We start from the raw sequence: 45,923 nt of genomic DNA, 5'->3' as shown, positions 1-45,923 counted from the left end.
GCATCAGCATGAACCAGATGATGGTGGCGTTGGTGGAAGCCAACCCCGAGGTGTTTCCCTCGGGCAACATCAACGCCATGCGTGCCGGCTACACGCTGGTGGTGCCGGGGCGGAACGCCATCGCCGCGCGGTCGTCCGGTGAGGCCGAACGTCTCGTCCAGGCCATGAACCAGGCCTGGGCCAACCGCGGCAGCGGAGCGCCGACCCGCGTGCCGCTGGAGGGCAGCGAGGAGGTCGCGCCGCCAACCGCCGTCGCGGCGCTCGGTGCCGACGAGACATCCTCCCCGGAGGGCGAGTCCGTCGAGGGCGCTCGGGCGGCCGACGGGGGAGAGGCGCCGCGCCTGACGTTGCTCACCGATGCCGAGGCGGCCGCCGAGGGGACCCTGGCCGTCGGCACCGCGGAAGAGGGGGGGCTCGGCGAGGGCGCCGCGACGGCCGCCGACGAACGGGTCGTGATCGACCCGACGGTGCTCCAGGCCCTCCACGGCGAGGGCGACCTGACCAGCGACGATCGCCTGCTGCGCCTCGAGGCTCGCTGGCTCGAGAACCGTCAGGTCCTGGAGGCGGTGCGCAGCGAGCGGGATGAACTGCAGGACGAGCTCATCGGGATGCGTGAGGAGCTGGAGGCGCTGCGCGACCAGTTGGCCGCCCTGAGTGCCGGGGGCCAGGGCGTCGACGGCCCCGGGACAGGCGGGGTGGTCCCGCCCGGGGACGACGTGTCGCCGGGCGAGTCGCCATGGTGGGGCGCCTTCTACCAGGGAGGACAGGGCCGTCTCCCGATGCTGGGGGGCGTCGCGCTTGCCGCCCTGCTGGCGCTATGGGCCCTGGTGCGGCGCCGGCAGCGCCGGGACGAGACGGTATCCACCTTCGCTCAAGTGCAGGCGGTGGCGCCGGGGGGGAGTAGCGTGGCCGGCTCCGCCGTGGGGCCCGTGGTGGCCGGCACGGGCGAGGCCGCGCCGGTGCGCGTCTCCATGCCCCAGGCCGAGGCGATCAACGAGGCCGATATCTTCATCGCCTATGGCCGCTACGACCAGGCACGTGAACTGCTCGAGGCCGGCCTGGAGCGTGAGCCGGAACGCGACGACCTGAGGCTCAAGCTGTTGATGGTCCATCTGGAGCAGGGCAGCCATGGCAGTGCCGAGCGCGAGGCGGAGCGGCTGCGGGCCGGCGGCGATCCGCTGGTGCTGGCCGAGGTGGAGGAGCTGATGAACCGTCGCCCGGCACCGCCGGACGCTGCGGCTACGCCGGCGGGGGGCGAACGCGCCGTCTTTGCCGAGCCGGCGGAACTGCCGCCGCGGCGCTTCGACGAGCCCGACGAGGAGCCGTCCCCTTCGGCATCCGAGCCTGGTGGCGAGCCAGCGGAACGAGTCGCTGACGACGCCCCCGAGCCGGAAAGGGGCGGGGATCCTGCCGCCCGCTACCGTCGGCCCGAGTCCGAGTCCGAGTCCGAGTCAGAGTCCGTGTCGGAGCCCGAAAGCGATGTCCGGCCAACCCGGGCCACGCCGGACGCCGCGCGGCCCGAGGCGAGCGACGACGAGCCGCCCCCTGTCCCCCAGCCGCCGTCCGCACCGACGCCCTCTCGTCGGGCCGACGAGGCCGAGCGCAATATCATCGATTACCGGCCGCCCACCCTGGATCCGAGCCCGACGCCGCGGGAAGAGACGCCGATGCAGCCGAGCGTGGAGTTCGGCCCGGCCGAGGAGCCGCAAGCGCCCGACGACGATGGGCGCGGCCCCATCGGAGGGGCAGACGACTGGGAGGTCGAAGAGGTGGCATTCCCGCCGCTGGATCGGGATAATGAATGGCTTTCCGCTGGCGCCTCCTCCGCGTCAACCCTGGCCGAGGCCCGCCGTCTGCTGGCCGAGGGCGAGGTCGAACGGGCTCGGCCCCTGCTGCACAGGCTGGCCGAGGGTGCCGACGACCCGTCGGCACGGGAGGAGGCCCGGGCCTTGATCACCCGTCACGACCTCTGAAGGCCGCATGACCCTGTTTCGACTCCTCGACGATCGCCACCCCCTCACTGGCCGCTTGGTCATGGGGGTGGAATATGACGGCAGCGCCTACTGTGGCTGGCAGCGCCTCAAGCATGCCGCCTCGGTGCAGGGCGAGCTGGAGACGGCACTGGCCAGGGTGGCGAGCCACCCGGTGACGGTGCATGCCAGCGGGCGCACCGATTCCGGTGTGCACGCCACCCGCCAGATCGTCCACTTCGACCCCCCCGCACCGCGTTCCGAGAAGGCCTGGGTCTTCGGCGTCAATGCCAACCTGCCACGGGATATCGCGGTGCGCTGGGTGAAGGCGGTGCCCGACGACTTTCACGCCCGCTTCAAGGCGCTGGCGCGGCGCTACCGCTACGTGATCCTCAACCAGCCGAGCCGGCCGGTACTCGAGCGGGCCAACGCCACCTGGTGTCGCGATCCGCTGGATGCCGACGCCATGCACCTGGCCGCCCAGGCCCTGGTGGGGGAGCACGACTTCTCGAGCTTCCGCGCCGCCGGCTGCCAGTCGAAGACCGCCTGGCGGCACCTGCACTTCATCGAGGTGCACCGCCACGGTCCGCTGGTGGTAATCGACGTCCAGGGCAATGCCTTCCTGCACCACATGATCCGCAATATCGTCGGCGCCCTGGTCACCGTGGGGCGGGGCGAGCAGGGCATCGACTATCTGGCGCGCCTGATGGCGCTCAGGGATCGCACCCTGGCCGACGTCACCGCACCGGCCTGCGGCCTGCACTTCGTCGATTCGCTCTACGACGAGGCCTGGGGGTTGCCGCGGGAACCGCTGGGGCCCAATCTGCTGGCCTTCCTCGGCGAGTGGACCGGCGAGCGCGAGTTGCCCGACTGCCCCATGGTCGAATTCCGCCGCGGCCGGCCGGTGGCCGTGGCCGCGCCGGTGGAGAGTCCGCTCGAGGAGGGCGAGCCATGACCGAACCTCGTGTCGCCCCGTCCCGCACTCGCGTCAAGCTCTGCGGCCTGACCCGTCCCGAGGATGTCGATGCCGCCGTGGCGGCGGGCGCCGATGCGCTGGGCTTCGTGCTCTGGCCCGGCAGCAAGCGGGCCATCGACGAGGCGCGGCTCGCCGCACTCGCGGCGCGGGTACCGGCCTTCGTCACCCGGGTGGGACTGTTCGTCGACCAGGACCCCGAGCTGATCCGGCGCTGTGCCGAGCATCTCGACCTGCTGCAGTTGCATGGCGATGAGTCACCCGATTTCTGCGCCATGCTCGGGCGCCCCTGGATCAAGGCCCTGCGCATGCGCGACGGCCTCGACCTGCACGCCCTCGCCGGTGCCCATGACGGTGCCCGGGCGCTGCTGCTGGACGCCTACCGCCCCGGGGTGCCGGGCGGCACCGGCGAGACCTTCGACTGGTCGCGAATCCCCGCAAACCTGGCAAAACCTGTTATTCTCGCGGGAGGCCTGACGGCGGACAACGTGGCCGAGGCGATCGCCCGGGTGCGGCCCTTCGCCGTCGACGTCTCGGGCGGGGTCGAGGCCTCCCCGGGCGTCAAGGATGCCGGGCGCATCGCGGCCTTCATCGAGGCCGTGCGGCGCGGCGACGAGTCGCGCCCGGCGCGGTGATCCGCCCGCTTCCCGATTCGTTCCACCCTTCAACCACAAGCCCCCTTTCTGGCGACCTGTGAGGTGTCTTTCGTGAGCAAGTTCAGTGACCTGACCCGACTGCCGGATGCCCGCGGCCATTTTGGCCCCTACGGCGGCCGGTTCGTCTCGGAGACCCTGAGCTTCGCCCTGGACGATCTGGCCAAGACCTACCTGGGTCTGCGCGACGATCCGGCGTTCCAGGCGGAATTCGACTACGACCTGGCCCACTACGTGGGCCGTCCTTCGCCGCTCTATCACGCCGAGCGGTGGTCGAAGCGGCTCGGCGGGGCACAGATCTGGCTCAAGCGCGAGGACCTGAACCACACCGGCGCCCACAAGGTGAACAACACCATCGGCCAGGCGCTGCTGGCCAAGAAGAGCGGCAAGCCGCGGGTGATCGCCGAGACCGGTGCCGGCCAGCACGGCGTGGCCACCGCCACCGTGGCGGCACGCCTGGGGCTCAAGTGCGACGTCTACATGGGGGCCGAGGACGTGGAGCGCCAGAAGCTCAACGTCTATCGCATGCGCCTGCTCGGGGCCAACGTCATTCCGGTGACGTCCGGCACGCGCACCCTCAAGGACGCCATGAACGAGGCGCTGCGCGACTGGGTCACCAACGTCGACGACACCTTCTACATCATCGGCACCGTGGCGGGGCCGCATCCCTATCCGATGCTGGTGCGCGACTTCAACGCCGTGGTCGGCCGCGAGGCGCGCCGCCAGTCGCTGGAGGAATTCGGCAAGCTGCCCGATGCGCTGATCGCCTGTGTCGGCGGTGGCTCCAACGCCATGGGGCTCTTCTACCCCTTCGTCGAAGACGACGAGGTGGCGATGTACGGCGTCGAGGCCGGCGGCGACGGCGTCGAGACCGGCCGCCATGCCGCGCCCCTGGCGTCCAATGCGCCCCGCGGCGTGCTGCACGGCAACCGGACCTACCTGATGTCCGACGAGGGTGGCCAGGTCTCCGACACCCACTCGATCTCGGCCGGTCTCGACTATCCCGGTGTCGGCCCCGAGCACGCGCTGTGGAAGGACGTGGGGCGCGTCAACTACGTGGCCGCCAACGATGCCGAGGTGCTCGAGGCGTTTCGCGAGCTGACCCGGATCGAGGGCATCATGCCGGCGCTGGAGTCGGCCCACGCCCTGGCCCATGCCAAGGTGCTGGCACCCACCATGCGACCCGACCAGCAGATCGTGGTCAACCTCTCCGGCCGCGGCGACAAGGATATCCTGACCGTGGCCAAGATCGACGGCATCGAACTCTGAATGGCGGCCCATACCATGAACCGTATCGACCAACGCTTCGCCGAGCTCAAGGAACAGGGGCGCCGCGCGCTGATTCCCTTCATCACCGCCGGCGACCCGGCGCCCGAATACACCGTGGGTTTCATGCACGCCCTGGTGGAGGCGGGGGCCGACGTCATCGAGCTGGGCGTGCCGTTCTCCGACCCCATGGCCGACGGCCCGGTGATCCAGAAGGCCTGCGAGCGGGCCCTCAGGCACGGCGTGCGCCTCGCCCACCTGTTCGACATGGTGCGCGAGTTCCGCCAGACCGACGCCGCCACCCCGGTGGTGCTGATGGGCTACCTCAATCCGGTGGAGCGCATTGGCCTCGAGGCCTTCGCCGATCAGGCCGCGGCGGCGGGCGTCGACGGCGTGCTGACCGTCGACATGCCGCCGGAGGAGGCCGAGGAGTTCGGGCCCGTGCTCAAGGCCCGCGGGCTGGCTTCGATCTTCCTCGTCGCCCCTACCACTTCCCACGCCCGGGCCGCTACAATATGCGCCCATGGCGAAGGCTATCTCTACTATGTGTCGCTGAAGGGCGTGACCGGTTCGGCGATTCTCGATGCCGAGGACGTGGCCAGTCACCTGGCGCCGCTGCGCGAGATGACCGGGTTGCCGCTCTGCGTCGGCTTCGGCATCCGTGACGGTGCCTCGGCGGCGGAGGTGGGCAAGGTCGCCGACGGGGTGATCGTCGGCTCGGCCCTGGTCAGCCGCATCGCCGCCAACGCCGAGACGCCGGAGGCGATTCCCGCCGAACTCAAGGCGGTGCTGGGCGAGATGCGCCAGGCCCTGGACGCCATGAGCGGCGCCTGACGACGGCCCTTCGTCGATGCTTCGATTCACGCGCCCGGGGTGCCGGGCGCCGACCACATGACGGAACCCTTTCTGACATGAGCTGGCTAGACAAGATCGTGCCCTCCATGGGGCGTATCCAGCGCAAGGATCGCCGGGCGAGCGTGCCCGATGGCCTGTGGCGCAAGTGCCCCAAGTGCGAGGCAGTGCTCTATCTCCCCGAACTCGAGAAGCACCACAACGTCTGCCCCAAGTGCGACCATCACCTGCGCCTGACCGCGCGCAAGCGACTCGACTGGTTCCTCGACAAGGAGGGGCGCGAGGAGCTGGCCGCCGAGGTGGAGCCGGTGGATCGCCTCAAGTTCCGCGATTCCAAGAAGTACCGGGACCGGCTGGCCGCGGCCCAGAAGGAGACCGGCGAGAAGGATGCGTTGATCGTCATGCGGGGCACCCTCGATGGCCTGCCGGTGGTGGTGGTCTCCTTCGAGTTCACCTTCATGGGTGGCTCCATGGGGGGCGTGGTGGGCGAGAAGTTCGTGCGCGCCGCCACCCTGGCCCTGGACGAGGGCATCCCGCTGATCTGCTTCTCCGCCTCGGGCGGGGCGCGCATGCAGGAGGCGCTCTTCTCGCTGATGCAGATGGCCAAGACCTCCGCGGCGCTGGAAAAGCTCAAGCAGGCCGGTGTGCCCTATATCTCGGTGCTCACCGATCCGGTGTTCGGCGGTGTATCGGCGTCGCTGGCCATGCTCGGCGATCTCAACGTGGCCGAACCCAACGCCCTGATCGGCTTCGCCGGGCCCCGGGTCATCGAGCAGACCGTGCGCGAGAAACTCCCCGAGGGCTTCCAGCGCAGCGAGTTCCTGCTCGAGCACGGCACCGTGGACATGATCGTCCACCGTCGCGAAATGCGCGACCGCCTCGGCAGCGTGCTGCGCAAGCTGACCCACCAGCCGGCCATCGGCCTGGTCGACGAGGCGGACCGTGAGCTCGACCTGGTGGATGCCGCCGAGCGGGCCCAGGCCACCGCCGACTATACGCTTCTCGAGCCCGAGCCCGCCGCGGGCGTCGAAGGCGAGGAAGCGGGGCGTGACGAACGCGCCGACGGCCCGCGCTGACCGCTGCCGACATGTGTGACGCGGCCCTGCCCATTTCCCTCGACGCCTGGCTGGCCCGGCTGGAAGCGGCCCATCCGGTGGGCATCGAGCTCGGCCTCGAGCGCGTGGCCGAGGTCGCGCGCCGCATGGGGCTGCTCGAGGTGCCGATCGCCGGGCGGGTGATTACCGTGGCGGGCACCAACGGCAAGGGCTCCACGGTGGCCATGCTCGAGGCGCTGGCCCGGGCCCATGGTCTCTCCACGGCCGCCTATACCTCCCCCCACCTGCTGCGCTACAACGAGCGCCTGCGACTGGACGGGAAGGAGGCCGACGATGCCACCCTGATCGATGGCTTCGCCGCGGTGGAGAGGGCGCGCCTCGCCGGCGAGCCGGTGAGCCTGACCTATTTCGAGGTCGGGACCCTCGGCGCCCTGCATGCCATCGCCCGGCAGCCTCCCGATCTGGCGATCCTCGAGGTGGGGCTCGGTGGGCGGCTCGATGCCGTGAACGTGATCGACCCGGACGTGGCGGTGGTGACCACCGTGGCCCGGGATCATGCCGCCTTCCTCGGCGACGACCTGGAGGGCATCGGCCGCGAGAAGGCCGGGATCCTGCGCACCGGCCGTCCCGCGGTGCTGGGCAGCACGACGCTGCCGGGCAGCGTGCGCGCCGTGGCGGGCGAGCTCGGTGCCCGGGTGGTCGCCCTGGGCGAGGCATTCCGGCGCCAGGGTGATGGTGAGGGCTGGCGCTGGGCGGGGCAGGGCGGGGCGGGCGAGTCCCTGACGCTTGCCGGCTTGCCCGACCCCGGCCTGCCGCTGGACAACGCCGCCACGGCCCTGCAGGCCCTGGCACTCACCGGCCTGCCCCTCGACCCCGACGCCTGCCACCGGGCCCTGGCCCGGGTCGAACTGCCCGGCCGCATGCAGTGGCTGGGCCGGTGGTGCCTGGACGTGGGGCACAATCCCCACGCCGCGGCCTACCTGGCCGAGCGACTGCTGGCACGCCCCTGTACCGGCCGCACCATCGGCCTGCTCGGCATGCTCGGCGACAAGGATGCCGACGGCGTGATCGCGGCGCTGGCGCCGGCGGTGGATGCCTGGGTGCCGGTCGGCCTGGCCGGCGAGCGGGCCCGCACCGCCGATGATCTCGCCGAGCACCTCGTCGCCCGCGGCGAGGCGATATGGCATCGCGCAGCGTCACCCGCCGAGGGGGCCGCCTGGCTGGCTGCCCGTCTCGCCCCCGAGGACCGGGTGCTGGTGTGCGGTTCCTTCTTCACCGTGGGCGAGGTACTGGCGTGGTGGCAGTCGTCGGCTCAGACTGAAGCGGGAGAGACGGCCATCGAGGGAGCACCATGAAGTACGGAATGCGAGAACGCCTCAGCGGAGCAGTAATCCTGATCGCCCTGGCGGTGATCTTCGTCCCCATGCTGTTCGACGAGCCCGCCCCGCGCAGCGAGCGCCCCCAGCCGGTGCTGACCATCGAGCAGCCGGTCGACGTCGAACGCCGTGACGTACCGGACCCGCAGCCTCCGGCGAGCCTGGGACAGATCCAGTCGCCTTCGGGGGTGACGCCCCGCGAGTCGGGGGAGGACGAGGCAGCCGTCCCGGGCGACGAACGCGGTGGTGTCGAGGCGTCGCCCGAGGAGGTGGACGCCGAACCCTCCGAGCAGGTCATGGCGGAGGCGGTCGCACCGCCCGCCGCCGAGCCGGCGCGCGAGCCAGTCGTGGATGCCGATCCCATCGCCGAGCTGGCCCGGGCCGCCGATCAGCGTCTCGCCGAGAGCGCCGGTCGCTCCGAGAGTGCCGACGCCGCGCCGACGCCAGCGGCTGCCACCGGCGAGTGGGCGGTGCAGGTGGGCAGCTTCGGCGAACCGGCCAATGCCGAGCGTCTCGAGGCGCAGCTGGGGGAGCAGGGGTTCACTGCCTTCAGCCGCCCGCGGGACAACAACCTGACCACCGTCTATGTGGGGCCCTATGACTCCTCGGAAGCCGGGGAGCGGGCCATGGGCGAGCTCAAGGAGAGGGCCAACCTTCAGGGCCTGCTGGTCAGGGTGAGGGAGTGAGCATGGCGTTGACCTGGATCGACTGGATCTTCCTCGCCGTGCTGGCCGTGACCACCCTGACCGGCTTCCTGCGGGGGTTGATCCGCGAGGCGCTGGGGCTCGCCGCCTGGATCATCGCCCTGTTCGCGGCGCGGCTGCTGGCCGTGCCGGTGGCGGACCTGCTGGCCGGTCTGATCGACAACCCCGATGCCCGGCTGGTGCTGGCCTTCATCCTGGTGATCTTCGCCGTGGTGCTGGTGTGCGGCATCGTCATCCGCATGGTGCATGCCGCCATCGAGTGGGTCGGCATGGGGCTGTTCAACCGGGTGATGGGGGCCGCCTTCGGTACCGCCAAGGGCGCGGCGATCCTGGTGCTGGGTACCATCCTGATCACCCTCACGCCACTGGCCCAGCTCGAGGCGTGGCAGGATGCCGAACTGCGCCCGAGCTTCGAGCAGCTGCGCGACTGGGCGGTGAGCCAGCTCGAGGCGTGGGAGGGGAGCATTCCCGAGACGCCGGAGTCGCTGCGCGAGATTACCCTGCCCGGCAACGGTCGCCAGGCCGGCATCGCACCGGATACCGACCGGGCCGGCGAGACGACGACGACCCCTGACATGTGAATCCCGGGGCGGTGAGCGGCATGGCCGTCCTGAACCAAGGCAAGCGAGGTAAGGTGGAATGTGCGGTATCGTGGGCCTGATGGCCAAGCAGGCGGTGAACCAGGGCATCTATGACGCCCTGACGGTGCTCCAGCATCGCGGACAGGATGCCGCCGGCATGATGACCTGGCATGAGGGCCGCTTCCTGTTGCGCAAGAGCAACGGCCTGGTGCGGGACGTCTTCCATACCCGCCACATGGCGCGCCTCAAGGGCAACGTGGGCATCGGCCATGTGCGTTACCCCACCGCCGGTTCCGCCAGCGAGGCGGAGTCGCAGCCCTTCTATGTCAATTCGCCCTACGGCATCACGCTCGCCCACAACGGCAACCTGACCAACTCCGACCAGCTCAAGCAGGAGCTGTTCTCCTCCGACCTGCGTCATATCAACACCAGCTCCGACTCCGAGGTGCTGCTCAACGTCTTCGCCCACGAGCTGGGCAAGCAGGGGCTGCACCTGGAGCCCGGCGACATCTTCGACGCGGTACGTCGCGTCCACCGCCGCTGCAAGGGGGGCTATGCCGCGGTGGCGATCATCAACGGTGTCGGCATGGTCGCCTTCCGCGACCCCCATGGCATCCGCCCGGTGGTGTTCGGTACCCGCGACGAGGGCCAGGGGCAGGAGGTGATGATCGCCTCCGAATCGGTGGCGCTGGATGTCGGTGGCTTCGAACTGCATCGCGACCTGGACCCGGGCGAGGCGATCTTCGTCGACATGTCCGGCACCATCCATACCCAGCAGTGTGCGGACCGGCCGCGGCTCGCGCCCTGTATCTTCGAGCACGTCTACCTGGCGCGCCCCGACTCCATCCTCGACGGCGCCTATGTCTACGGCACCCGCATGCAGATGGGGCGCAAGCTCGGCGATCGCATCCAGAGCGAGTGGCCGGAGCACGACATCGACGTGGTGATCCCGATCCCGGATACCTCGCGCACCTCGGCCCTCGAGCTCGCCCAGCACCTGGGGGTGACCTACCGGGAAGGCTTCATGAAGAACCGCTACATCGGGCGGACCTTCATCATGCCCGGCCAGACCCAGCGCAAGAAGTCGGTGCGCCAGAAACTCAACGCCATCGACATCGAGTTCAAGGGCAAGAACGTGCTGCTGGTGGACGACTCCATCGTGCGCGGCACCACCTGCAAGCAGATCATCCAGATGGCCCGCGAAGCCGGCGCCAACAAGGTCTATTTCGCCTCGGCCGCGCCGCCGGTACGCTACCCCAACGTCTATGGCATCGACATGCCGGCGGCGAGCGAGCTGATCGCCCATGGCCGCAGCGAGGCCGAGGTGGGCGAGCTGATCGGCGCCGACCGCATCTTCTATCAGGATCTCGAGGACCTGAAGGTCGCCTGCCGCGAAGTCAACCCGAACCTCGAGGCGTTCGACTGTTCGGTGTTCGACGGCAACTACGTCACCGGTGACATCGACGAGGCCTATCTCTCGGACCTCGAGGCATCGCGCAACGACGCCGCCAAGCAGGAGCAGAGTGCCGGCGACCACGCCCTGGTGGGGATGCACAACCAGGATGACGACATCGATGATTGAGGGGCGGACCATGCACGACGACCAGACACCGGACTGGGACCTGGAGACCCTGGCGATTCGCGCCGGCCATGTCCGCACCAACGAGCAGGAGCACGGCGAGCCGATCTTCCCGACCTCGAGCTTCGTCTTCGGCAGCGCGGCCGAGGCGGCGCGCAAGTTCGGTGGCGAGGAGCCGGGCAACATCTACTCGCGCTTCACCAACCCCACGGTGCGGACCTTCGAGAAGCGCCTGGCGGCCATGGAAGGCGGCGAGCGCTGCGTGGCCACCAGTTCCGGCATGGCGGCGATACTGGCCACCGCCCTGGCGCTGCTGCAGGCCGGCGACGAGATCGTCGCCTCGCGCTCGCTGTTCGGCTCGACGGTCAGCCTGTTCGACAAGTACCTCGGCAAGCTCGGCATCACCACCCGCTACGTTGAGTTGTCGAACCTCGACGCCTGGGAAGCGGCGATGACCCCGGCGACCAAACTGCTGTTCGCCGAGACGCCCTCCAACCCGCTCTCCGAGGTGGTCGACATCGCGGCGCTGGCCGAGATCGCCCACCGGCACGATGCGCTGCTGGCCATCGACAACTGCTTTTTGACCCCGGCACTGCAGAAGCCGCTGGCGCTCGGTGCCGACCTGGTGATCCACTCCGCCACCAAGTACCTGGACGGGCAGGGCCGTGCCATCGGTGGAGCGGTGGTGGGGCGTGACAAGGAACTCGAGGAGCTGTTCGGGGTGGTGCGTACCTGCGGCCCGTGCCTGAGCCCGTTCAACGCCTGGCTCTTCACCAAGGGACTCGAGACCCTGAACCTGCGCATGCGCGCCCACTGCGACAACGCCCAGGCCCTGGCCGAGTGGCTGGAGGGGCATCCAGCGGTGATGCGGGTCCACTACAGCGGACTCCCGAGCCACCCCCAGCATGAACTCGCCACCCGCCAGCAGCTGGGGTTCGGTGCGGTGCTGGGCTTCGAGGTGAAGGGCGGCCGCGAGGCGGCCTGGTCGGTGATCGATGCCACCCGCCTGCTCTCGATCACCGGCAACCTGGGCGACGTCAAGTCCACCATCACCCACCCCGGCACCACCACCCACGGCCGGCTCTCCGACGACCAGAGGGCGTCCGCCGGTATCAATGAAGGACTGATCCGCGTGGCGGTGGGGCTGGAGTCCCTCGACGACATCCGCGCCGACCTGGCCCGTGGCCTCGACGCCTTGGGTTGAGCGCCGTGCCCCGCCGGACGGCGGGGCGTTACCCTTCGTTACCGCCTCCTGCCTTGAACTCGCAGCAGCTGCCGCCATCCTTAGTCGGGAGATCCATCCATTGCCGCCCAGGAGGGCCCTGATGAAGATCCTGATGGTATTGACGTCCCACGACCGCCTGGGTGATACCGGCCATGCCACCGGCTTCTGGCTCGAGGAATTCGCCGCGCCCTACTATGTGTTCAAGGACGCCGGTGCCGAGATCGTCCTGGCCTCGCCGGCCGGCGGCCAGCCGCCGGTGGACCCCAACTCCCTGGCGGAAGAGGCCCTCACCGAAGAGACACGACGCTTCGAGGCCGACAGCGACGCCAAGGCGCAACTCGCCGCTACGCGGAAACTCTCCGACATCGAGGTGGCCGACTTCGACGCGGTCTTCTACCCGGGCGGACACGGCCCGCTGTGGGACCTCACCGGTGACGCCGACTCACGCCGCCTGATCGAGGGCTTCCTGGCGGCGCAGCGTCCGGTGGCGGCGGTGTGCCATGCGCCCACGGTGTTGCTTGGGCCCCGCACGCCTGCCGGTGAGCCGCTGGTCAAGGGCAGGCGTGTCACCGGTTTCACCAATAGCGAAGAGGAGGCCGTGGGCCTGGTCGGGGTGGTCCCGCACCTGCTCGAGGACGCGCTGAAAGCCCAGGGGGCCCATTACGAGCGCAGCGACGACGACTTCGCTCCCTTCCAGGTGCGTGACGGGTTACTGGTCACCGGACAGAACCCCGCCTCCAGTGCCCCGACCGCCCGGTTGCTGCTGGAGGTGCTCGCCGAGCGCTGAGCGCTGAGCCCGTGCGTGCGTCACGTCCCCGTGACGGGCGGCATGCGGTTTTTCCGAATGGTGCATTCGGCTTTTTTCAGCGGATACGCATGATGCGCTGCGGTATGCTTGCCGCCATCGTCATCGAGGCACCCGAGGAACAAAAGCATGTGGCGCAACACGGAGAGTGGCTGGGGGCTTGTCAGCATCCTGCTGCACTGGGTCCTGGCGATCGCCATCGTCGGCCTGTTCGCCCTGGGCTGGTGGATGACCGGCCTGGGCTACTACGACCCCTGGTACAACCTGGCCCCCTGGTGGCACCGCTCCATCGGCATGCTGCTGCTGTTTGCCACCCTGCTGCGCCTGGCCTGGCGGTTCGCGCAGCCGACCCCGACCGCCCGCGGCCATCGCCTCGAACGCCTCGCCGCCCACCTCGGCCATATCGCCCTCTATGCGCTGATGCTGGTGGTGCTGATCAGTGGCTACCTGATCTCCACCGCCAACGGCCGCGGCATCAGCGTGTTCGACGCCTTCGTGGTGCCCGCCTTGGTCAGTGACCTGCCGAACCAGGCGAGCATCGCCGGCGAGATCCACTGGTACAGCGCCCTGGCGTTGCTGTTGCTCGCCGCGGGGCATGCCCTGGCCGCCTTCAAGCACCATCTCGTCGACCGCCACGACGTGCTCACGCGCATGATCAACCCGACGCATTCCCGGCGACCCTGAGCCGGGGCGCCCCGTGCCTGTTCCACCCCAGGGTGGATTCGATTCCCAAGGAGACATCACCGATGCTGAAGAAGACCGCGCTCGCCACCGCCCTGATCGCCACTGCCCTGATCGCCACTGCCCTGATCGCCACTGCCCTGGCAGGTGCCAGCCAGGCACAAGCCGACGACTACGTGATCGACACCGAAGGCCAGCATGCCTTCATCCAGTTCAAGATCAACCACCTCGGCTATTCCTATATCCTCGGCAACTTCGAGGAGTTCTCGGGCCAGTTCAGCTATGACCCGGAAGACCTCGAGGCAGCAAGCGTCGAGATGGAAGTGCAGGTGGACAGCCTGACCACCAACCATGCCGAGCGTGACAAGCACTTCATCAGCAGCGACTTCCTGGATGCCGGCGAGTATCCGACCGCCACCTTCGTCTCCACTGGCTTCACGCCCAACGGCGACGACGAGGGCGTGTTGACCGGTGACCTGACCCTGCACGGCGAGACCCGCGAGATCGAGATGCCGGTGACCCTGATGGGTGAGGGCGAGGATCCCTGGGGCGGCTATCGCGCCGGCTTCGAGGGCAGCACCCTGCTGACTCTGGCCGACTTCGGTATCGACATGAGTGACTTCCCCGAGGTCATGCACGAGCTCGAGCTCTACGTGACCTTCGAGGGCGTGCGCCAGTAACCCCGACCTTGCCCAGGCACTAATGCAACATCCCCGGGTACGAGACCCGGGGATGTTGCGTTGTGGTGATGATCCGCCATGGCAGCGTTTGATTTCTGCCCGCGGCCGCCGTGGGTCTGCGGGTCAACGGGTCTCGTTGAGTACCGCGTCGGGGAAGTGGCGCCGCAGGATGCGGTTCTGGAAGTCATCCACGAAGCGACTGTTGATGATGATGATGAAGCGCTCGAAGGGCACGGCGGGATCCTGCTGGGCGATGCTATCCACGCTGTGGTAGAGCCGATCATCGCGCAGGTGCAGGATGTCGCCGGGGGCCAGGATGGCATCGGCGAGCGGCCGGGTGCCGGCCTTGTCGGCGTAGAGGTGGTTGTCTGCGCCGCTCACGTTGTCCCGCTTGAGCACCAGGATGCTGAGGGCCTTGCTGCCGTCGGCGTGGATGCCCTGTCCCTGCAACGGGTCCACCAGCGCCTCTCCACGCACCCCGGTGATCTGCATCAGGATCGGCTCGTTGGCACCGAGGTTCCACAGTCTGGCCCAGGCGCGCACGAACGCCTTGACGTCGGGGCGGGCCAGGAAATCGGGCGTCAGGGGATCGTAGTAACGCAGGCGGTCGGCCATGCTCTCGGCGTCGTTGAAGGCACCGCCCTGTGCCATGGGGCAGGGTCCCATCTCCTTGACGTCGCCCAGCTCATCGAGTGCCAGCCAGGACATGCGCTTCCAGCGCCGGTTGACGTAGGGGTCCCGTGGGAGGTCGTCGGTGAAGGCTTGCCAGGCCTCCAGGTCCAGGCGTGAGCGCACCTCGGTCAGTGCCCAGTCCTGTTGTGCCAGCGAGGTGGCCACTGTCGAAGGCCAGTAGTTTGCCAGCGGATCGAGAGGCATGCCGGTGAGGTCGAAGCCATACTTTAGGGTCTCGAGTTTCATGAGGTTTCTCCTGTCGATAGGGCAGAATTGCCCGTGCGTTGTCGGACAAAAGTCCGACCCACAGAAGAAAAATGAAAATAAATGCAATGAAATGTCAAAGAAATGTACTTACAATTTACAAATGTGGGGTGGATCTCGTCCTGCGGTATGGGATAGTTGGGACCACGCCGACCAAGGATGTAGGAGGTAGGCGACAGGGAGGTATAGGATGTAAAAGGTAGGCGCCCGCATGATCAGGCCTCCCGGGCCATGAGGGTGGGCTGGCGTCGTTCCCCGACGATGAGGATGTGAATGTTCGCCCGCGACTCCCGTCTCAGGCAGTGGTTGGGGCAGTGGCTGCCGAAACGGCCGGTGACTCGACGCGATTCGCCTGCCACCGCAAGGGGTGGCCAGGGGGACGTGGATCGTGTGCGGCGCCAGTATCTGGAGAGCGAGCAACGCTTCAGGGCGTTGCTGGAGAGCCTGCCGAAGGTGGCGGTGCAGGGGTACGACCGCGACCGTCGCGTGATCTACTGGAACGAGGCCAGTACTCGCCTCTACGGTTACTCGTCGGATGAAGCGCAGGGAGAGTTGCTCGAGGACCTGATCATACCCGACGCCATGCGTGATGGCGTCATCGCGGCCCATCGCGCGTGGATACACGAGAGTGTCGAGATTCCCGCCGGTGAGCTGGAGCTCAGGCACCAGAGCGGTGAGCTGGTTCCCGTCTTCTCCCACCACGTCATGCTCAACGAGCACACCGACGAGCCACTCATGTTCTGCGTCGACGTGGACCTCTCCGACCAGAAGCGGGCCCATCGCGATCTGGAGTTCGCCACTCGCTTCGATCGCCTGACCCACCTGCCCAACCGCCAGACCTTCGAGGCGGATCTCGACGAGGTCCTCGACGGATGTCGCCGACGGGGCCTCGGCCTGGCGCTGCTCTACCTCGACATCGATCGCTTCGTCGAGATCAACGATGCCCTCGGCTACGAGGAGGGGGATCGCCTGCTGATCGAGCTGAGCCGACGACTGAGCGAGCAACTGCGCGCCACGGACCTGATGTCGCGGGTCTCGGGTGACGAGTTCGTGCTGGCGTTTCCCGGCGTGCACAGGGAAGACGATGTCATGCGTGTCCTGCACAAGGTGCAGGAGGTCTTCCGGCGCCCCTTCGGCCTGGAGGGACACAAACGCAGCATCACGGCAAGCCTGGGGATCTGCTTGTTTCCCGACAACGGCGCTGGTGCCCGCGAACTGATCCGCAATGCCGATGTGGCCAAGAATCAGGCCAAGCTGGAAGGGCGAGGGGGGTTGCGATTCTTCCATCAGCACCTGCACGACGATCTGGTGCGACAGCACCGCCTGGCCGAGAGCCTCGAGCGTGCCCTGGACAACAATGAACTCTTTCTGCACTACCAGCCCCAGGTGTCGGCAGCCAGTGGCCGGATCGAGAACCTGGAGGCCCTGCTGCGGTGGGAGCCGCTCCCCGGGCAACCGGTATCCCCCCAGGAATTCATCCCCGTCGCCGAGCGTTCCGGGCTGATCCACCGGTTGGGCGATTGGGTCATGGAGGAGACTTGCCGACAGCGGGCGCAATGGCGGGATGCCGGCGTGAAGCTGGAACGCATCGACATCAACTTCTCCGGGCGGCAGATGGGGCGGCACGACGTCTTCGAGCGACTCGAGGCCCATCTTCGTCGCTATCGACTCGGGCCGCGGGAGATCGGTATCGAGCTCACCGAGAACGTGCTTATCGAAGCCGACGCGCGCATCCTCGAGGGGTTGCATTCCCTGCACCATCGCGGCTTCCGCATCGCCATCGACGACTTCGGTACCGGGTACTCGTCGCTGAGCTACCTCAAGCAGTTTCCGGTGACGTCATTGAAGATCGACCGCTCCTTCGTTCGGGATGCGCCAGGGCAGCCCGAGGACCGCGCCATCATGGAGGCGGCGGTCTTCATCGGCCATCGCCTCGGGCTCGAAGTCGTCGCCGAGGGGGTCGAGAACGCCGAGCAGCTCGCCCTGGTCCGCGATATCCACTGCGATCTGGTGCAGGGCTTCTACTTCTACCGTCCGATGCCCGCCGACGCCATCGAGCGGCTGCTCGTCGGAGGAGTGCAGAGCCTCGGTAGCCTGTCGAACTGAGCACGGCCCGACTTTGGCGTAGAATCCGGCATTTGCTCTCGCACTGGAGCCGTCGTGACGAAAACCGCAGCTTCTTCCTCCCTCGGGCTCACCCTCTGGCGCCAGACCTGGCCCATGGCCATCGGCGTACTGGCGTTGCTCGGTTTCCAGCTCGTGGACAGCGCCTTCATCGCCCGCCTGGGGACGGCGCCGCTGGCCGCCCAGTCGTTCACCTACCCGCTGTCGTTCCTGATCATCGGCATCCAGGTGGGGCTGGGCATCGCCATCGCGGCACTGGTCTCCCGGGCCCTGGGGGCGGGGGAGGAGGCCCGTGCCCGGCGCTTGGGCAGCCTGGTGCTGCTGGCCGGTACGAGCGTCATCGCGTTGCTGGCCTTGCTGCTGTGGGCCGTCCAGGGGCCAGTGTTCGCGGGGCTGGGCGCCGATCCGGCGAGCCGTGAGCTGATTCGTGCCTACTGGGCGCCACAGCTGCTGGCGGCCTGGCTGGGTGCCGCGCTCTACTTCGGCTACAGCCTGTTCCGTGCCCATGGCGATACCCGGTTGCCGGGCAAGATGATGGTGGTCACCAGCCTGGTCAACCTGGTGCTCGATCCGCTGTTGATCTTCGGCATCGGCCCCTGGGGCGGGCTGGGACTTCCCGGGGCGGCCTGGGCCACGGCCATCGCCTTCTCCTGTGGTCTGCTGGTGCTGGGGCGGCGCCTGCGGCGGACCGGCTGGCTGGCCCGGGACGGCCTTTCCGCCGAGTGGCGCCTTTCGGCGCGGCCCTTCGTCGGTATCGCCGCTCCGGCCATGATCGGCCAACTGATGCCGCCGCTGGCCGCCATGCTGGCGATCTCGGTGGTGGCCGCCCTCGGCGAGGCCCCGGTGGCGGCCTGGGGGCTGGCCAGCCGCCTGGAGAGCGTGTCGCTGATGGTGGTACTGGCCATGACCATGTCGCTGCCGCCCTGGCTGGGGCGCTGCTACGGGGCGGGAGACTGGGAGCAGGTACGCCGCCTGATGCGCCTGGCCCTTCGCGTCGTGGTGCTCTGGCAACTGGGGCTGGGACTGGTATTGGCCTTGCTGTCGCCCTCGGTGGCCCTGGTGCTCTCGGGCAACCCCGAGGTGCGCGATGACCTGGCGATGCTGATCCGCTGCCTGCTGCCGAGCTACGCCGCTCTCGGTGTCTGCATGCTGGTGGTCTCGGCGGGCAATGCCCTCGGCTGGCCACTGCGTGCCATGCTGATGTCTGCGGCGCGGCTGTTTGTCTTCTACCTGCCCTGCCTCTGGATCGGAGCCTGGCTGGGTAGCCTCACGGGGCTCGCCCTGGGCGCGGCGCTGGGCAATCTGCTGGCGGGGCTGGCGGCCTGGCAGGTGCTCCGGCGCGTCCTTGCCAGTCCGCGGCGGCGCCGGCCGATTGTGGCATAGGTGAATCATCTGAAATAAATAAGAATAATACATATAAATGCTATAAAATATTTTAAATATAACTATATTTTTTATTTTGTTGTAGAAAATCAGAGTCATTCACTGGCTTAGTCTTCTTATACTCCCTCCGTCGCCAGGCACCCGCGCCGGGTGACCTGCGTTGCGGCATCGATCACAAGCACAAGGCCATCCAACAACGGAAGCCAAGGGGGGAGAGCCCATGAAGGTACTGATTCTCGGCAGCGGCGTCGTCGGCGTCACCAGCGCCTATTACCTGGCCCGTCAGGGCCATGAGGTCACGGTGGTGGATCGCCAGCCGTCACCGGCACTGGAGACCAGCTACGGCAACGCCGGCCAGGTCTCCTTCGGCTTCTCCTCGCCCTGGGCAGCGCCCGGGATCCCCCAGAAGGCCGTCAAGTGGATGTTCCAGGAGCACGCGCCGCTGAAGATCCAGCCGAAGATGGATCCGACCATGGCGCGCTTCATGATGCAGATGCTGGGCAACTGCAACCCCGAGCGCTATGCGGTGAACAAGGAGCGCATGGTACGCGTCGCCGAGCACAGTCGCGCCTGCATCAATGCCCTGCGCGAGGAGACCGGTATCCGTTACGAAGATCGCCAGCGCGGCCTGCTGCAGCTGTTCAGGAGTGACGCGCAGGTGGAGGCCGTGGGCAAGGACATGAAGGTGCTCGAGCAGTGCGGCGTACGCCACAGGCTGCTGGGTGCCGATGAGCTCGCCGCGGTGGAACCGGCGCTGGCCCGGGTGCCCGGCAAGTTCGTCGGCGGCCTGCACCTGCCCGACGACCAGACCGGCGACTGCTACCTCTTCACCAATCGCCTGGCCGACCACTGTCGGGAGCGACTCGGTGTCGAGTTCCGCTTCAATGTCGAGATCCAGCGCCTCAAGCGCTCGGCCGGCCGCATCGAGAGCGTGGTGACCAGCGAGGGTGAGCTCACCGCCGATGCCTATGTGGTCTGCCTCGGCAGCTTTTCGCCCTTCCTGGTCAAGGACCTGGGTATTCGCCTGCCGATCTATCCGGTCAAGGGCTACAGCCTGACCGTGCCGGTGACCGACGACGGCGGTGCCCCCCAGTCCACGGTGATGGACGAGACCTTCAAGGTGGCGATCTCGCGCTTCGACGACCGCATCCGGGTGGGCGGTACCGCCGAGCTGGCCTCCTACGACCTGAGCCTGCTGGAGAAGCGCCGGGCCACCATCAGCATGGTGGTGCGCGACGTCTTCCCCGAGGGCGGCGACGTGGCGAAGGCCGAGTTCTGGACCGGCCTGCGCCCCATGACCCCGGACTCCACGCCGATCATCGGTGCCACCCCGGTCGACAACCTCTGGCTGAACACCGGCCATGGCACCCTGGGCTGGACGATGAGCTGCGGCAGCGGCCAGCTGCTGGGCGACCTGATGAGCGGCAAGGCACCGGCCATCGATCCAAGCGGGCTGGACGTCTCGCGCTACGCGGCCTGAGACACCGCCTGCCCATGACGAGGCCCTGCCGGGTGACCGGCAGGGCCTCGTGGCGTCCGGTGGGGACCCTCCTGCGCTGGCGGTGTCTGTTCAGCAGGAGCGCACGATGCTGTCGCGTAATGCAGACACCAACGCCTGCTACTGTGGCGGCCCCTTCCGGCTCGTTTCCCATTTCATGTCTCCATGATGCGACAGATAATGGGGGTTTGCCATCGGTGGTGGCCGTATGAGAAAACGCTGTTTCTTAATATCTTGATGATTCTACAAGGCTACTTTTGCTTCTGGCACGTTGCTCGCAAGGTATAAACAGGAGCAAGACTCGTCACGACGAGGGGCTCAAGGAGGAGCCATCCCGGATGATGGATACCGGCCCCAGGGAACACGGGGCACGAGGAGGCGCTATGAAACTCAAGACACTTGCTGCCAGCATGGCACTGGTTTTCTCAGGTCTGGCCGGCGCGACTGCCCAGGTCCAGGCGGCCAGCCTTGAAGACGACGTTCAAGGCGGCAGTTTTTCCGCCATGCCCATGACGGGCGCGGCCAGCGACACGCTGCTGCTGGCTCAAGCCGACGGTGATGCGGGTGCCGGCGCTGGCGCCGATGGTGGCACCGACGGGGATGCCGACGGTACTGATACCGATGGCGATGGAATCGGCGCCGGCGTCGATGCCGAGGCGGGTGTCGATGCCGAGGCGGGTGTCGATGCCGAGGCGGGTGTCGATGCCGAGGCGGGGGTCGATGCCGACGCCGAATCGGATGTCGACACCGACACCGACATGGAGTCAGGGATGGATGCCGACACCGATACCGGCATGGAGTCAGAGATGGATGCCGAGGCCGAGACGGATGCCCAGGCCGAGGATGAGAAGACCCGCGCCCCCGGGTTGGATCGCGCCATCGAGCGTGCCGCCGAGCCCGCCCAGGATCGCCTCGAATCGAACCGCGATCGCATAAGAGGCGAGACCGAGGGGCAAGCCGAGGAGGACCTTGAAGGTGGTGCCGAGGCAGAGGTCGAGGCCGACGCTGACGCTGAGGCCGAGGTCCAATAGGCGAGACCCGCCTCGGAGCCGCAATCGCCGGTCTCGGTGCACCAATGGGAACGAGGCCCTGCCGGGTGACCGGCAGGGCCTCGTTGCGTGAGACGATCAGTCGGCCGGCGGCGGCGTGGTGGACACCGGTCGCGGGGCGGCCAGGCGCTCCTGCTGCCAGGCGAAATAGAGGAACAGCGCGGCCATCACCAGGTAGCCGAGGGTGAAGTCCTGGGCGGCATTGAGCGCGAGCTTCGGGGCGTGCATCAGGCCGACGAAGGAGAAGCCCGCGGCCACGCCGGCGAAGGCCGCGGCGCGGCGGAACTGGTGGTCGATCACCGAGACCGTCATGGCACCGATGAAGATGGCCATGAACATGGCGCCCTGGCCCATGGCGACGATGCCGCCGGAGATGTCGGCGACGATCTCGCCGGCGCCGCGATTGAAACGCGTCATCACGTAGTTGGCGAAGTAGGGCAGCATCGCCAGGGCCACCGCCGGGTAGTAGCGGGTGTCGTTGCTCTGGAAGGCGGTGGCGATCATCGACATGCCGACGAACACCAGGATCGGGGCCACCACCGCGACGGGAATGATCGCCGCCAGGGCCGCGATCAGGCCGAACATGGTGGCCAGGCCGTAGACGGCTCCGTTGAGGAGGCTGTAGCCGCGACCGGCGCCCATCCACTTGGCGCCCACGGTGGCGATGTAGACGGTGGTGGGGAAGACGCCGCCGAACAGGGCGCCGATCATGGTGCCGGCGCCATCCACCGCCTGGCACTCGCGCACGTCGTACTTGTCGCCGGCGGCCTCCATGGCCTCGACGTTGTTCATGGTCTCGATGGCGTTATACAGCGTGATCGGCAGCACCACGGTGAGCACCGCCAGCATGCCGGTGAACAGCAGCCCCAGCCCCTCGAGCCAGGCCAGGTTGGGCAGCAGCGGGTAGAAGCCGAGATGGGTGAAGGCGTCGCTGAAGCGCTCGCCGCCGGCATCGCCGATCAGGTAGGCCAGGGCGGTGCCGACGATGATGGCAAACAGCGAGGTGGGCAGGCGGAAGGGCATGGCCACCCGGGCCACCAGGCCGACGATGATGATCGCCAGCACCAGCAGGCCGATCACCGGCATCTCCAGGGTCTTGAACAGCATCTCGCCGGCGATGAAGGTCAACGCGACCCCGGCGACGGCCCCCAGCATGGCGGCTCTCGGCAGATGGTACTGCACCCAGCGCCCGATCAGGCTGATCGCCGCCTCGATGGCGCCGCTGATGAAGCAGGCGGCCACCGCCACCTTCCAGGCCAGTTCGGCGTCGCCGGTGAGCTGCTTGGCCGGCAGCAGCACGCCGAACAGGAAGACGAACATCACCGGGGTCGAGATGCCGTAGGAGAGCGCGGTGACGTCGGCGCGATTCTCCTTGCGTGCCAGGCGCGCGGCGCTCCAGGCGTAGTAGAAGTTGCCCGCCATCACCGCCACCGCGGCGCCCGGGAGCACCTGGCCGAAGACGATCGACGCGGGGAAGCCCATGCCGAGCATGGTGATGGCGATGATCACGAAGTTGGCGATGTTGTTCTGGAACAGGGCGAAGAAGGCATCGGTGTCCTCCTTCTTGTACCAGGGATAATGTACAGGAGAGTGCACAGGGGTAGCCGCCATGATAAGCCTCTTCGTTATAGGGGTTGTATACAAAGGCAATCCATAGTCTGGCTGGATTCTGACTGATCGGTCAAGTCCGGTGTTGCCGGGAGCGTCGCACGGCCCCCGGGCCCTGCGGCGGCGAGGGCGGCATGCTACCCGGGCAGGGCTGCAAAATCGCGAAGTCGGCATATACGCAAACGCCCGGGCGGAGGCCCGGGCGTGTCGGCGGGTCGGGGCGTGGCGATCAGTTGACCGCGGCGATCGCCTTGGCCAGATAGGGCAGGTTGTCGTGGGAGAAGCCCGCCACGTTGGCGCGACCGGAGCGCACCATGTAGATGCCGAACTCGTCGCGCAGCCGGTCGACCTGCTCAGGCTGGAGCCCGGTGTAGGAGAACATGCCGCGCTGCTCGGCCACGCAGGCGTACTTCTGGTCCAGCCCGTAGGGCGCCAGCGCCTCGACGAAGTCGCGGCGCAGGGTGTTGATGCGGTCGCGCATCTCGGTGAGCTCCTCGCGCCAGATGGCGGCGAGTTCGGCCGAGTGCAGGATCTCGCTGACGATGGCGCCGCCGTGGGCCGGCGGGTTGGAGTAGTTCTCGCGGGCGACGATGGCCACCTGGGAGCGTACGTTCCCCATCTGCTCGGCGTTCTTCGCCACCATGATCAGACAGCCGGTGCGTTCGCAGTAGATGCCGAAGTTCTTGGAGCAGGAGCTGGTGATGATCACCTCGTCGAGGTGCTCGGCCAGCAGGCGAACGCCGTAGGCGTCCTCGTCGAGGCCCTCGCCGAAGCCCTGGTAGGCGAAGTCGACCAGCGGCAGCAGGCCGCGCTCGCGGACCACTTCCAGCACCTGTTGCCACTGTTCCCGCGAGAGGTCGAAGCCGGTGGGGTTGTGGCAGCAGGCATGCAGCAGCACCACGTCGCCGTGGGGGATCTCCTGGAGTGCCGCCAGCATGCCGGCGAAGTCGAGGCGGTTCTCGGCGTCCACGTAGGGGTACTTGTGCAGCGTCAGGCCGGCGGCGGGGAAGATGCCCAGGTGGTTCGGCCAGGTCGGGTCGCTGACCCAGATGTCCTTGCCGGGCAGGTGATGGGCGATGAAGTCCGCCGCCAGGCGCAGGGCACCGGTGCCACCGGGCGACTGGGTGGCGCTGGCGCGGCCGGCTTCCAGCACCGGCGAGCCTTCGCCCAGCACCATGGGCAGGACCACCTCGCCGTAGCCCGGGTCACCGTGGGAGCCGATGTAGGTCTTGGTGGTTTCGTTCTTGAGCAGCAGGGCCTCGGCTTCCTTGACGGCGCGCATCACCGGGGTGTTGCCCTTGGCGTCACGATAGACGCCGACGCCGAGATCGACCTTCTGGGGGTTGGTGTCCTTCTTGAAGGCCTCGATCAGCCCGAGGATGGCATCCCCGGGTACCCGCTCAATGTGTTCGAACATTTAATTCGCTACCTCGTCGGTTCTGGCGGCAAGAATGAAGTCGTTCTTGTGCAGGCCCTTCATCTCGTGCGACCACCAAGTCACGGTGACCTTGCCCCATTCGGTCAACAGGGCGGGGTGGTGCCCGGCGCCCTCGGCGATCTCGCCGACGCGGTTGGTGAAGTCGAGGGCCTGCTTGAAGTTGCGGAACTTGAAGACCCGTTCCAACTGCATGATGCCATCGCGCTCGACGATCTGCCACTCGGGAATCTGTGTCTTGTACTGCTCGATCTCGGCCTCGGTCACCCGGGGGGCGTCCCAGCTGCAGGCCTCGCACTGCTGGTCGGAAAGCTGGCTCATGGTGTCTCCTTGTCTTGTCGAAAGGCTTGTCGAAAGGTCGTCGTCGGGGATAGGGGGCGGGGCCTCAGGCGCTTGCCTTGCCGTCGCGTGGCGCTGGCTCGAAGCGAGGCTCGTGCATCCCCAGCGCCATGGCCCGGTGCGCCATGCCCATGATGTCCTGCCTCGCAAGGTCGTGCAGGGTGGTGAGCTCGTCAAGCACGTAGTAGAGCGGCTGCAGGATGTCGATGCGGTAGGGGGTACGCATCGCCTCCACCGGGTCGAAGGGCAGGTGCTCGGGCGTGTCGGAGAGCGCGTGCAGGGTCTCCCTGGGCGAGGAGATGATGCCGCCACCGTAGATGCGCCGCCCGGCCGGGGTATCCACCAGCCCGAACTCCACGGTCAGCCAGTAGAGGCGAGCCAGGTAGCCCCGCTCCCTGGGCGACGCCGCCAGGCCGAGTCGCCCGTAGGTGGCGGTGAACTCGGCGAAGGACGGGTCGGTGAGCATCGGGCAGTGGCCGAAGATCTCATGGAAGATGTCCGGCTCCTTGAGGTAGTCCATCTCCTCCGGAGTGCGGATGAAGGTGGCCACCGGGAAGCGGCGGTTGGCGAGCAGGTCGAAGAAGGTGTCGAAGGGAATCAGTGCCGGGACCTGGGCCGTTTGCCAGCCGGTGGCGGCCAGCAGGACTCGATCCACTTCGGCCAACTGGGGGATGCGCTCCTCGGGCAGGGCCAGCCGTTCCAGACCATCCAGGTACTGCTGGCAGACGCGGCCCTCGATGATCGCCAACTGGCGCTGCATCAGGGCCCGCCAGGTGGCGTTCTCGGTGTCGCTGTAGCCGATATGACCCTGTTCGTCGGGCAGGCGAGCGCGGTAGCCGGTCTTGCTGGCGAAGTCACTCAGCCTTGATGTCGAAGCCGTCATGTTCTCTCCGTGGCGTCGCTTGTGGTTGTCGTGGCCGTTCGGAAGCTGTCTCGAGTCTAGCCGCGGCGCAGGGGTGGCCGGGCGGCGTGGGGCGGGCCGGCATGGCGGCAGGTGATGCCCAGATGTAAGGAAATCGTGACGGTGGCGGCCGATCAGGGAGACGGGCACGGGAACCGCGGTATCACGGCGTTTGAGCCGGCACGAGTGTCACGTTATCTTTACAGAAGAGTCACGCCGGCGTGACGACTTTCATGACGACGAGAGGCACTCCCCGATGCGCCTGAGGTTTCATTGCCAGAACCGGATCGGCATCCTGCGCGACATCGTCGCCCCCTTCGCCGACTACGGGCTCAACGTGGCCCGCGGCGAGGTGGGAGGCGAGCACGGCAACGCCATCTACCTGCACGTGCCCAACCTGCTCAACGCCCAGCTGGCTACCCTGAAGCCCGAGCTCGAGGCGGTTCCCGGCGTCTTCGGCGTTCGCCGGGTCAACCTGATGCCCAGCGAACGCCGCCACCTGGAGCTCGATGCGCTGCTCTCGTCGCTCTCCGAGCCGGTGATGTCCATCGACATGGAGGGGCACGTGGTGGCGGCCAACCGCGCCGCCGGCCAGCTGCTCGGCGTGCGCATCGACGAGGTCCCCGGGCTCTCGCTCGACCGCTACCTGCCCGAGGTCGACCTGCCGGGACTGATCCGGCGCAACAACGCCCGGGTCAACGGCCTGCGCATCAAGCTGCGCGATACCACCTTCCTCGCCGATATCGCCCCGTTGCATCGCGAGCATCAGGACGACGTGGCCTCGTTGGCCGGTGCCGTGGTGACCCTGCATCGGGCCGACCGCATCGGCGAGCGCATCTACCACGTGCAGCGCCAGGAGCTGCGCGGCTTCGAGGCGATCTTCCAGGCCAGCCCCCGGCTTGCCGCGTTGATCCGCGAGGCCCGTCGCATGGCGCCGCTGGACGCGCCGCTGCTGATCCAGGGCGAGACCGGTACCGGCAAGGAACTGCTGGCGCGGGCCTGCCACCTGGCCAGCGACCGCGGTCAGGCGCCGTTCATGGCGCTCAACTGCGCCGGCCTGCCCGAGTCCATGGCCGAGACCGAGCTGTTCGGCTATGCCCCCGGCGCCTTCGAGGGGGCCCGGCCCGAGGGCAAGCTGGGCCTGCTGGAGTTGACCGCCGGTGGCACCATCTTCCTCGACGAAGTGGGCGAGATGAGCCCACGGCTGCAGGTCAAGTTGCTGCGCTTCCTGCAGGACGGCGGCTTCCGCCGGGTGGGCAGCGACGAGGAGACCTGGCTCGACGTGCGGGTGATCTGCGCCACCCAGCAGGATCTGCCACGGCTCTGCGCCGAGGGCCTCTTTCGCCAGGACCTCTACCACCGCCTCAACGTCCTCTCGCTGACCGTGCCGCCACTGCGCGAATGCCGCGACGGCATCGAGGCGCTCGCCGCCCACTTCATCGACCGCGCCGCCCGGCAGATCGGCTGCCGGCTGCCGTCGCTCGCGCCGGCGGCCCTGGCCCGTCTCGTCGCCTACCACTGGCCGGGCAACGTGCGTCAGCTCGAGAACGTGCTCTTCCAGGCGGTCTCGCTGTGTGACGGCGAGACCATCGAGGCCTCCCACCTGCGCCTGCCGGACGTGGGCAATGTGCCGGGGTTGGTCGGCATCGACCTGCAGGGCTCGCTGGCCGATATCCTCGGCGAGGTGGAGCGCCGGGTACTGGCGGCGCTCTACCCGCAGCATCCCTCCAGCCGTCAGCTCGGCAGGCGGCTCGGGGTCTCCCATACCACCATCGCCAACAAGCTCAAGCGTCATGGGCTCGGCGGCGAAGAGTCGTAAGGGACAGAACTGCTAGAGTAAAGGCACTCGGCAAGGAGAGCTTCGATGGCACACGGTGCGCCCCGGCGTCTCCCCCAGCATCGCCTGCCCCTCTGGCTGAAGCTGGCGTTCACCGCCTGGATTCTCGGCTGGGCGCCGACCTTCGCCGTGCTGCTGGGCACCCAGAACTATTTCTGGCTCTGCAACCTGGCCAATTTCCTGATCCTGGTGGGGCTGTGGCGGGAGCATCGCCTGCTGCTCTCCATGCAGTGGCTGGCGGTGGCCCTGGTGGGCAGCCTCTGGGCGGTGGACGTGGGCACCGCCTGGCTGACCGGGGTGCACCCCATCGGCGGCACCGAGTACATGTTCGACCCCGGGCAGCCGCCGCTGACCCGCATGATGTCGCTCTACCACCTGATCCTGCCGCCGGTGGCCGGCTTCGCGATCTGGCGGCTCGGCTACGATCGCCGGGCGCTGCTGTGGCAGACGGCGCTGACCTGGGTCGTGGTGCCGCTGACCTATGTCGCCACCGACCCCGAGCGCAATATCAACTGGGTGCACGGCCCCTTCGGCCAGCCCCAGGACAGCCTGGATCCGCTGGTCTATCTGGCTGGCCTGACGCTGCTCTGGCCGGTGGCGGTCTATCTGCCGGTGCATCTGCTGATGATCGGCCTGCAGCATTGGCGCGTCCGCCATCGCCATTGAGCCTGCGACGTTCGCCCCCGGCACGCACGAGTCGGTCTCGGGCCTTCTGCTAGCGTCAGCTTAAAATGCTCATTTACACTCACCTAAACTCCGCTTTTTCGCTGATTTTTGCCTCGTCTGGCCATCGCTCGCCGACTTTTCGGACAAAGCCTAGTATGTGAAAGGTGCAAAGCCACCAGGCAAGGGTAACGACATCCATGCGATACCCGGCAGGCAGATCCAGCAAGGCACGCCTTGACCCTCATGCCGGCTACGCCAGTTGCGGCGTTGGCGCGGTGGTCAACATGCGTGGCGAGGCGACGCATGGGCTGATCGAGGACGGTCTGCGCATGCTGTGCAACCTCGATCACCGCGGGGCGCGCGGCGCCGAGGAAAGCACCGGTGACGGTGCCGGCATGCTGTTGCAGGTGCCGCACCGCTTTTTCGCTACCGCCATCCCCGGCCTCCCCCGTGCCGGCCGCTATGGCGTCGGCCAACTCTTCCTGCCCCGGGACAAGGCGCAACGCTCCACAATCAAGCGGCTGATGACATCGGTCATCGATACGCTGGGCTATCGGCTGCTCGCCTGGCGTCACGTGCCTACCGATAACCGCGGCCTGGGGCGAACCGCGCTGGATTCCGAGCCCGTGGTCGAACAGTGCTTCGTGGCCCCCAGGGGGGCCATGTCGCCTGAGGCGTTCGATGTCGGCCTCTACGTGCTGCGCTGCGAAATCCAGAATCGAGTGCGCGAGCAGGAACTCGGCGGCGAGGGAGCCAACCTGTTCTACATCTGTAGCCTGGATCGACGGCGCCTCGTCTACAAGGGCCTGCTGACCTGCGCTCAACTGGCCAGCTACTACCCGGACCTGAGCGATTCTCGGGTGGAAAGCGCGCTGGTGCTGGTGCACTCGCGTTTCTCTACCAACACCTTGGGCGCCTGGGAGTTGGCGCATCCCTATCGCTCCCTGATCCACAATGGCGAGTTCAATACGCTACTCGGCAACGTCAATTGGATGCGGGCCAGGGAACCCCTGCTGGCAAGCGAGCGTTTCGGTGCCGATATCGAGCGGATTCGTCCGGTCCTGGCCGAAGACGACCAGAGCGATTCCGCCGACTTCGACCACGTCCTGGAACTGCTGCTGGCCGGTGGCCGTTCGCTGCCCCATGCGTTGCGCATGCTGATTCCCGAGGCCTGGGAGAAGGACCCGGCGATGGCCCCGGAACGCCGCGCCTTCTATGACTACCATGCTTCCCTCATGGAGCCGTGGGATGGGCCAGCGCTGGTCGTGGCCACGGACGGCGACGCGGTGGGGGCGGTCATCGATCGTAACGGCCTGCGTCCCTGTCGCTACTGCCTGACCCGCGACGACAAGCTGATCATGTCCAGCGAGAGCGGCACCCTGGACACCGACTTCGCCGAGATCGTGATGCAGGGACGGCTGCGTCCGGGCCAGCTCTTTTTCGCCGATACCCGCGAGGGGCGCATCGTGCCCGAGGCGGAGGTCTTCCAGCGCCTGACCGGCGCCGCTCCCTATGCCGACTGGCTCGCCCAGCACCGGCTCAAGCTCGTCGATCTGGTCGATGAGACGGCCGAGCCTGCCATCGATGCACTCGATCCGGCCACACTCGCTGCCCATCAATGCGCCTTCGGCTACACGCTCGAGGGCCTGCGCGTGCTGCTGGTGCCGATGGCCGAGTCCGGCAAGGACCCGCTGGGGGCAATGGGCAACGACACCCCGCTGGCGGCCCTGTCGGCGCAGCGCAAGCCGCTGTTCGCCTACTTCCATCAGCTCTTCGCTCAGGTCACCAACCCGCCCCTGGACTACCTGCGCGAGGCGCTGGTCACCTCGCTGAGCGGCTACCTCGGCTATCAGCGCAATCTGTTGGGCGAGACACCCGAGCACTGTCGCCAGTTGCTGATCGAGAGTCCGATCCTTACTGACCGGGAATTTGCGACCGTGGCCGGGCTCGATGGCGACGGGCTGCACGCGCGGACGATCGATACCACCTATCCCCCGGGGAGGGGGATGGCCTCGGTCATCGAACGCCTGCGTCGCGACGCCGAAGCCGCCGTCGATGCCGGTGCCACCCTCCTGGTCCTCGACGACCATCGGGTCGGGCCGCAGCGTGTGGCCGTGCCCGCGTTGCTGGTGGTCGGTGCCATCCACCATGGCCTGATCCGGGCCGGCAAGCGCAGCCGAGTGTCGCTGGTGTTGCGCAGTGGCGAGCCCTATGCGGTGCACCACTTCTGCACTCTGGTGAGTCATGGCGCCGATGCCGTTTACCCGTGGCTGGCCTATCGCAGCCTCGAGCATCTGCACGCCGAGGGCGCACTCACCGGCGTCGAGAGCAGCGCCGCGGCGCGCCATACCTATCGTCTCGCCATCGAGGACGGCCTGCTCAAGGTCATGGCCAAGATGGGCATTTCCATCCTGGAGAGTTACAAGGGCGCACAGATCTTCGAGTGTATCGGCCTGGATCAGGCGCTGGTCGAGGAGTGTTTTGCCGGCACCCCGGCGCACATCCCGGGCGTTGGGTTGGACACCATCGAGGACGAGATCGAACAGGCTCATGCCGTCGCCTACAGCGACCGTATCGCCGGCAACCTGCAACTGTTGCAGGGCGGCGACTTCTACTGGCGGCGCGATGGCGAATGGCATCAGTGGAATCCGCAGTCCATCGGCCATCTGCAACAGGCGGCGCGGCACAACGACGCCGAGAGTTACCGGCGTTTCGCCGAGCTCATCAATGAGCAGAGCCGGCGTCTACAGACGCTGCGTGGGCTGCTCGACTTCGATATCGAGCCGCAGCGCTCGATTCCGCTCGAGCGGGTCGAGCCGGTCGAGGCGATTCTCAAGCGCTTCGGTACCGGCTCGATGTCGTTCGGCGCCCTGTCCCGGGAGGCCCACGAAGTCATGGCGATCGCCATGAATCGCATCGGCGGCAAGGCCGGCAGCGGCGAAGGCGGGGAACAGGTCGAGCGCTTCGGTACCGAGGCCGAGAACTCGATGAAGCAGTGTGCGTCGGGGCGCTTCGGGGTCACCGCGCACTACCTGGCGAGTGCCCGCCAGATCGAGATCAAGATGGCCCAGGGTGCCAAGCCGGGCGAGGGCGGCGAGTTGCCCGGCGGCAAGGTCGATGCGGCGATCGCCGAGGTACGCTTCACGGTGCCCGGGGTCGGACTGATCTCGCCGCCGCCGCACCACGATATCTATTCGATCGAGGATCTGGCCCAGTTGATCCACGATCTCAAGTGCGCCAATCCCCAGGCCGAGATCCACGTCAAGCTGGTCTCCAAGGCCAATGTCGGCACCATCGCCGCCGGCGTCGCCAAGGCGCGCGCCGATGCGGTGCTGATCTCCGGTGACGCGGGCGGCACCGGGGCGGCCAAGAAGACGTCGATCAAGCATACCGGCACGCCCTGGGAATTGGGGCTGGCCGAGACCCATCGGGTGCTGATGGCCAACAACCTGCGCTCGCGCATCACCGTGCGGGTCGACGGTGGCATGAAGACCGGGCGCGATGTGGCGATGGCCGCGCTGCTGGGGGCCGAGGAGTTCGGCTTCGGTACCGCGCCGATGGTCGTGGTCGGTTGCCTGCTGCTGCGCAAGTGCCACTGCAATACCTGTTCGGTCGGCGTGGCGACCCAGGATCCACGACTGCGCGAGCGCTTCGATGGCGAGGCCGAGCACATCATCCACTATCTGCGCTTCGTCGCCGAGGAGTTGCGCGAGATCATGGCCGCGCTGGGCTTCGCGTCGGTCCGCGAGATGGTGGGGCGCGTCGACCGGCTACGCTCGCGGAAGGTGACGCACCCCCGGGGCATCACGCTGGATCCCGGCGAGTTGCTGGCCCGAGTGGAATCGACCGACGCCCCCTACAAGACACGCGAGCAGAACCACCAGCTCGACGACAAGCTCGATCAACGCCTGATCGCCCAGGCTCGGCCGGCGCTCGAGCATGGCGAGCCGGTGCGTATCGAGGACGCGATATGCAACCGGGATCGCAGCGTCGGCACCTTGCTGTCGTCGACACTGGTCAAGCGCCATGCGCCGACCATGCCGGCCGACGATACCCTGCGCATCTACCTGCAGGGAACGGCCGGCCAGAGCTTCGGTGCCTTCGTCGCCCGGGGCATCAGCCTGCACCTGACCGGCGACGCCAACGACTATCTCGGCAAGGGGTTGTCGGGCGGCCGGATCAGCGTGCGCACCCCGCCGGAGGCCGGTTACGCCGCGGCCGACAATGTCATCATCGGCAATGTCGCGCTGTTCGGTGCCACCAGCGGCGAGGCCTACATCAACGGCTTGGCCGGCGAGCGCTTCTGCGTGCGCAATTCCGGCGCCCTGGCCGTGGTCGAGGGCGTCGGCGATCACGGCTGCGAGTACATGACCGGGGGGGTGGCACTGATTCTGGGGTCGTTCGGCAAGAACTTCGCCGCCGGCATGAGTGGTGGCGAGGCCTACCTGCTCGACGAGCAGGGCGACCTGGCCGAGCGGGTCAATGCCGAGCGGGTGGGGCTGGAAACCGTGGAAGACGCGCGTGACATTGCCCTGGTGCAACGCCTGCTGGAAAATCACCATGCCTACACCGGCAGCCATCGCGCCCGGACACTGCTCGATGATTGGCCCGCCACCCTGGCGCGGCTAGTCAAGGTCGTGCCCGAGGCCTATGCCGAGGTGGTGGGGCGTGAGCTGGCCAAGGGGCGGGACATCCGCGTCGCACCGCCGACCGCGGCCCGGGAGGTGGCCTGATGGACGAGAACCATCCCGACGGGTTTCTCAGGCACCCGCGCGAGCCGATCGGCAAGCGCGACCCGCGCGAGCGTATCGGCGACCATCGCGAGATCTATGCGCCGAGCTGGCGGGAGGATCATCTGCGCCAGCAGGGCGAGCGCTGCATGGATTGCGGCGTGCCGACCTGCATGGGCGGCTGCCCGATCGGCAACCTGATCCCCGAGTGGAACGACCTGGTCTACCGTGGCCACTGGCGCGAGGCCCTGGCGCGACTGCATGCCACCAACAATTTCCCCGAGTTCACCGGTTATACCTGCCCGGCACCCTGCGAGCCGGCCTGCACGCTGGCCTACAACGCCGATGCCGTGGCTATCAAGAGCCTCGAGCGGGCGATCGTCGACAGGGGCTGGGAGAGGGGCTGGATCCGTCCCGAGCCGCCGTCGCGGCGAAGCGGCAAGCGGGTGGCGGTGGTCGGCAGCGGCCCGGCGGGGCTGGCGTGCGCCCAGCAGCTCAACCGTGCCGGGCATGCGGTCACGGTGTTCGAACGCGACGAGGCGCTCGGCGGGCTGATGACCCTGGGCATCCCCGACTTCAAGTTCGCCAAGCACCAGGTCGAGCGGCGCCTCGACCAGCTGCGCGAGGAGGGCATCGAGTTCCGCACCGGCGTCGAGATCGGCCCTGCCATGTCATTGGCCCGGTTGCGCGAGCGCTTCGATGCGGTGTGTCTGGCGATCGGCGCCCAGCAGCATCGCGAGGTGACGGTACCGGGACGCGAGCTGAGGGGAATCCATTTCGGCATGCCCTACCTGACCGCCGAGAATCGCCGCCAGGCGGGCCGCGACAGCCTGGCGATCGATGCCCGGGACAAGCGAGTGGTGGTGCTGGGCGGGGGCGACACCGGCGCCGATTGCGTGGCCACCGCCCACCGCCAGGGTGCGCTGGACGTGGCCCAGATCAGCGTGCGCGAGCAGCCGCCAATGACGCGCCCCGCCGACAATCCCTGGCCGTGGCAGCCGCGCACCTATGAACAGACCTATGCATTGGAAGAGGGCGGCCGGGCGCTGTTCGCGCTCAATGTCACCGCCTTCGTCGATGACGACGAGGACGGTGCCGTGGATGCCCTGGTCGTCGAACGCGTCAAATGGACCCTCGATAGCCAGGGACGGCGCGTGGACAAGACGGTGCTCGAGGAGGATATCCGCATCGCCGCCGACCTGGTGCTGATCGCGATCGGCTTCCAGGGGGCCCAGGCCCAGGCGTTCGTCGACCAGGGGCTGACGCTTGCCGACAACGGCGGACTTGCCACCGACGAGACCATGATGACCGATCTGGATGGGGTCTTCGCCAGCGGCGATGCTCGGCGAGGGGCGTCGCTGGTAGTCTGGGCGATCGGCGAGGGGCGCGACGTCGCACGCCATATCGACACCTACCTGATGGGGGCATCGCGGTTGCCGCCGAGCCTTCAGACCCTGACTCCGCCGACCGACGACTGACCTGCCAGCCAACCCTGCACCTCGGCGTAGGGGTAGCCCTCCAGGGCGGCGAAGCCGGGCAGCTGCCGTGCCTTGAGGCGGGTGAACAGCGGCGTGGTGATGCCGCACAGGAAGCGCGCCTGCAGGTCGGGGGTGGCGGGATGACCATCGCCCGCCGCCTCGAGGCGCTCGAGCAGACCCCCCAGCAGGGCTTCCGTGTTCTGGCTCTCCAGCGGCGGCAGCGGGGCGGCGGCGGGCAGCCGGGCCGGGTGCCCGCGACAGGCCGAGCAGTGGCCGCAGCGCTGGGGGGCGCGATCGTCGCCGAACCACTCGGCGAGCCGCCGGCTCAGGCAGGCGTCGCTCTCGAACAGCGCGAGCATGGCGTGCAGCCGGGCGATCTCGGCCTGCTCCTTCTCGCGGAAGTAGCCGTGCAGCTCGTCGCTGAGCGCCGCCGGGTCGAGGTCGGGGCGCAGCACCTCGTAGACCTCGGTGAGCTGGCGGCTCTGCAGCTCGAGCCAGCCCTTGTCGACGAAGTAGTCCAGGGCGGTGATCACGCGGCTCCGGCCGGTATCCAGGCCACGTTCCCGGCCGAACGCCTCCAGTGTCGCGAAGTCGAGTTCGTGCCAGGTACGGGCGCGCCTCGCGGCATCCAGGATCGCCTGGACGAAGTCACGCCGCTCGCCCTGGAAGCGCTCGACCAGCGCCTCGGGCTCGCACAGCAACTTGAAGCGGTAGTCGGCGAAATAGGCGTGACGGGGGACGATGATGCCGCGCAGCTCGAGCTGCACCAGCAGCGTCTTGAGCGGCAGCGGCCGGATATTGGCGTGCTGCGAGAGGCCGTTGAGCAGCAGCTCCCAGCGCGGACCGGCCGCCAGGAGTTCGTCGATCACCCGGCGGATGCCGTGGGGCTCGGGGGTATCGCCGTAGACGAAGGTCTCCAGCACGCCCAGGGTGTCGCGGCCGGCCAGCATCAGGCACTCCGAGGGCAGGCCGTCGCGGCCGGCGCGGCCGATCTCCTGGCTGTAGTTCTCGATCGACTTGGGCAGGTCGAAGTGCACCACCTGGCGGATGTCGGCCTTGTCGATGCCCATGCCGAAGGCGATGGTGGCGACGATGCAGTTCACCTGGCCGGCCATGAAGGCCTGCTGGATGCCCTCGCGGCGCTCGCCGTCGAGCCCGGCGTGGTAGGCGGTGGCGGCGATGCCGGCCTTGCCCAGGTAGGCGGCCAGCCGCTCGGCGGTCTGCTGCAGGGTCACGTAGACGATGGTGGGGGCGGGGCGGTCGGCCAGCCGGGGGCGCAGCCAGTCGACCAGCGCGCTGGCGCGGCGGGAAGCCTCGATCGGTGCTACCTGGAGGTCGAGGTTGCCGCGGTAGAAGCCGGTGGCGGTCACGTCGCTCTCGGTGATGTCGAAGCGCGCACGCATGTCGTCGATCACCCGCGGGGTGGCCGTGGCGGTGAGCAGCAACACCTGGGGAATGCCGAACTCGCGCTGGTGGTCGGGAAGCTTGAGGTAGTCGGGGCGGAAGTTGTGGCCCCATTCGGAGATGCAGTGGGCCTCGTCGACCACCATCAGCGAGATCGGCACCCGGCGGATGAAGGCGCGGAAGCGCTCGTTCTTGAGCCGCTCCACCGAGATCATCAGGATGCGGATCTCGCCGTGGGCGACGCCCTCCATTACCGCCGCCGCCTCCTCGCGGCTCTGGCCGGAGTCGATGCTGGCGGCGCGGATGCCGTGACGCTCGAGGAAGGCGAGCTGGTCCTGCATCAGCGCCAGCAGCGGCGAGATCACCAGCGTCAGGTGGGGCAGGTGCAGGGCGGGCAGCTGGTAGCAGAGCGACTTGCCCGAGCCGGTGGGGAAGATCGCCGCCGCCGAACGGCCGGCCACCACCGCCTCGATCACCGGCCGCTGGCCGGGGCGGAAATCATCGTAGCCGAAGACCTGCTGTAATGTCCGGTCGATCCCGTTCATGCTGACGCTCCCTGTCGTGTCGTCCCGTCCGTCACAGGGTACACCCTCGCGGGCCCCATGACCCGATGCGCCAGCCTTGGCATAATGCCCCTTTTGTCCTCAGGGAAGACCCATGACCGCCTGGAGCAAACTGCTGGTCGCCACCACGCGGCTGATCGACCTGCACGACAGCGGCCACGAGCCGGGCTCGCCCTTCGTGCAGGTCAACCAGGAGCAGCGCCGCGGTCTGCGCGACGGTTACTGGCTCGATCTCGGCTGCCTGTTGCTCGACTACCTGCTCGACCTGGACTTCGCCACCAACAGCGCCTTCGTCTCCCAGGCGCGCTGCCTGAACCAGCTGCGCGAGACCTATCCGGGGCTGCCCCATGACGATCTGGTCTTCGTCATCAACCTGCTCTCGACGCCCAGCGAGCTTCACTTTCGTCAAGCGTCCCCGCCCCCGGACGCCCGCCAAGCGTCCCCGCCCCCGGACGCCCGCGAGGCGCTTGCACCGAGCGGGAGCGGGGAGGAGGAGCCGCGCTCCCGTCGCAGCACCAAGCGTACCGCGCTGATCGAGAAGCAGGGCCAGACCGGCCAGGTGCGGCTGACCCCCAGCGGCCGCCAGGCGGTGACCCTGGCGAGCCAGGTCGAGGACCTGCTCTATTCCGAGTACGACGCCGCCAAGGTGCTGGCGGCCCTGGCCCGCGGCGACTTCGCCCGCATTCCCGACATCACCAACCAGATCCTGCTGGCGATCCGCGCCCTGACCCAGGAACTGCGCCGGGTGCGCGAGAACCCCACCCGCGAGGGCAAGCTCACCGCGCTGCTCGACAACGAGCGCCACTACCACAACGCGCTCTCCAGCATCCAGCAGACGCTGCTCGACGCCCGGGCCCAGTTGGCGACCCCGCGGCTGATGGAGCGCTTCGACACCTGGCGGGAGGCGCAGCCTGACGACTGGGATCTGCGCGTGCTCTCGGGAGCCATCGGCCGCGTGCTCACCGCCATCGAGAACCTGTCGCGGCGGCTCTCGGAGCTGCTCGCCGACATCGCCGAGGGGCGCATCCAGGCCATGGGGGTAGTCGACTTCCAGGACCTGGCCCGGCGCCTGCTGGCCTCGCCTCCGGCGCCACGCCTGCAGGCCGTGCTGGTGGCTCGGATGATGCCGCTGCGCGCCCAGGCCTGCTTCCCGCGGGTCGCTCCGCTCGTGCCCCTGCTGGAGAGTCGTCGCGCCGAGACCAGCCACGCCGCGCTGGTGTTCGACGAGCAGCACGACGCCAAGCCGGAAGACCCGCTGCTCGCGCGCTTCCTCGAGGCCCGCGGCCCGGCGTTGCGCACGCGCATTCGCGAGGCGCCGCTGTCACTGCCCGAGGCCCTGGAAGAGGGCTGGCACCGCTTCGAGGAGGGCGACTGCCTGGCCCAATTGCTCAACACCTTCGTCGACACCGAGCTGCTCGCCCCGGGGCTGACGGTGGGCATCGACGCCACACCGTTCGAGCTTGAGCTCGACGACGGCCGCCGCATCGAAGGGGCCGTGACTCCGGCCATCGGCTTCTTTTTACAGGCGCAGCTCTCTATGGCGCCCGAAGCCGCGCCTGGCGTGCCGCTCTCCAAGGCGCCCGAGGCCGCGGCCGATGACCAACGCAACGCAACCCGTCGAATCGATCAGGACGAGCCCGTATGAACATGACCGAGATGGGCGAGGTGGTCGCCTACCTGCTGCGCTACCGCAGCGCCGAGCGTGCCCCCGGCGGCGGGCGCAAGCGCCGCGCCGCCCGCGAAGGCCAGCTCTCCGAGCGCGACGTCTGCGCGCTGATCGACGACGCCAGCGACCTCGAGCGCGAGGCGCTGCGCGACTTCCTCGCCGGTCAGGGGCTGCGCCTCAAGGCCTTCGAATCCGGCGACTATCCCGGCATCGCCCCGGGGTCGCGCTACTATGCCCTGCTGCCAGACCCGGAACTGGAACAGCCGCCGCTCTACACCCGCGAGCCGGTGTTCGAGGCGCTCAAGCTGCGCCAGGAGAGCCGCGCCGAGCTGGCCCAGTGGTACCTGCAGCTGTGGCTACTGATGCACACGCTGCTCTACACCCGCTACAACCGTGCGCTCTCCGATGTCAGCCGCTACCAGGAGGCCACCTTCGCCGGGGCGGAACTGGTCGAGCTGATGCGCGACCAGCTCGAGTCGCTGCGCACCCTGGGCGAGGAGGCGCCCGAGACCAGCCGGGGACTGCTCGAGGAGCGCGGCGAGGACATCAGCCGCCGGGTGCGCGCCTTCATCGAGCTGCAGGTGCGCGCCGGGCTGCTGGAGAGCCTGCGTGACGCCGAGGTCGGCGCGAACGCCGAGGAGAGCGGCGGCGAGGTGTGGCAGCAGACCCTGCTCGGGGCGCTGGAGAGCGAGCAGATCGGCATCCACCAGCTCGGCCACCTGCAGGCCCTGGCCCAGGGCCGCGTGTCGAGCAGCCACGAGGACGAGGCGCTCGACGCGCCCATCGACGAGCACGAGGAGACCCGGGCATGAGCGTGATCCACCGCATCGAGATCGCCAACCTGCTCAACAAGCACGGCGACGTGGCCTCGCCCTGGGACGCCAAGATGCGCCACCTGCTGCTCGACCTGCGCGGCCAGTCGAGCGCCATCAGCATGGAGAACGGTTTCGGCAAGACCACGCTCGCCGAGGCGCTGATCGGCCTGCTGTCGCGGGACCGCACCCTGCTCTCGCGCACCCGGCGCAAGTGTTCGCCCTCGGCGGTGGGCGGGGCGGCGCGCAGCTGGAGTCACCTGCGGGTGGAGTTCCGCTCGCGCAGCGGGCTCGAGCGCCAGGACGACATGCTCGCCGTCGCCGGCGAGGAGGTCGCCGGCGAGACCTTCGTGTTCGGCTTCTACGGCTACAGCGACGGCAGCGGGCTGTCGTTCTATCACTACGCCGGGCGTCTCGAGGACGTGCCGGTGCACCACCTCACCCTCGACGGCAAGCTGGCGCTCTACGCCAACCGCGACGTCAAGACCGTCATGGCCGAGCGCGGCGTGCGCCTGACCCACAACCGTGAGGAGTGGCTGGAGGCGGTGGGCGCCCACGTGTCGCGCCGCGAGCTGGCCCAGCTCGCCGCCTTCCAGAAGGAGGGCGGCGCCGACAAGAGCCAGATCTTCAACGCCATCAAGCCCCGTGCCGGCGAGAAGGCCGACCAGGCGTTCTTCTTCGAGGTGCTGGCCCCCGAGATCCTTTCCGGCGCCACCCGCGGCGAGACCGACGAGAGCGAGGAGCTGATCGAGGAGGTGATCCTCAATTCCGGCACCAACATCACCGAGCTGCGTCATCGCCTGGAGGAGGCCGAGAGCGACCAGCGCCGCGCCAGCGACAAGGTGGGGCGGCTGGCCGAGCTGCGCGAGCAGGGCGAGACGCTCCGCGACGCCCGCACCCGCCTGGAGGAGCTCGACCAGGGCCTGGCGGCCAGCGAGGCCCTGTTGGGCGGCCAGGCGCTGCTGGGGCTGCCGGGGCTGCCTCGCGCAGCGCAAGATCAAGCGGCCGAGGAGCGCACTGCCGCCCCCATCGAGGGCTTCGCCTGGATCGCCGGCGATACCGCGCGGCCGCGGGTCTCCACCTGGTTGCTGGCGCGTCTCAGCGGCATGTCCGAACGGGCCGTGCGCCAGGCACTTTCCGAGCGCGGCGCCCGGGTCGACGTGCATCGGCGCCTGATCCACCTGGCCGAGGCGGAGTGGCCTTCGAGCCGCGACGTGGGGCACCTGAGCTTCCAGGCGGCCCGCGACTGGCTGGGCGAAAGCCGCGCCTTCAGCGACGACGCGACTCGCTACCGGGCCCTTGCCGCCCTGGACGAGGGCGCCGACGCCTTCGAGGCGGCCGACGGCAACCGCTTCCGCGAGGAGGTGATCGGCGATGGCGTCTATCTCGAGGAGCTGACCCGTGAACTCGCCGACCTGGATGAGCGCCGCGATGGCCTGGAACAGCAGCGCGACCGGCTCGAATCCCAGCAGCGCGACTTCGTCGACAACCAGAGCTTCTATACCCAGGCGCTCGCCGAGGGGTTGTTCAGCGAAGCCGAGCTGGAGACCCCCGAGGCCAGCGCCGAGGCGGCCAGGACCGAGGCGGCAAGTGATCGTGCTGCGCTCAACGCGCACCTGGGGCGCATCGGCGAACTCAAGCAGGTCGCCGCCTGGCATGACGCCTTTCGCCGCGAGTGCCCCGATACCGCACCGGCCGAGCGGCTCGAGGAGAAGCTCGAGCGCGAGGCCGAGCTGGCCGAATCGCTCGACGCGCTGACGCATCGCCGCGACGAGGTCGCTACCGCCTGCGAGGCCGCCCGCACCGAGCGCGAGCGGCTCAACGGCGAGCGCGAGCGCCTGACCGGTGAGCAGGGACTGCTGGCCCGCGGGCAGGCGCCCTGGCGCGCCTTCGTCGAAGGCTGGCCGGGCGAGGAGGTCAGCGGCTTCTGGTCGCGGCGCAGGACGGCGCTCGCCGAGCTGGAAACCAGCTGCCGCGAGGCCGAGCAGCGCCGCCAGGAGGCCGAGCGCACCCTGGCGCGGCTGGCGCCGCTGGCCGAGGCCGCCCACCGCTATGGCGAGCTGCACGGCGACGACGAGCCGGTGCACCTGCGTGCACGACTGCGCGAGCGAGAGCGCGAACTGAGCAACGAACGCCAGCGGCTGACGGAAGATGAGAGCCGCCTGCGCACGCTGCACCGGGCGCGACTCGACTTCGCCGAGCGCAGCGAGCTCGCCCCCGAGAAATGGCTGGCCGATGCCCGGCGCCGCTATCCGCGGCTGCTGCGCGAGGCCGAGACGCTGGAAGCCGACATCGCCGCCCGCGAACGCTACCTGGCGAGCCTCTCCGGCGATCCCCTGGAGCGGCGCGTGGTGGAGGCCGAGGCGCATCGTCACCTGGACGACGCCGGCATTGCCTGGCAGCCGTTGCATGCCGTGCTCAACGGTGATGACGTTGCCCTGGAGCAGCGCCGGGAGTGGCTGGTGCAGGCCGCCGGCGTGCTGTTCGCCCCGGTGGTGGCGGGGCGTGCGGCGGCCGAGTCCGCCGCCGCCGCGCTGATCGAGGCGGGCCTGGCGGTTCCGGTGTTCGAGGCCGAAGCCTTCGCCGGGCTGCTGGCCCGAGGCGAGCCACCGCTGGGCGCCGTGCAGGGCATCGAGACCCTGGCGGTGAAGGCCGCGCTGGATCCCAGCTTCCTGGAGGCGCTGCGCGAGAGTACCGAGAAGCGGCAGGCGGCCGACCTCGAGCGGCGCAAGGCGCTGGCGGCGGAGTGTGCGCGGCTCGATCCCCATGGGGAGTCGTTCGCCCTGGCGCTGCGTGCCCGCGAGGCCGATGAGGTGCAGGTCGAGGTGGCGCTGGAGGCGCTGGCCGAACAGCAGGCGGCGCTGGCCGAGCGCGAGGCCGCACTGGATCCGCGGCTCACCGACACCGCGCTCGCCTGTATCGACGACTACCAGCGCTACCTGCAGGAGGGCGGCGAGTTCGCCCAGCAGGAGGCCGCCGAGGCGCGCCTCGAGGCCGAGACGGCGCTTGCCGAACTTACGCCTGCGCGCCAGCGGGCGGCCCGCGAGCTGGAGGCCCATGGCGCCACCTGGCTGGCCGCCGAGCAGTTCAGCGATGCCGGCGGCGTCGAGCGGCTGCAGGCGCTGGAGGCGCGCCTCGCCGACCTCGAGCGCCACCTGGCCGAGGCCACTGCCAGGCTCGCCAGCGCCGAGGAGGAGAAGGAGGCGCTGGCGCGTAACGTGGCCGAAACCGAGGCCCAGTTGCGTGGTATCTTCGCCGACGGCGAGCGCGATCGCCTGCGCGCCCTGGCGGGCTTCGAGGCCGACGGCGGCGTCGAGTTCATGGCCAGTGCCGCCGAGGTGCAGGCCGAGCTGGAAGCGGCGCAGGCCCGCGCAACGAAGCGTGCCGACTTCGATTTCACCCGCATCCGCGCCTACCTGGAGGTGCGCGACGCCGGCGGCGGCAGCCAGAAGCTCGAGCGCGAGATCGCCCGGGTCAAGCGCGAACTCGGCGAACTGCGCGACAAGCGCAAGGCGCGCTCGGCGGAGCGCGATGCGCTGGACGCGCGCCTGGCCGAGCAGCGCAGTGCCCTGACCTGCAGCGACCAGCTGGCGGTGGAGTGGCTGCGGGTGCTGCGCGAGCTTCCCGAGGGCTGGCCGCGCCGTCTGGCGGTACTGGTCGATCTCGATGAGGCCAGCCGCTGGCCCAGCGACGATGCCGAGCACCAAGCGCGCAACGACGCGCTCGATGCCTGGCGGGCCATGGCCGGCGAGCAGAGCGAGCTCGATATCGAGGCACTGGAAATGTGCCAGCAGACCCTGGTCGACGCCCTGGGCGAACTCAACCTGGGCGAGCGGGCGCGCAACCGCGAACGCCAGGCCCGGCAGGTGGAGGCGGGTGAGCGCAAGCTGGCCGAGGCATTGGCCGAGGCGGCCCACAGTCGGCTGTTCAGCGACACCGAGCGCGCCCGCCTGGGTGGCCTGAGTCATTCCGGCTCGACCCAGGCCAGCGCCGAGGCGCTGGACGATCTCTCCTTGCTGTATGACCAGCTCGCCGGTCAGCTCGATGACCATCGCATGCGGGTCGAGCGGCTGCACGCTTCCCGTGAGCAGATCGAGGGCACCCTGGTGGAGCGGCTCGGCTCGATCATCTCGGACGCCGCCGGCAACCTCGACATCCTCAAGCGCGTGGCCAAGAGCAGCGGCGAGGGTGGCGCCTTCTTCGAGGTCAAGGCCTCGCTGATCGGCCCCGACCAGCTGCGCGAGCTGATCGTCACCCTGCTCGCCGACATCGACGAGCACCAGGCCGCCATGCGCCGCCGCGCCGAGCGCGACGGTGGCTTGGTCGACGGCGAGGCGCGCCGGCGCGACGACGACCTGCTGCGCCAGATTCGCCGGCGCATTTACCGCGGGCTGTTCCACGACGTGGCGATCCGCCTCAAGCACGACGCCATCCGTCCCCACGGGCGGCTGTTCTCGCTCAACGAGGAGATGTCGGAAGGCCAGCGCGAGGCGGTCTCGCTGATGTGGCTGGTCAAGCTCTCGGAGTTCGCCATCGAGCGGGAGCTGCGCGAACTGCCGGGGCATCACAAGCGTCGTGCCAGGGCCAGTCGAGAGAGCGTGATTCTGCTCGACGGCCTGTTCTCCAAGCTTTCCCACCGGCGGCTGATCCAGGACTCGCTGGAGTCGCTGCGCAACACCCGCGGGCGCTTCCAGATGATCGGCCTGATCCACAACCCCAACTACGAGAACGACCCCGAGATCTTCCCCACCTACCTGGTGGGCAGCGTGATCGGCGGCGTGCAGGGGCAGGGCGGCCACGTGATGGTGCGCGACGGCCGCATCACCGCCCCGGAGACGCTGGGCCGCAGCCAGGGCGAGGCCAGCCTGTTCGGTATCCACGTCAGCGAGCCGGTGACGTAGGAAGCGGTGACGGCCGCTACACTTCGGGTACTACGCCGGCTGTTACGGCGGCATTCCGGGAGGGCCGGCCATGTCGTATGCCCAGCAGCAACTGGAGATCGAGACGGCGGGCGTCGGGCTGGAGGGGGACCTGCTGCTGCCCGGGGCGCCGGTGGGCATCGTGGTCTTCGCCCATGGCAGCGGCAGCAGCCGCTTCAGCGTGCGCAACCGCCAGGTGGCGCGCCACCTGGCCGAGCAGGGGTTCGCCACCCTGCTGTTCGACCTGCTGACGCCGGAGGAGAGCCTGATCGATGAGCGTACCCGGGCCCTGCGCTTCGATATCGCGTTGATCGGCTCCCGCATGAGCGGGGCCGTGGACTGGGTGGCCGAGGCACCGGAGACCCGGGGGCTGGCGATCGGCCTGTTCGGTGCCAGCACCGGGGCCGCCGCGGCGCTGATCGCCGCCGCCGAGCGTCCCGGCCGGGTGAGCGCCGTGGTCTCCAGGGGCGGGCGGCCCGACCTCGCCGGGGACCATCTGCCGCGGGTGCGGGCGCCGACCCTGCTGCTGGTCGGTGGGCGCGACACCCGGGTGATCGCCCTGAACGAGGCGGCCATGGCGCGCCTCACGGCCCCCTGCGAGCTGCTGATCGTGCCCGGCGCTACCCACCTGTTCGAGGAACCCGGGACCCTCGAGATGGTCGAGGCGCGAGCCGCGCGCTGGTTCCTGAGCCATCTCGGGTAGGCATCCACCGGGGGGGCGGCGGGCGCAGCCTCAGGCTCCGTTGCTGTTCATCACTCGGTTGCGCCCCCCATTCTTGGCGGCGTAGAGGCTCTGGTCGGCACGGGCGATCAGGGTGTCGCGTGCCTCACCGATGCGGTGCTCGGCGATGCCGATGCTGACGGTGACGTTGCCCGAGCCGAGCCCGAAGTCGTGGGCCGCGATGCGTTCGCACAACCGCTGTGCCAGGGCCTGACAGTGGCGGATGGGGGTCAAGGGCAGCAGCAGGGCGAACTCCTCGCCGCCCAGGCGGGCCACCAGGTCCTCCTCGCGGAGCGTATCGCGGCATAGCTCGCCCAGGTCGCGCAGCACCTGATCCCCCTGGAGGTGGCCCCAGGTATCGTTGATCGACTTGAAGTGATCCAGGTCGAGCATCATCAGCGACAGCGGGGTGGCGTGACGGTTGCTCAGGGAGATCTCCTCATCGAGCCGATCGATCAGTTTGCGGCGATTGGCGAGGCCGGTGAGGTCGTCGGTATCGGAGAGACGGCGCAGGCGCGCTTCCTCGGCGACCTGTTCGGAGATATCCAGCATCATGCCGTGCCAGAGCACGGCATCGTCGACCCGCCTCGGCTGGGCCCGCACGGCGATCCAGCTGTGTCGGCCGCCTGCCAATCGCAGGCGGAACTTGGTGGTGATAGGGGTCATCCAGCGCGCCGAGCGCTCGATGGCGGCCATCAGCCGCGGATAGTCGGCGTCGTCGAGTCGGGCCAGTGCCGGCCTGGCGTCCTTGGCCAACTGGCGACGGTCGATGCCGGTCAAGCGGGTACCGCTGCCGGCCAGATAGGGGAAATGCATGCGACCGTCCGGCGCACGTTGCAACTGGAAGATCACACCGGGCAACTGCTCGGTCAGCTCGGTGATGGTTGCAAGGTTCGTCTCTCCCCCACCCGGCATGACGTCTCTGGAGGGCATGCGGGTGTCCTTGTCGTCCTGCTGCGTACAGGTGGTGTTCTTCTCGCGGGCGCTGGGCGCCTCTATTCAAGCGTTGGATGATACGCCGAGCCGGGGGACGTCGCATCCTGCCACGGTTGTAGGAGATTGCCGACAACCCGGGATGGACATGACCCAGGCCAGCGTCACTCACCGCGGGACATCATACCGCTCGGGAGGCTTCGGCAGTAGGCCATGGCTCACCTAGCGCGGCGCGTCGTAGCGTCCCGGGCGTCCGCGGGAGTAGACCACCTGCCACAGTTGCATATGGCGCGCCCGGAAGGCGCCGGCGCACACCGAGAGGCCCTAGGGTAAGCCGGAACATGCGCCGATGGCGCATGTTCCCCGGACTCAGCGCGGCGCGTCGTAGCGTCCCGGGCGTCCGCGGGAGTAGACCACCTGCCACAGTTGCATATGGCGCGCCCGGAAGGCGCCGGCGCACACCGAGAGGTAGTAACGGAACATGCGCCGGGTGCGCTCGTTGTAGTGCTGGGCGATCTCGT

General features: G+C 68.6%; 34 protein-coding genes (1 of these 34 only partly in view). 26 read left to right on the top strand and 8 right to left on the bottom strand.

Features of this window, described 5'->3' with window-relative positions; all coding sequences use genetic code 11:
- The 14 genes from C1H66_RS16485 to C1H66_RS16420 form a co-directional block, all read left to right on the top strand.
- Positions 1–1,973, top strand: a 1,973-nt coding sequence (locus C1H66_RS16485) for a FimV/HubP family polar landmark protein (protein ID WP_146010741.1), incomplete at its 5' end; no start/stop codon positions are given.
- A 7-nt stretch (positions 1,974–1,980) separates the two neighbouring features.
- Positions 1,981–2,925, top strand: a complete 945-nt coding sequence (gene truA / locus C1H66_RS16480; protein ID WP_102628965.1) for a tRNA pseudouridine(38-40) synthase TruA — start codon at positions 1,981–1,983, stop codon at positions 2,923–2,925.
- Positions 2,922–3,578, top strand: coding sequence for a phosphoribosylanthranilate isomerase (locus tag C1H66_RS16475; protein ID WP_102628964.1), 657 nt, complete (start codon positions 2,922–2,924; stop codon positions 3,576–3,578). The genes truA and C1H66_RS16475 overlap by 4 nt, the downstream gene beginning before the upstream one ends.
- A gap of 72 nt (positions 3,579–3,650) precedes the next feature.
- A complete protein-coding gene (gene trpB, locus C1H66_RS16470; RefSeq protein ID WP_170064173.1) occupies positions 3,651–4,865 on the top strand; it encodes a tryptophan synthase subunit beta in 1,215 nt (404 codons plus the stop codon).
- A 15-nt stretch (positions 4,866–4,880) separates the two neighbouring features.
- Positions 4,881–5,696 carry a tryptophan synthase subunit alpha gene (gene trpA / locus C1H66_RS16465; protein ID WP_102628972.1) on the top strand — a complete coding sequence of 272 codons (816 nt, stop codon included), beginning with the start codon at positions 4,881–4,883 and terminating at the stop codon, positions 5,694–5,696.
- Positions 5,697–5,773: 77 nt separating this feature from the next.
- Positions 5,774–6,790: an acetyl-CoA carboxylase, carboxyltransferase subunit beta gene (accD, locus tag C1H66_RS16460; RefSeq protein ID WP_102628962.1), complete on the top strand. Its 1,017-nt coding sequence runs from the start codon at positions 5,774–5,776 to the stop codon at positions 6,788–6,790.
- A gap of 11 nt (positions 6,791–6,801) precedes the next feature.
- On the top strand, positions 6,802–8,124 hold the full coding sequence (gene folC, locus C1H66_RS16455; RefSeq protein ID WP_102628961.1) for a bifunctional tetrahydrofolate synthase/dihydrofolate synthase: 1,323 nt from the start codon (positions 6,802–6,804) through the stop codon (positions 8,122–8,124).
- Between the two features lie 8 nt (positions 8,125–8,132).
- Entirely contained in the window at positions 8,133–8,831 is a 699-nt protein-coding gene (locus tag C1H66_RS16450) for an SPOR domain-containing protein (RefSeq protein ID WP_240618366.1), read from the top strand.
- A gap of 2 nt (positions 8,832–8,833) precedes the next feature.
- Entirely contained in the window at positions 8,834–9,430 is a 597-nt protein-coding gene (locus C1H66_RS16445) for a CvpA family protein (RefSeq protein ID WP_102628959.1), read from the top strand.
- A gap of 58 nt (positions 9,431–9,488) precedes the next feature.
- Positions 9,489–11,012, top strand: coding sequence for an amidophosphoribosyltransferase (purF, locus tag C1H66_RS16440; protein WP_102628958.1), 1,524 nt, complete (start codon positions 9,489–9,491; stop codon positions 11,010–11,012).
- A gap of 10 nt (positions 11,013–11,022) precedes the next feature.
- Complete coding sequence (locus C1H66_RS16435) at positions 11,023–12,213, top strand: O-succinylhomoserine sulfhydrylase (protein WP_102628957.1); 1,191 nt, start codon at positions 11,023–11,025, stop codon at positions 12,211–12,213.
- 121 nt (positions 12,214–12,334) lie between these two features.
- On the top strand, positions 12,335–13,021 hold the full coding sequence (locus C1H66_RS16430) for a type 1 glutamine amidotransferase domain-containing protein (RefSeq protein WP_102628956.1): 687 nt from the start codon (positions 12,335–12,337) through the stop codon (positions 13,019–13,021).
- A 147-nt stretch (positions 13,022–13,168) separates the two neighbouring features.
- Positions 13,169–13,723: a cytochrome b gene (locus tag C1H66_RS16425; RefSeq protein WP_102628955.1), complete on the top strand. Its 555-nt coding sequence runs from the start codon at positions 13,169–13,171 to the stop codon at positions 13,721–13,723.
- Positions 13,724–13,785: 62 nt separating this feature from the next.
- A complete protein-coding gene (locus C1H66_RS16420; protein WP_102628954.1) occupies positions 13,786–14,400 on the top strand; it encodes a YceI family protein in 615 nt (204 codons plus the stop codon).
- Positions 14,401–14,523: 123 nt separating this feature from the next.
- Here the strand turns inward: C1H66_RS16420 and C1H66_RS16415 are convergent, their stop codons facing one another.
- Positions 14,524–15,318, bottom strand: a complete 795-nt coding sequence (locus C1H66_RS16415) for a 2OG-Fe dioxygenase family protein (RefSeq protein ID WP_102628953.1) — start codon at positions 15,316–15,318, stop codon at positions 14,524–14,526.
- Positions 15,319–15,609: 291 nt separating this feature from the next.
- Here C1H66_RS16415 and C1H66_RS16410 point away from each other — a divergent pair, with 291 nt between their 5' ends.
- From C1H66_RS16410 to C1H66_RS16395, 4 genes are all read left to right on the top strand, one after another.
- The gene (locus C1H66_RS16410) at positions 15,610–17,442 is read left to right on the top strand and encodes a putative bifunctional diguanylate cyclase/phosphodiesterase (RefSeq protein WP_102628952.1); all 1,833 of its coding nucleotides are present in this window, start codon (positions 15,610–15,612) and stop codon (positions 17,440–17,442) included.
- Between the two features lie 114 nt (positions 17,443–17,556).
- Positions 17,557–18,843, top strand: a complete 1,287-nt coding sequence (locus tag C1H66_RS16405) for an MATE family efflux transporter (RefSeq protein WP_102628951.1) — start codon at positions 17,557–17,559, stop codon at positions 18,841–18,843.
- Positions 18,844–19,003: 160 nt separating this feature from the next.
- Positions 19,004–20,323: a D-amino acid dehydrogenase gene (locus tag C1H66_RS16400; RefSeq protein ID WP_276308845.1), complete on the top strand. Its 1,320-nt coding sequence runs from the start codon at positions 19,004–19,006 to the stop codon at positions 20,321–20,323.
- Between the two features lie 401 nt (positions 20,324–20,724).
- Positions 20,725–21,372, top strand: a complete 648-nt coding sequence (locus C1H66_RS16395) for a hypothetical protein (RefSeq protein ID WP_110286189.1) — start codon at positions 20,725–20,727, stop codon at positions 21,370–21,372.
- A 96-nt stretch (positions 21,373–21,468) separates the two neighbouring features.
- Here C1H66_RS16395 and C1H66_RS16390 read toward each other — a convergent pair whose 3' ends face one another.
- The 4 genes from C1H66_RS16390 to phhA all read right to left on the bottom strand — a co-directional run bounded on the left by C1H66_RS16390 (position 21,469) and on the right by phhA (position 25,655).
- On the bottom strand, positions 21,469–23,001 hold the full coding sequence (locus C1H66_RS16390; RefSeq protein WP_102628948.1) for a uracil permease: 1,533 nt from the start codon (positions 22,999–23,001) through the stop codon (positions 21,469–21,471).
- Between the two features lie 226 nt (positions 23,002–23,227).
- Positions 23,228–24,415 carry an amino acid aminotransferase gene (locus tag C1H66_RS16385; protein WP_102628947.1) on the bottom strand — a complete coding sequence of 396 codons (1,188 nt, stop codon included), beginning with the start codon at positions 24,413–24,415 and terminating at the stop codon, positions 23,228–23,230.
- On the bottom strand, positions 24,416–24,754 hold the full coding sequence (locus C1H66_RS16380; RefSeq protein ID WP_102628946.1) for a 4a-hydroxytetrahydrobiopterin dehydratase: 339 nt from the start codon (positions 24,752–24,754) through the stop codon (positions 24,416–24,418). It abuts the gene before it with no gap.
- Between the two features lie 64 nt (positions 24,755–24,818).
- Positions 24,819–25,655 carry a phenylalanine 4-monooxygenase gene (gene phhA, locus C1H66_RS16375; protein WP_102628945.1) on the bottom strand — a complete coding sequence of 279 codons (837 nt, stop codon included), beginning with the start codon at positions 25,653–25,655 and terminating at the stop codon, positions 24,819–24,821.
- Between the two features lie 274 nt (positions 25,656–25,929).
- On the opposite strand from phhA, the gene C1H66_RS16370 reads away from it, so the two are divergent.
- From C1H66_RS16370 to C1H66_RS16355, 4 genes are all read left to right on the top strand, one after another.
- A complete protein-coding gene (locus C1H66_RS16370; protein ID WP_102628944.1) occupies positions 25,930–27,492 on the top strand; it encodes a sigma-54-dependent transcriptional regulator in 1,563 nt (520 codons plus the stop codon).
- Between the two features lie 45 nt (positions 27,493–27,537).
- Entirely contained in the window at positions 27,538–28,176 is a 639-nt protein-coding gene (locus C1H66_RS16365) for a hypothetical protein (protein WP_102628943.1), read from the top strand.
- 197 nt (positions 28,177–28,373) lie between these two features.
- Positions 28,374–32,909: a glutamate synthase large subunit gene (gene gltB / locus C1H66_RS16360; RefSeq protein WP_102628942.1), complete on the top strand. Its 4,536-nt coding sequence runs from the start codon at positions 28,374–28,376 to the stop codon at positions 32,907–32,909.
- The gene (locus tag C1H66_RS16355; protein WP_102628941.1) at positions 32,909–34,384 is read left to right on the top strand and encodes a glutamate synthase subunit beta; all 1,476 of its coding nucleotides are present in this window, start codon (positions 32,909–32,911) and stop codon (positions 34,382–34,384) included. Before gltB ends, C1H66_RS16355 begins: the two co-directional genes overlap by 1 nt.
- On the opposite strand, the gene C1H66_RS16350 is transcribed toward C1H66_RS16355, so the two are convergent.
- Positions 34,354–36,333: a RecQ family ATP-dependent DNA helicase gene (locus tag C1H66_RS16350; RefSeq protein WP_205738684.1), complete on the bottom strand. Its 1,980-nt coding sequence runs from the start codon at positions 36,331–36,333 to the stop codon at positions 34,354–34,356. The genes C1H66_RS16355 and C1H66_RS16350 overlap by 31 nt on opposite strands.
- A gap of 112 nt (positions 36,334–36,445) precedes the next feature.
- On the opposite strand from C1H66_RS16350, the gene C1H66_RS16345 reads away from it, so the two are divergent.
- From C1H66_RS16345 to C1H66_RS16330, 4 genes are all read left to right on the top strand, one after another.
- Positions 36,446–37,996, top strand: coding sequence for a hypothetical protein (locus tag C1H66_RS16345; protein ID WP_240618365.1), 1,551 nt, complete (start codon positions 36,446–36,448; stop codon positions 37,994–37,996).
- The gene (locus C1H66_RS16340; protein WP_102628940.1) at positions 37,993–38,829 is read left to right on the top strand and encodes a hypothetical protein; all 837 of its coding nucleotides are present in this window, start codon (positions 37,993–37,995) and stop codon (positions 38,827–38,829) included. Before C1H66_RS16345 ends, C1H66_RS16340 begins: the two co-directional genes overlap by 4 nt.
- On the top strand, positions 38,826–43,730 hold the full coding sequence (locus C1H66_RS16335) for a hypothetical protein (RefSeq protein ID WP_102628939.1): 4,905 nt from the start codon (positions 38,826–38,828) through the stop codon (positions 43,728–43,730). Before C1H66_RS16340 ends, C1H66_RS16335 begins: the two co-directional genes overlap by 4 nt.
- Positions 43,731–43,800: 70 nt before the next feature.
- Complete coding sequence (locus C1H66_RS16330; RefSeq protein ID WP_102628938.1) at positions 43,801–44,451, top strand: dienelactone hydrolase family protein; 651 nt, start codon at positions 43,801–43,803, stop codon at positions 44,449–44,451.
- Between the two features lie 30 nt (positions 44,452–44,481).
- Here C1H66_RS16330 and C1H66_RS16325 read toward each other — a convergent pair whose 3' ends face one another.
- Both C1H66_RS16325 and cfa read right to left on the bottom strand, forming a co-directional pair.
- Complete coding sequence (locus tag C1H66_RS16325) at positions 44,482–45,402, bottom strand: GGDEF domain-containing protein (RefSeq protein WP_102628937.1); 921 nt, start codon at positions 45,400–45,402, stop codon at positions 44,482–44,484.
- Between the two features lie 369 nt (positions 45,403–45,771).
- Positions 45,772–45,923, bottom strand: partial view of a cyclopropane fatty acyl phospholipid synthase gene (cfa, locus tag C1H66_RS16320; RefSeq protein WP_102628936.1) — the 3' end only. 1,003 nt of this gene lie beyond the right edge of the window; the window shows 152 of its 1,155 coding nt (coding positions 1,004–1,155); its start codon lies off the right edge, out of view; the stop codon is at positions 45,772–45,774.

The organism is Halomonas heilongjiangensis (assembly GCF_002879645.1).
In the GTDB taxonomy this organism is placed as follows: Bacteria; Pseudomonadota; Gammaproteobacteria; order Pseudomonadales; family Halomonadaceae; genus Halomonas; species Halomonas heilongjiangensis.
The sequence above is the reverse complement of the archived record's forward strand: the minus strand, read 5'-3'. Positions and strand labels throughout refer to the sequence as shown.

Excerpts from the sequence above, each read along its gene's own strand:
- accD (WP_102628962.1), top strand. The coding sequence starts at position 5,774 with ATGAGCTGGCTAGACAAGATCGTGCCCTCCATGGGGCGTATCCAGCGC.
- C1H66_RS16435 (WP_102628957.1), top strand. The coding sequence starts at position 11,023 with ATGCACGACGACCAGACACCGGACTGGGACCTGGAGACCCTGGCGATT.
- truA (WP_102628965.1), top strand. The coding sequence starts at position 1,981 with ATGACCCTGTTTCGACTCCTCGACGATCGCCACCCCCTCACTGGCCGC.
- C1H66_RS16355 (WP_102628941.1), top strand. The coding sequence starts at position 32,909 with ATGGACGAGAACCATCCCGACGGGTTTCTCAGGCACCCGCGCGAGCCG.
- C1H66_RS16425 (WP_102628955.1), top strand. The coding sequence starts at position 13,169 with ATGTGGCGCAACACGGAGAGTGGCTGGGGGCTTGTCAGCATCCTGCTG.
- C1H66_RS16385 (WP_102628947.1), bottom strand. The coding sequence starts at position 24,415 with ATGTTCGAACACATTGAGCGGGTACCCGGGGATGCCATCCTCGGGCTG.
- C1H66_RS16410 (WP_102628952.1), top strand. The coding sequence starts at position 15,610 with ATGTTCGCCCGCGACTCCCGTCTCAGGCAGTGGTTGGGGCAGTGGCTG.
- C1H66_RS16335 (WP_102628939.1), top strand. The coding sequence starts at position 38,826 with ATGAGCGTGATCCACCGCATCGAGATCGCCAACCTGCTCAACAAGCAC.
- C1H66_RS16380 (WP_102628946.1), bottom strand. The coding sequence starts at position 24,754 with ATGAGCCAGCTTTCCGACCAGCAGTGCGAGGCCTGCAGCTGGGACGCC.
- C1H66_RS16370 (WP_102628944.1), top strand. The coding sequence starts at position 25,930 with ATGCGCCTGAGGTTTCATTGCCAGAACCGGATCGGCATCCTGCGCGAC.
- C1H66_RS16420 (WP_102628954.1), top strand. The coding sequence starts at position 13,786 with ATGCTGAAGAAGACCGCGCTCGCCACCGCCCTGATCGCCACTGCCCTG.
- C1H66_RS16330 (WP_102628938.1), top strand. The coding sequence starts at position 43,801 with ATGTCGTATGCCCAGCAGCAACTGGAGATCGAGACGGCGGGCGTCGGG.
- C1H66_RS16450 (WP_240618366.1), top strand. The coding sequence starts at position 8,133 with ATGCGAGAACGCCTCAGCGGAGCAGTAATCCTGATCGCCCTGGCGGTG.
- C1H66_RS16390 (WP_102628948.1), bottom strand. The coding sequence starts at position 23,001 with ATGGCGGCTACCCCTGTGCACTCTCCTGTACATTATCCCTGGTACAAG.
- C1H66_RS16340 (WP_102628940.1), top strand. The coding sequence starts at position 37,993 with ATGAACATGACCGAGATGGGCGAGGTGGTCGCCTACCTGCTGCGCTAC.
- C1H66_RS16430 (WP_102628956.1), top strand. The coding sequence starts at position 12,335 with ATGAAGATCCTGATGGTATTGACGTCCCACGACCGCCTGGGTGATACC.
- C1H66_RS16445 (WP_102628959.1), top strand. The coding sequence starts at position 8,834 with ATGGCGTTGACCTGGATCGACTGGATCTTCCTCGCCGTGCTGGCCGTG.
- C1H66_RS16365 (WP_102628943.1), top strand. The coding sequence starts at position 27,538 with ATGGCACACGGTGCGCCCCGGCGTCTCCCCCAGCATCGCCTGCCCCTC.
- folC (WP_102628961.1), top strand. The coding sequence starts at position 6,802 with ATGTGTGACGCGGCCCTGCCCATTTCCCTCGACGCCTGGCTGGCCCGG.
- C1H66_RS16325 (WP_102628937.1), bottom strand. The coding sequence starts at position 45,402 with ATGCCCTCCAGAGACGTCATGCCGGGTGGGGGAGAGACGAACCTTGCA.
- C1H66_RS16345 (WP_240618365.1), top strand. The coding sequence starts at position 36,446 with ATGACCGCCTGGAGCAAACTGCTGGTCGCCACCACGCGGCTGATCGAC.
- C1H66_RS16350 (WP_205738684.1), bottom strand. The coding sequence starts at position 36,333 with ATGAACGGGATCGACCGGACATTACAGCAGGTCTTCGGCTACGATGAT.
- trpA (WP_102628972.1), top strand. The coding sequence starts at position 4,881 with ATGAACCGTATCGACCAACGCTTCGCCGAGCTCAAGGAACAGGGGCGC.
- phhA (WP_102628945.1), bottom strand. The coding sequence starts at position 25,655 with ATGACGGCTTCGACATCAAGGCTGAGTGACTTCGCCAGCAAGACCGGC.
- C1H66_RS16415 (WP_102628953.1), bottom strand. The coding sequence starts at position 15,318 with ATGAAACTCGAGACCCTAAAGTATGGCTTCGACCTCACCGGCATGCCT.
- purF (WP_102628958.1), top strand. The coding sequence starts at position 9,489 with ATGTGCGGTATCGTGGGCCTGATGGCCAAGCAGGCGGTGAACCAGGGC.
- C1H66_RS16475 (WP_102628964.1), top strand. The coding sequence starts at position 2,922 with ATGACCGAACCTCGTGTCGCCCCGTCCCGCACTCGCGTCAAGCTCTGC.
- C1H66_RS16395 (WP_110286189.1), top strand. The coding sequence starts at position 20,725 with ATGAAACTCAAGACACTTGCTGCCAGCATGGCACTGGTTTTCTCAGGT.
- gltB (WP_102628942.1), top strand. The coding sequence starts at position 28,374 with ATGCGATACCCGGCAGGCAGATCCAGCAAGGCACGCCTTGACCCTCAT.
- C1H66_RS16405 (WP_102628951.1), top strand. The coding sequence starts at position 17,557 with ATGGCCATCGGCGTACTGGCGTTGCTCGGTTTCCAGCTCGTGGACAGC.